This window comes from Pseudomonas sp. BTN1 (assembly GCF_001907715.1).
GTDB classification, from domain to species: Bacteria; Pseudomonadota; Gammaproteobacteria; order Pseudomonadales; family Pseudomonadaceae; genus Aquipseudomonas; species Aquipseudomonas paracarnis.
On the sequence record NZ_MPBM01000027.1, the window covers coordinates 1 to 55,441 of the forward strand.

Annotated in this window: 55 protein-coding genes and 1 tRNA gene (1 of these 56 cut by a window edge); 38 read left to right on the top strand and 18 right to left on the bottom strand. The window is 60.9% G+C overall.

The features are described from left to right. The first annotated feature begins 313 nt into the window (after positions 1 to 313). From BMH52_RS13875 to BMH52_RS13900, 6 genes are all read left to right on the top strand, one after another. Positions 314 to 994 carry a CsgG/HfaB family protein gene (locus tag BMH52_RS13875; protein WP_005783620.1) on the top strand — a complete coding sequence of 227 codons (681 nt, stop codon included), beginning with the start codon at positions 314 to 316 and terminating at the stop codon, positions 992 to 994. A gap of 29 nt (positions 995 to 1,023) precedes the next feature. Then, positions 1,024 to 1,386 carry a DUF4810 domain-containing protein gene (locus BMH52_RS13880; protein WP_073524455.1) on the top strand — a complete coding sequence of 121 codons (363 nt, stop codon included), beginning with the start codon at positions 1,024 to 1,026 and terminating at the stop codon, positions 1,384 to 1,386. Then, positions 1,383 to 2,033 carry a DUF799 domain-containing protein gene (locus BMH52_RS13885; protein WP_005783625.1) on the top strand — a complete coding sequence of 217 codons (651 nt, stop codon included), beginning with the start codon at positions 1,383 to 1,385 and terminating at the stop codon, positions 2,031 to 2,033. Before BMH52_RS13880 ends, BMH52_RS13885 begins: the two co-directional genes overlap by 4 nt. Positions 2,034 to 2,234: 201 nt before the next feature. Further along, the gene (locus BMH52_RS13890) at positions 2,235 to 3,881 is read left to right on the top strand and encodes a VWA domain-containing protein (protein WP_073843977.1); all 1,647 of its coding nucleotides are present in this window, start codon (positions 2,235 to 2,237) and stop codon (positions 3,879 to 3,881) included. Positions 3,882 to 4,029: 148 nt separating this feature from the next. Next, positions 4,030 to 4,602, top strand: a complete 573-nt coding sequence (locus BMH52_RS13895; RefSeq protein WP_073843979.1) for an RNA polymerase sigma factor — start codon at positions 4,030 to 4,032, stop codon at positions 4,600 to 4,602. After that, entirely contained in the window at positions 4,599 to 5,186 is a 588-nt protein-coding gene (locus BMH52_RS13900; RefSeq protein ID WP_073843982.1) for a hypothetical protein, read from the top strand. Before BMH52_RS13895 ends, BMH52_RS13900 begins: the two co-directional genes overlap by 4 nt. A 48-nt stretch (positions 5,187 to 5,234) precedes the next feature. On the opposite strand, the gene BMH52_RS13905 is transcribed toward BMH52_RS13900, so the two are convergent. After that, positions 5,235 to 6,266 (bottom strand): SDR family oxidoreductase, encoded by a 1,032-nt coding sequence (locus BMH52_RS13905; protein ID WP_073843984.1) that lies wholly within the window; start codon positions 6,264 to 6,266, stop codon positions 5,235 to 5,237. 116 nt (positions 6,267 to 6,382) lie between these two features. Between BMH52_RS13905 and BMH52_RS13910 the strand changes: the two genes are divergently transcribed. Next, on the top strand, positions 6,383 to 7,282 hold the full coding sequence (locus BMH52_RS13910; protein WP_073843986.1) for a LysR family transcriptional regulator: 900 nt from the start codon (positions 6,383 to 6,385) through the stop codon (positions 7,280 to 7,282). Positions 7,283 to 7,534: 252 nt separating this feature from the next. On the opposite strand, the gene BMH52_RS13915 is transcribed toward BMH52_RS13910, so the two are convergent. Then, complete coding sequence (locus tag BMH52_RS13915; RefSeq protein WP_073843988.1) at positions 7,535 to 8,755, bottom strand: alginate lyase family protein; 1,221 nt, start codon at positions 8,753 to 8,755, stop codon at positions 7,535 to 7,537. Between the two features lie 113 nt (positions 8,756 to 8,868). Then, on the bottom strand, positions 8,869 to 9,681 hold the full coding sequence (locus BMH52_RS13920) for a MipA/OmpV family protein (protein WP_072434684.1): 813 nt from the start codon (positions 9,679 to 9,681) through the stop codon (positions 8,869 to 8,871). Between the two features lie 218 nt (positions 9,682 to 9,899). Here BMH52_RS13920 and BMH52_RS13925 point away from each other — a divergent pair, with 218 nt between their 5' ends. Both BMH52_RS13925 and BMH52_RS13930 read left to right on the top strand, forming a co-directional pair. After that, the gene (locus BMH52_RS13925) at positions 9,900 to 10,589 is read left to right on the top strand and encodes a response regulator (protein ID WP_073843992.1); all 690 of its coding nucleotides are present in this window, start codon (positions 9,900 to 9,902) and stop codon (positions 10,587 to 10,589) included. 5 nt (positions 10,590 to 10,594) lie between these two features. Further along, positions 10,595 to 11,770, top strand: coding sequence for a cell wall metabolism sensor histidine kinase WalK (locus tag BMH52_RS13930; RefSeq protein ID WP_073843994.1), 1,176 nt, complete (start codon positions 10,595 to 10,597; stop codon positions 11,768 to 11,770). Positions 11,771 to 11,979: 209 nt separating this feature from the next. Here BMH52_RS13930 and BMH52_RS13935 read toward each other — a convergent pair. Then, positions 11,980 to 12,056 (bottom strand) — tRNA-Arg (locus BMH52_RS13935). A gap of 216 nt (positions 12,057 to 12,272) precedes the next feature. Here BMH52_RS13935 and BMH52_RS13940 point away from each other — a divergent pair. The 11 genes from BMH52_RS13940 to BMH52_RS13990 all read left to right on the top strand — a co-directional run bounded on the left by BMH52_RS13940 (position 12,273) and on the right by BMH52_RS13990 (position 20,853). Next, positions 12,273 to 12,968: a Crp/Fnr family transcriptional regulator gene (locus BMH52_RS13940; protein WP_072445736.1), complete on the top strand. Its 696-nt coding sequence runs from the start codon at positions 12,273 to 12,275 to the stop codon at positions 12,966 to 12,968. 87 nt (positions 12,969 to 13,055) lie between these two features. Beyond that, the gene (locus BMH52_RS13945) at positions 13,056 to 13,598 is read left to right on the top strand and encodes an RNA polymerase sigma factor (protein WP_175563004.1); all 543 of its coding nucleotides are present in this window, start codon (positions 13,056 to 13,058) and stop codon (positions 13,596 to 13,598) included. 103 nt (positions 13,599 to 13,701) lie between these two features. Then, positions 13,702 to 13,929, top strand: a complete 228-nt coding sequence (locus tag BMH52_RS13950; RefSeq protein WP_003187543.1) for a RebB family R body protein — start codon at positions 13,702 to 13,704, stop codon at positions 13,927 to 13,929. 18 nt (positions 13,930 to 13,947) lie between these two features. Continuing rightward, the gene (locus BMH52_RS13955) at positions 13,948 to 14,520 is read left to right on the top strand and encodes a hypothetical protein (protein ID WP_019819925.1); all 573 of its coding nucleotides are present in this window, start codon (positions 13,948 to 13,950) and stop codon (positions 14,518 to 14,520) included. An 82-nt stretch (positions 14,521 to 14,602) separates the two neighbouring features. Beyond that, on the top strand, positions 14,603 to 15,229 hold the full coding sequence (locus BMH52_RS13960) for a hypothetical protein (protein WP_014716414.1): 627 nt from the start codon (positions 14,603 to 14,605) through the stop codon (positions 15,227 to 15,229). A 40-nt stretch (positions 15,230 to 15,269) separates the two neighbouring features. Then, positions 15,270 to 15,581, top strand: coding sequence for a hypothetical protein (locus tag BMH52_RS13965; protein WP_014716415.1), 312 nt, complete (start codon positions 15,270 to 15,272; stop codon positions 15,579 to 15,581). A gap of 79 nt (positions 15,582 to 15,660) precedes the next feature. Beyond that, positions 15,661 to 15,975: a RebB family R body protein gene (locus BMH52_RS13970; RefSeq protein WP_003187550.1), complete on the top strand. Its 315-nt coding sequence runs from the start codon at positions 15,661 to 15,663 to the stop codon at positions 15,973 to 15,975. 50 nt (positions 15,976 to 16,025) lie between these two features. After that, a complete protein-coding gene (locus BMH52_RS13975; RefSeq protein ID WP_003187551.1) occupies positions 16,026 to 16,340 on the top strand; it encodes a RebB family R body protein in 315 nt (104 codons plus the stop codon). 295 nt (positions 16,341 to 16,635) lie between these two features. Then, a complete protein-coding gene (gene gabD / locus BMH52_RS13980) occupies positions 16,636 to 18,078 on the top strand; it encodes an NADP-dependent succinate-semialdehyde dehydrogenase (RefSeq protein ID WP_003187552.1) in 1,443 nt (480 codons plus the stop codon). A 177-nt stretch (positions 18,079 to 18,255) separates the two neighbouring features. Beyond that, the gene (gabT, locus tag BMH52_RS13985) at positions 18,256 to 19,533 is read left to right on the top strand and encodes a 4-aminobutyrate--2-oxoglutarate transaminase (protein WP_073453930.1); all 1,278 of its coding nucleotides are present in this window, start codon (positions 18,256 to 18,258) and stop codon (positions 19,531 to 19,533) included. A gap of 117 nt (positions 19,534 to 19,650) precedes the next feature. Beyond that, entirely contained in the window at positions 19,651 to 20,853 is a 1,203-nt protein-coding gene (locus tag BMH52_RS13990) for an HDOD domain-containing protein (RefSeq protein WP_073843996.1), read from the top strand. Positions 20,854 to 20,952: 99 nt separating this feature from the next. Here the strand turns inward: BMH52_RS13990 and BMH52_RS13995 are convergent, their stop codons facing one another. Both BMH52_RS13995 and desA read right to left on the bottom strand, forming a co-directional pair. After that, a complete protein-coding gene (locus BMH52_RS13995; RefSeq protein ID WP_032894198.1) occupies positions 20,953 to 21,954 on the bottom strand; it encodes a sensor domain-containing diguanylate cyclase in 1,002 nt (333 codons plus the stop codon). 187 nt (positions 21,955 to 22,141) lie between these two features. After that, positions 22,142 to 23,326 (bottom strand): delta-9 fatty acid desaturase DesA, encoded by a 1,185-nt coding sequence (gene desA, locus BMH52_RS14000; RefSeq protein WP_003187559.1) that lies wholly within the window; start codon positions 23,324 to 23,326, stop codon positions 22,142 to 22,144. A 166-nt stretch (positions 23,327 to 23,492) separates the two neighbouring features. On the opposite strand from desA, the gene dibA reads away from it, so the two are divergent. From dibA to BMH52_RS14030, 6 genes are all read left to right on the top strand, one after another. Beyond that, entirely contained in the window at positions 23,493 to 25,409 is a 1,917-nt protein-coding gene (gene dibA, locus BMH52_RS14005) for a phosphodiesterase DibA (protein WP_073843998.1), read from the top strand. Between the two features lie 296 nt (positions 25,410 to 25,705). Continuing rightward, positions 25,706 to 25,888, top strand: coding sequence for a sulfur starvation response protein OscA (gene oscA / locus BMH52_RS14010; protein ID WP_003170956.1), 183 nt, complete (start codon positions 25,706 to 25,708; stop codon positions 25,886 to 25,888). 64 nt (positions 25,889 to 25,952) lie between these two features. Then, positions 25,953 to 26,963: a sulfate ABC transporter substrate-binding protein gene (locus BMH52_RS14015; RefSeq protein WP_014716420.1), complete on the top strand. Its 1,011-nt coding sequence runs from the start codon at positions 25,953 to 25,955 to the stop codon at positions 26,961 to 26,963. A gap of 199 nt (positions 26,964 to 27,162) precedes the next feature. Further along, positions 27,163 to 27,981, top strand: a complete 819-nt coding sequence (gene cysT / locus BMH52_RS14020) for a sulfate ABC transporter permease subunit CysT (protein ID WP_003187564.1) — start codon at positions 27,163 to 27,165, stop codon at positions 27,979 to 27,981. A gap of 13 nt (positions 27,982 to 27,994) precedes the next feature. Next, a complete protein-coding gene (cysW, locus tag BMH52_RS14025; protein ID WP_073844000.1) occupies positions 27,995 to 28,867 on the top strand; it encodes a sulfate ABC transporter permease subunit CysW in 873 nt (290 codons plus the stop codon). Positions 28,868 to 28,870: 3 nt separating this feature from the next. Further along, positions 28,871 to 29,851, top strand: coding sequence for a sulfate/molybdate ABC transporter ATP-binding protein (locus BMH52_RS14030; RefSeq protein WP_014716422.1), 981 nt, complete (start codon positions 28,871 to 28,873; stop codon positions 29,849 to 29,851). 127 nt (positions 29,852 to 29,978) lie between these two features. On the opposite strand, the gene BMH52_RS14035 is transcribed toward BMH52_RS14030, so the two are convergent. Continuing rightward, positions 29,979 to 30,503, bottom strand: a complete 525-nt coding sequence (locus BMH52_RS14035; protein WP_020302209.1) for a DUF962 domain-containing protein — start codon at positions 30,501 to 30,503, stop codon at positions 29,979 to 29,981. 83 nt (positions 30,504 to 30,586) lie between these two features. On the opposite strand from BMH52_RS14035, the gene BMH52_RS14040 reads away from it, so the two are divergent. Further along, positions 30,587 to 31,273, top strand: a complete 687-nt coding sequence (locus BMH52_RS14040) for a Crp/Fnr family transcriptional regulator (protein ID WP_014716424.1) — start codon at positions 30,587 to 30,589, stop codon at positions 31,271 to 31,273. On the opposite strand, the gene uraH is transcribed toward BMH52_RS14040, so the two are convergent. The 3 genes from uraH to BMH52_RS14055 form a co-directional block, all read right to left on the bottom strand. Then, positions 31,268 to 31,678, bottom strand: coding sequence for a hydroxyisourate hydrolase (gene uraH / locus BMH52_RS14045; protein WP_014716425.1), 411 nt, complete (start codon positions 31,676 to 31,678; stop codon positions 31,268 to 31,270). The genes BMH52_RS14040 and uraH overlap by 6 nt on opposite strands. A 27-nt stretch (positions 31,679 to 31,705) precedes the next feature. Next, on the bottom strand, positions 31,706 to 32,179 hold the full coding sequence (locus BMH52_RS14050) for a heme-binding protein (RefSeq protein WP_073844002.1): 474 nt from the start codon (positions 32,177 to 32,179) through the stop codon (positions 31,706 to 31,708). 209 nt (positions 32,180 to 32,388) lie between these two features. Beyond that, entirely contained in the window at positions 32,389 to 33,393 is a 1,005-nt protein-coding gene (locus BMH52_RS14055) for an AraC family transcriptional regulator (RefSeq protein WP_019819904.1), read from the bottom strand. Between the two features lie 101 nt (positions 33,394 to 33,494). Between BMH52_RS14055 and BMH52_RS14060 the strand changes: the two genes are divergently transcribed. Continuing rightward, positions 33,495 to 34,568, top strand: coding sequence for a fatty acid desaturase (locus BMH52_RS14060; protein ID WP_073844004.1), 1,074 nt, complete (start codon positions 33,495 to 33,497; stop codon positions 34,566 to 34,568). On the opposite strand, the gene BMH52_RS14065 is transcribed toward BMH52_RS14060, so the two are convergent. Both BMH52_RS14065 and BMH52_RS14070 read right to left on the bottom strand, forming a co-directional pair. Then, positions 34,555 to 35,370, bottom strand: a complete 816-nt coding sequence (locus BMH52_RS14065) for an ABC transporter ATP-binding protein (protein WP_020302213.1) — start codon at positions 35,368 to 35,370, stop codon at positions 34,555 to 34,557. The two genes, BMH52_RS14060 and BMH52_RS14065, sit on opposite strands and share 14 nt — an antisense overlap. Then, the gene (locus BMH52_RS14070; RefSeq protein ID WP_073844007.1) at positions 35,367 to 36,965 is read right to left on the bottom strand and encodes an ABC transporter permease; all 1,599 of its coding nucleotides are present in this window, start codon (positions 36,963 to 36,965) and stop codon (positions 35,367 to 35,369) included. The genes BMH52_RS14065 and BMH52_RS14070 overlap by 4 nt, the downstream gene beginning before the upstream one ends. A gap of 279 nt (positions 36,966 to 37,244) precedes the next feature. On the opposite strand from BMH52_RS14070, the gene BMH52_RS14075 reads away from it, so the two are divergent. Then, positions 37,245 to 38,246 carry an ABC transporter substrate-binding protein gene (locus BMH52_RS14075; RefSeq protein ID WP_073844009.1) on the top strand — a complete coding sequence of 334 codons (1,002 nt, stop codon included), beginning with the start codon at positions 37,245 to 37,247 and terminating at the stop codon, positions 38,244 to 38,246. Positions 38,247 to 38,346: 100 nt separating this feature from the next. Here the strand turns inward: BMH52_RS14075 and BMH52_RS14080 are convergent, their stop codons facing one another. Continuing rightward, the gene (locus tag BMH52_RS14080; RefSeq protein WP_054896683.1) at positions 38,347 to 39,267 is read right to left on the bottom strand and encodes a LysR family transcriptional regulator; all 921 of its coding nucleotides are present in this window, start codon (positions 39,265 to 39,267) and stop codon (positions 38,347 to 38,349) included. A gap of 184 nt (positions 39,268 to 39,451) precedes the next feature. Here BMH52_RS14080 and BMH52_RS14085 point away from each other — a divergent pair, with 184 nt between their 5' ends. Further along, positions 39,452 to 40,357 carry a TauD/TfdA family dioxygenase gene (locus BMH52_RS14085; RefSeq protein WP_073844011.1) on the top strand — a complete coding sequence of 302 codons (906 nt, stop codon included), beginning with the start codon at positions 39,452 to 39,454 and terminating at the stop codon, positions 40,355 to 40,357. A gap of 59 nt (positions 40,358 to 40,416) precedes the next feature. On the opposite strand, the gene BMH52_RS14090 is transcribed toward BMH52_RS14085, so the two are convergent. The 3 genes from BMH52_RS14090 to BMH52_RS14100 form a co-directional block, all read right to left on the bottom strand. Next, entirely contained in the window at positions 40,417 to 42,024 is a 1,608-nt protein-coding gene (locus BMH52_RS14090; RefSeq protein ID WP_073844013.1) for an alkaline phosphatase family protein, read from the bottom strand. 175 nt (positions 42,025 to 42,199) lie between these two features. Further along, positions 42,200 to 42,661, bottom strand: coding sequence for an HIT family protein (locus BMH52_RS14095; protein ID WP_073844015.1), 462 nt, complete (start codon positions 42,659 to 42,661; stop codon positions 42,200 to 42,202). Between the two features lie 101 nt (positions 42,662 to 42,762). Further along, positions 42,763 to 43,707, bottom strand: coding sequence for a LysR family transcriptional regulator (locus BMH52_RS14100; RefSeq protein ID WP_073844017.1), 945 nt, complete (start codon positions 43,705 to 43,707; stop codon positions 42,763 to 42,765). A 155-nt stretch (positions 43,708 to 43,862) separates the two neighbouring features. On the opposite strand from BMH52_RS14100, the gene BMH52_RS14105 reads away from it, so the two are divergent. Beyond that, positions 43,863 to 46,178, top strand: a complete 2,316-nt coding sequence (locus BMH52_RS14105) for a TonB-dependent receptor (protein ID WP_020302219.1) — start codon at positions 43,863 to 43,865, stop codon at positions 46,176 to 46,178. Here BMH52_RS14105 and BMH52_RS14110 read toward each other — a convergent pair. Then, positions 46,149 to 47,336 (bottom strand): CynX/NimT family MFS transporter, encoded by a 1,188-nt coding sequence (locus BMH52_RS14110; RefSeq protein ID WP_014716436.1) that lies wholly within the window; start codon positions 47,334 to 47,336, stop codon positions 46,149 to 46,151. The genes BMH52_RS14105 and BMH52_RS14110 overlap by 30 nt on opposite strands. Further along, positions 47,323 to 47,784, bottom strand: a complete 462-nt coding sequence (locus tag BMH52_RS14115) for a nucleoside deaminase (protein WP_020302220.1) — start codon at positions 47,782 to 47,784, stop codon at positions 47,323 to 47,325. Before BMH52_RS14115 ends, BMH52_RS14110 begins: the two co-directional genes overlap by 14 nt. 107 nt (positions 47,785 to 47,891) lie before the next feature. Here BMH52_RS14115 and BMH52_RS14120 point away from each other — a divergent pair, with 107 nt between their 5' ends. The 7 genes from BMH52_RS14120 to BMH52_RS14150 form a co-directional block, all read left to right on the top strand. Continuing rightward, positions 47,892 to 48,743: a LysR family transcriptional regulator gene (locus BMH52_RS14120; protein ID WP_073844086.1), complete on the top strand. Its 852-nt coding sequence runs from the start codon at positions 47,892 to 47,894 to the stop codon at positions 48,741 to 48,743. A 235-nt stretch (positions 48,744 to 48,978) separates the two neighbouring features. Further along, on the top strand, positions 48,979 to 49,791 hold the full coding sequence (locus BMH52_RS14125; RefSeq protein ID WP_073844019.1) for an energy transducer TonB: 813 nt from the start codon (positions 48,979 to 48,981) through the stop codon (positions 49,789 to 49,791). 25 nt (positions 49,792 to 49,816) lie between these two features. Then, complete coding sequence (locus BMH52_RS14130) at positions 49,817 to 50,539, top strand: MotA/TolQ/ExbB proton channel family protein (RefSeq protein ID WP_130175329.1); 723 nt, start codon at positions 49,817 to 49,819, stop codon at positions 50,537 to 50,539. After that, positions 50,540 to 50,941: a biopolymer transporter ExbD gene (locus BMH52_RS14135; RefSeq protein ID WP_014716440.1), complete on the top strand. Its 402-nt coding sequence runs from the start codon at positions 50,540 to 50,542 to the stop codon at positions 50,939 to 50,941. A 194-nt stretch (positions 50,942 to 51,135) separates the two neighbouring features. Then, positions 51,136 to 54,072: a glycosyltransferase family 32 protein gene (locus BMH52_RS14140; RefSeq protein ID WP_143192524.1), complete on the top strand. Its 2,937-nt coding sequence runs from the start codon at positions 51,136 to 51,138 to the stop codon at positions 54,070 to 54,072. Between the two features lie 284 nt (positions 54,073 to 54,356). Beyond that, positions 54,357 to 54,938 carry an alpha/beta hydrolase gene (locus BMH52_RS14145; RefSeq protein WP_073844021.1) on the top strand — a complete coding sequence of 194 codons (582 nt, stop codon included), beginning with the start codon at positions 54,357 to 54,359 and terminating at the stop codon, positions 54,936 to 54,938. A gap of 48 nt (positions 54,939 to 54,986) precedes the next feature. Beyond that, on the top strand, positions 54,987 to 55,441 hold the 5' portion of the coding sequence (locus BMH52_RS14150; RefSeq protein ID WP_014716443.1) for a sigma 54-interacting transcriptional regulator. It continues 472 nt past the right edge of the window; only the first 455 of its 927 coding nucleotides appear in the window; its start codon is at positions 54,987 to 54,989; the stop codon falls past the right edge of the window.

Genomic DNA, 55,441 nt, shown 5'->3' on the forward strand with positions numbered 1-55,441 from the left:
AAACGGTTAATCGATCGGCATCTGGGTCGCCTGCGTGAGGGGGTTGCTAGGGGCTGCATCTTTGCTGCACTATCGCTTTCGCAGGCAAGCCAGCTCCCACATTGGATCTTCGTTGCTTTGAGTATTGCGGTCGGCAGTAGGGTAAGCCACCCACCTATGGCCGAAACAACTTGAGAACCGCTCTCAACCCCGTAAAATGCCGCAGCCGTTGCATCACCGTCTTTCAGGGAAGAATTCAGGCCAGCGCGTTTTCAGGCTGCCTATCTCCTTGGAAAACCCAGCAACGCTGATTTCCTCACCCAAGGAGCACCCTGTGAAGACACTGTCCAAAATCCTGCTGTCGGGCCTCACCGCCGCGGCGCTGTTGACCGTGGCCGGTTGTGCCACCGAGAGCAACCGCGCGATGCCGGTGGAGCAAGTCGCCAGCGCCCACGTTGCCTATTCCGGCGTGCGTGTGCCGATTGCCGTGGGCAAGTTCGATAACCGCTCCAGCTACATGCGCGGCATCTTCTCCGATGGCGTTGACCGTCTCGGCGGCCAGGCCAAGACCATCCTCATCACCCATTTGCAGCAGACCAACCGCTTCAGCGTGCTGGACCGCGACAACATGGGCGAGATCTCCCAGGAAGCCAAAATCAAAGGCACCGTGCAGAAGCTCAAGGGCGCTGACTACGTGGTGACTGGCGATGTGACCGAGTTCGGCCGCAAGGAAACCGGCGACCGCCAGCTGTTCGGCATCCTCGGCCGTGGCAAGACCCAAGTGGCCTACGCCAAAGTCGCGTTGAATATCGTCAACATCAACACCTCCGAAGTGGTGTATTCCACCCAGGGCGCCGGTGAGTACGCGCTGTCCAACCGTGAAGTGATCGGCTTCGGCGGCACCGCCAGCTACGACTCCACCCTCAATGGCAAGGTGCTGGACCTGGCCATGCGCGAAGCGATCAACCGCCTGGTCGACGGCATCAACGCCGGCGCCTGGAACCCGCGTAACTGATCAGCCACACCACAAGGAGCAGTACACGGATGAGCAAGGCAGTGAAGTTGGCGCTGACGCTGGCAGCAATCGCGGCGGTCACCGGGTGCCAGACGGCGCCCCAGCCCCTGTATCAATGGGAGAGCTACCAGCCGCAGGTTTACGAGTACTTCAAGGGCGAGCCCAAGGAAGCGCAGGTGGAAGCACTGGAGCGCGATCTGCAGAAGATCAACGCCAGTGGCCGCAAGGCACCGCCGGGTTACCACGCGCACCTGGGTATGCTGTACATGAACATGGGCAAGGATGACCAGATGGTGCAGGAGTTTCGCACCGAGAAGGCGCTGTTCCCTGAGTCTGCTGCGTACATGGACTTTCTGTTGAAAAACGCCAAAGCCGGAGTCGCCACCAAATGAGCCTGTTAAAACTCACCGGCGCCTTGCTGGCCCTGGCGTTGCTCGGCGGTTGCGCCGCGCCCAAGACAGTTGATTATTCGGCGTACAAACAGGCGCGGCCCAAGTCGATCCTGGTACTGCCGCCAATCAATGAATCGCCGGAAGTGCAGGCGTCCTACAGCCTGGTGTCGCAAGTCACCTACCCACTGGCCGAAGCCGGCTACTACGTGTTGCCGATTGCCCTGGTGGACGAAACCTTCCGCCAGAACGGCCTCACCACCGCCAACGATATCCAGGCCGTACAACCGGCCAAGCTGCATGACATCTTTGGTGCGGACGCGGCGCTGTACATCACCATCAGCGAGTACGGCACTCAGTACATGCTGATCTCCAGCGACACCTCGGTGACGGCCTCGGCCAAACTGGTGGACCTGCGCACCGGCACCACCCTGTGGACCGGTTCTGCGCGGGCGTCGAGCGAGGAGGGCAACAACAACGGTGGCGGCCTGGTGGGCATGTTGATCACGGCGGCGGTCAAGCAGGTGATCAACAGCTCTACCGATGCGGCTCATCCGATTGCCGGTATCACCAGTGCGCGGTTGCTGTCGGCAGGGCAACGCACCGGCATCTTGTACGGCCCGCGTAACCCCAAGTACGGCACGGACTAAGAGAACACCGCCATACAAATGTGGGAGCTGGCTTGCCTGCGATAGCGGTGGGCCAGTGCTGGAAAGGCTGGCTGACACACCGCTATCGCAGGCAAGCCAGCTCCCACATTGATCGGGGTGAATTTCCAAGGTTTAACCCGAACCCAACCTTCCTCGCGTCTGACCTTGTGAACGGCTCATTCATTCACGAGGTTCAGCCCCATGTCCCGCCCTCTGCTTTACCTGCGTCCCGCTGCCCAAGGCTTCACCGTTACCCTGCTGGTGGCGCTGGCTGGATGTGGGCTGTCATCGTCCCCCGAAGTCTCCAAACCGGTTGAACCGGCGCCTCTCGCCGAGCTGCACAGCGCGCCGATCCAGAATGCAGTGGTCAAGCGGATGGCCATGCCGGCACCAATGAGGGTGCGGGAAATGGCGACGATGGACTACCGCAGCGAACCCCGCGAGCAATACGCCAACCTGCCGGATAACCCGGTGCATAGCGTCGCCGAAACCCCGGTCTCCACCTTCAGCGTGGATGTCGACACGGGCAGCTACGCCAACGTACGGCGCTTCCTCAACCAAGGCCGCCTGCCGCCCGAAGGCTCGGTGCGATTGGAGGAAATGGTCAACTACTTCCCCTACCACTATGCACTGCCCACCGACGGCTCACCCTTTGGCGTCACCACCGAAGTGGCCGCCACACCGTGGAACCCGCGCACAAAACTGCTGCGCATCGGCATCAAGGCCTCCGATAAACCCGTGGCCGAACTGGCGCCCGCCAACCTGGTGTTCCTGGTGGACGTGTCCGGCTCCATGGACCGTCGCGAAGGCTTGCCGCTGGTCAAAAGCACGCTGAAATTACTGGTGGATCAACTGCGTGATCAGGACCGCGTGTCACTGGTGGTCTACGCCGGTGAATCCCGCGTGGTGCTCAAGCCCACCTCGGGCAGTGAAAAAGCCAAGATCCGCAACGCCATCGACCAACTCACCGCTGGCGGCTCCACCGCAGGCGCGTCCGGCATCGAACTGGCCTACCAGATGGCCCGCGAAGGCTTTGTTGATCAAGGCATCAACCGCATCCTGCTGGCCACCGACGGCGACTTCAACGTGGGTATCAGCGATTTTGACAGCCTCAAGCAAATGGCCGTGGCTCAGCGTAAAAGCGGCGTATCGCTGACCACCCTCGGCTTTGGTGTGGACAACTACAACGAACACCTGATGGAACAACTGGCCGACGCGGGCGACGGTAACTACGCCTACATCGACAACCTGCGCGAAGCGCGCAAAGTGCTGGTGGAGCAACTCAGTTCCACCCTGGCCGTGGTGGCGCGGGATGTGAAACTGCAGGTGGAATTCAACCCGGCCCAGGTCAGCGAATACCGCCTGCTGGGTTATGAAAACCGCGCCCTGAAACGTGAGGATTTCAACAACGACAAGGTCGATGCCGGCGAGATTGGCGCAGGGCACACGGTGACGGCGCTGTATGAAATCGTGCCCAAGGGCGAGAAGGGCTGGTTGGAACCTCTGCGTTACGCCGCGGCGCCTGCGACCGAAGGCAAATCCGATGAGCTGGCGATGCTGCGGGTGCGCTACAAACCCGCTGCGGGCGGTAACAGCCAGTTGATCGAACGCCCCATCGCCAACCAGGCTGCCCCGGCCAGCGACGACCTGCGCTTCGCGTCTGCCGTGGCCGCCTTCGCCCAACAGCTCAAGGGCGATGGCCGCTACACTGGCACCATGAGTTTGCAAGACACCGCGAAATTGGCACGCTCGGCCCGCGGCGATGACCCGTTCGGGCTGCGCAACGAATTCGTGCAACTGGTGGAGCTGGCCCAAAGCCTCAAACCCGAATCTCGAACACAACAATGAACCAATGTGGGAGCTGGCTTGCCTGCGATGCAGACAACTCGGTCCATCAGGCACACCGAGTGGATGCCATCGCAGCGGTGCGACGATTCGACAAGCCAGCTCCCACACTAACCCTGCTTCGGCTGACCAAAAGGAGTTCGCTCACTACATGGCCGTTCCAGATGACTCACCCAGCGACGAATCGCTGCTGACCCGCTACCGAACCGGTGACGCTGCCGCCTTCGAAACCTTGTACAGCCGCCACCGCCAGGGCCTGTACCGCTTCCTCGTGTCCCTGTGCAACAAAGCCGAACTGGCCGAAGAAATCTACCAGGACACCTGGCTCAGCCTCATCCGCAGCACCACCCAGCCACAAGGCCGGGCGAGTTTTCGCACCTGGTTGTTCCAGATCGCCCGCAACCGCCTGATCGACCACTGGCGCAAGCACGGCATCCACAACCCCCTGCATGACAGCTACGATGAACAGCTGCACGCCCAGGTCGACGACAGTGACGGCCCCGAGCAGCAACTGACCCTCAGCCGCGACCAGGCGCGCCTCGACGCGGCCCTGCAAGCGTTGCCCGAAGACCAGCGCGAAGTGTTTCTGCTGCGCCTGCACGGCGACCTCGAAGTACCGCAAATCGCTACCCTCACCGGCGCCCCGCTGGAAACCGTAAAAAGCCGCCTGCGCTACGCCCTGCAAAAATTGCGGCGCCTGCTGGCCGAGGAGGTACCCGTATGACTGACTCCCGACACACCCCAGACGACGCGCTGCTCCAGCACTACCGTCAACACAGCGCGGGCGAACCGCCCGCGTCCCTCGACGCCTTCATCCTCAACGCCGCCCGCCGCGAAGCCCCGCAGCCGCAACCCAGCCTGTGGCAACGCTGGCTACAAGCCTGCCAACGCCCGCGCTGGCAAATGGCATTCGCCACCGTCGCCGGGTTGGCACTGATGATCGGCGTGGTCATGCGCTCCCCCGTGCCGCAATCTGAAATCTCCACCGCGACATTCTCCGCGCCGCGCCACGAAGAAGCGGCTCACCCGGCGCCGCAAGCGTTTTCCGCACCCGCGCCAATGGCCCGCATGGCCGTAGCGCCTAGGGTTGAAAGCGCTCCTGCTCAAGCCGAAAGCGCAGTTGCAGATCAGCCAGCGGCAAAACTCAGCAAGCGGGCGCTGCCTACGTTGGAAGAAGGTCTGCAGGAAATTGTGAACCTGCGTCGAGCGGGTGAAACCAGGGCCGCGGATGAAAAACTGCTGGCGCTGTACCAACGCTTTCCCGAGGAGGACTTGCCGGCACGGCTAGAGGCGTTGCAACAGCATTGAACCTGCCGCCAAGAACCAGCCCCAGTCCTGTCGACCTGGGGCTTTTTATTACAACCCGCCGTAGGCCCGGGCCCAGGCCACCGCGTCTGTGAGGGTCTGCTCCAGCACACGAAAGCTCAGCCCCAGTTCTTCTTCACTTTTACGGTGGTCAAAGCGGGTACGGTGCTCCTCGCGTATCAACAGCCGTAACGTTGCCATGCTCAGCAAGATAGGCTTGCCTGTCAGGTACGCGTAGGCCTCTTGCACCGCTGCCAACAAGTACAGCGCGGGCAGCGGCAGCTGGCGGGAGGGCACCTTGACCTCGGCAATACGCCCCAGCACAGGCATCAGCTGGCGCATGGTCAAGTTGCGACCGGCCGCGAGATAACGCTCGCCCCGACGCCCGCTCTGGGCGGCAGCAATGTGCGCCCAGGCCACATCGCGGGCATCGACCAGCGAAAAGGTGCCAGGAATCAGCCCCGGCAACTTGCCGTTGATCACGTCCCTCACCAACTGCCCCGAAGACGTCGGCCCACGGTCACCCGGCCCCCACATCCAACCGGGCAAAACCATGCAGGCATACATCTGCGGATGGCTTTCAAGAAACCTCAACACCTCACGCTCAGCCAGGATCTTGCTGCGGTAGTAGTCGTCCGCATCGGCTTCGGCCCGCAGGCACGTCTCGTCGATCGGCGTACCGGGGGCACCGTCGAGCACGGCAATCGACGAAGTATGCACAAACCGTCGCACACCGGCGTCATACGCCTGTTGCAGCAGGGCTCGCGTACCGACGACATTGATCTTCTTCAGTTCCTCCCAATGGCTGCCGCCCTTGTAGTTATCCCGAAAAAACGCCGCGCAGTGAAACACCGTATCGCAGCCTTGCAACGCCGCCGCAAAGGCATCCACATCAGCCATGTCCCCCACCACCTGCTCCACGCCCGGCACATCGCCGAACTGCTGCGCACCCTTGGCCGCCGAGCGCACCAGCGCCTTCACCGCATAACCCCGTGCGACCAGCTCCCGTACCAGGTTATTGCCCAGCAAGCCGGTGGCACCGGTCACAAAGGTGCTGCGCAAGCGATTGGGGTTCGTGTTCATACAGGCCATTCCATTTGTTGAGAAGGCCAGTAGATATACCCGCGAGCCCGCGCCGTAAAAACAGCGCCTACGGCATAATGGCTTTGCACATCTGCACACCAGGGAAGCGCGGAGATATGGCATTGCAGGCAAATTGGGACGATCTTCGACTGCTGCTGGCAGTCTCACGGCGCGGCAGCTTTTTACAGGCGGGCCAATTACTGGGTATCGCGGCCTCAACCGTCTCCCGCCGCCTCACCCAACTGGAAACCGCCCTGGGCGAACCACTGGTGGAACGCGGCGTGGAAGGCTGCCGGCTCACCTCCCGAGGCCAAGCCCTGGTAGACGTCGCCCTGGCAGCCGAATCCGGCCTGCGACGCCAGGCCCCCGTGGACGGTACGCCTGCAACCCTCAGCGGCACCGTACTGGTGAGCGCAGGCGAAGGCTTTTCTGCCAGCGTACTCGAAGCCGCCAGCCGCTTCACAGCGCAGCACCCAGGCTGCTCCGTAGAATTACAGGTCACCACCGACTTCCACAAAATCGTACGAGGCGTGGCCGACATCGCCATACGCACCGCACACCTGGGTGAGCCCTCCCTGATCTACCGAGGGCTCGGCAAACTTGCCTACGGGGTATTCGCCACCGCCGAATATCTGCAACGATTCCCTGCGCTAACCCCAGCCACTGCCGCCAGTATTGCCTTGCTGCCACCGCTGGACCTGCTCCCGCAAATGCGTGCGGCGAAAGCTGCCGGACTGGACCATGCGCCGATCAGGGTGAGTTCGTTTGCGGTGCAGCTTGAATCGGTGAGGCGAGGGATGGGGGTGGCGGTGTTGCCGCGTATTTTGGCGACGGGGTTGAGTGAGGTTTTTCAGGAGATAGAACTGCCGGCGATGGAGGTTTATTTGGTGACGCGGCCGCAGGCGTTGAAGCAGGGGCATATTCAGGGTTTTTTTGGGGTGTTGGAGGGGGTGTTGCGGGACGAAATCTTCGGCCTGGATAAGCAGCATTTCAGGAATTCATCGAGTTCTGCGTAACGCTCAACCCATCGGGATGTAGGCGCTCAGCCACTCGTAGCAACATCGAGTTGCGTGTGCAAGTGCCTCACAAAAAAGCCCCGGGTCTTAAGACCCCGGGTGTTTCATTCATATCTGGCTCCATACTTCTGCGGCGATGGTGCTGGCGTCCTTTGACATTTCCAACACACCAATGCGTTCTTGCCATTCCCCGAATTTGACAGGTAGAAAGGACGCATTTGTAATGCGCAGCGCAGCTTCGGTGATATACCTCTAAGGCATCAGCTGCATCTGCGACAAACCGTATTCCCCCAACGAATACAGCAACGTCCCATACCCCAGCTGGACGTAGCCAACCCTGTCAGCACCATAATCCCCGCCACCACCTTCCACTTGGACGTTATTTGCCATGGCCTGCACATTCGGTGCGCTAAGGCCCTTTCGCACGGCGTAGTGGTTGTAGAGCAGTTCCCATATCGGACGGGTTTCGCCGCGATGATCGGCCGAGATGACGGTCTGTTTGAAGCTGCTGTTGGGGATGGGGGTAAACGGCACCTCCTGGCCAAGGTTGTACTTGGCCACATACTCGGCGCCCTGCAGCACGCGGTTGTTCTGGTAGCCGAACAGGTCGTTGCCCTGGCTCCAGGCCATTTGGCAGAAACTGCCGAGCAGGGCTATGTCGAGCATGGCGTGTGACTGATCACGTCCGCTTTCCTGGACTTGACCAAGGCCATCGCCGTAGAGCTTCCACACCGCGTGGGCGATGGCGCCGTTACCGGTGCCGTGCTTGAAGTAGTCGACGGCCTCGTTGTAGAGATCGCGGCGGTCGGTCAGTACGCCGATGGCCAGCATCGAGTTCATGTTGGCTAGGTCCCAGCTGGCCCCATGATGATCAGGCCGGGCGCCGTCGTGGTTCACCAGGAAGTCATGGTTGATGGGGTAGAACACAGTGAGCATCATGCCTTGAAAACGCTGGAAATCTTCCGCCCGCCACTTTGGGTAGCTGCGCAGCAGTTCGGCCGCGTTGGCCAGTTGGTAGCCGTACAAGCCTGCCACCAAAGCTCTGCCGGGCTTGTCTTTGATCGCGGTGAGGGTCAAGGCCCACTGGTTCAAAATACTCACGGCCTTGTCGGCATACGCCGGGTTGTTGGAGATCTGCCAGCGCAGGGCCAGTGCATACGCGGCGGCTGCGTCGTTGAACAGAACACTGTCGTTATTCGGGCCGCCTGAAGTGCGGTACACCACCGGCACCGGGTTGGGCTGCCAGTCTAATGAGGCATGGGGGTTGGCGATCAGCTTCTGCCAGCCGGCCAGCCACGGCTGGTTATAGTTGGCCAGCTTCTCGCGTATCCGCGTGAAGTCCTCCCGGGTCTGGAGCAGGCCAGGATGCACGAACGCTTCGGTATGCAGGATGGGGGAGGCTTGACTGCCGATACTCATCAATAGCGCATAGAGCAGCACGGCTCTTTTGGACAGGTACTTCAAACGGATCATCGTGTGTACGCCCTGATGGGGAGAACCTTGCGCGGTCTGAAAAGCCATTCGCACAGGACCGGAATCTGCCCCAGGGATAGTCCAGATGAAGGCTGCATACCCGGGGCTTGTTGTCAGAACGTGTAGTTGATTGCAAACAGGCCCAAGCCTGCGGTTTCGCGCCTTACCAGCGGGCTGTCGCTGGCCTGGTCGGCGTATTGAGTCAGCGTCAGGCTGGCCAGCGTTGACCAGTGCGCGTCGAAGGTGTGCTGCCAGTTCAAGGCAGCGGAGTAGGCATAGATCCCGGCGTCGGCGGTGTACTTGCTGTAGATCGAGCGTTGGCTCTGAGCCTGGGTGACGCCGAAGAACGTCTGGTTGTAGCGGCTATCGCCGGCATGGGCGTCGATGGCCAGGCTCAGGGTGTCGCGGTCTGTGTGCAACAAGATGCCTTCCAGGCCAAAGCGGTAACGGTTGCCTCGGTGCTCGCCGGCCATGCGCAGTTCGGCTTCGCCGTTGACCGACAGCCAGTCAAGCAGTTGTTGGCTGAGGGTAAAGTCGGCGACGGTTGCGCCGTTGATATCGCCCATACCTCTGAGCTCGTCGCCGCCCGGGCTGGTGGTGCTGTCCTTCTCTTTGCGGCCCAGGTCGTAATTGATCGCTGCGCTGGCGCTAAAACCACTGTCGGATTGAAATTGCAGGCCCACGCCGCGAGTGGTGTCGGCGAACAACGCTCCGTGCTGGATGCTGAGCATCGGCAGTACGAGCGGACGGTAGCGGTCAGCACCCATGTAGCGAGGCGTGACACCCATGCCAAGGCCCAGGGTAACGGTGGTTTCTTCGGCTGTCGGGCTGGCGTCGGTCGCCTGAGCCTGGGGCGCGAGCGCGCAGCACAGCAGCGTGACGGCGCCCAACAGAACGTTGTGGGTAGGGGAGGTGGTGAAGTTCATGGTCAAGCCCTATGTGCAAAAGAAGACAGCAGTGCGCCCGCCGACGCGCGACACAACGCCTCCCTCTGATCGAGCTGTTCAGGCCCGTTGATAGGCTTGGACAGCGATGCAGTGGTCGGCATAGGATCGGCTCGCGAAAGCGGGCGTAGGGCAATACTGGCAGCGCACTTTCAATAAACCGTTCGTAAATTATCAAGGTTTCATCAAGAGGCTTCTTTGTGTCAGGAAAACGTATCCTCATCGTCGAAGACGACGCCGACAGCGCCAACATTCTCGAAGCCTACTTGCTCCGGGATGGCTATGAGGTGGCCCTGGCCGAAGACGGCCAGCGCGGTCTGGACCTGTACAAAAGCTGGCAGCCCGACCTGATCCTGCTCGACGTGATGCTGCCGCGCTTGAGCGGCACCGAAGTGTTATCCGCCGTTCGCCGTAGCAGTGACACGCCGGTCATCATGGTCACGGCCATGGGCGACGAACCGGAAAAGCTCGGTGCCTTGCGTTATGGCGCGGACGACTATGTGGTCAAGCCTTACAGCCCGCGCGAAGTGGTGGCGCGGGTGCACGCGGTGTTGCGGCGCACCACCGGCAACCAACCGGTGGAACACCTGCTGCGCCATGAAAACCTGCGGGTGGATCTTGTTGCGTTTACCGCAGCCATTGAGCAGGGCGAAGCACCACCGCTATGGCTGGACCTGACCCCAACGGAATTCAAGCTGCTGGTGACTTTACTCAAGACGCCGTCCAAGGCCTTCAGTCGTGATGAGTTGCTGGAAATCTGCCTGCCGGAAAGCGAAGCCCTGGCCCGCGTCGTCGACACCCACGTGCACAACCTGCGCCGCAAGCTGGAAAACCACGGCATCACCGGCGTTCTGGTCACGGTGCGCTCCATTGGCTATCGATTCAGGTAACGCACATGCTTGAGCAACCGCGGGTCAACGACAAACCCATGTGGCGCTGGATCGGCCTGCGCATGAGCCTGCTGGCGATCTGCGCGGTGGTGGTGATCTCGGTGTGCATGTGGATCAACGTCACACTGTCGGACTGGTATTTTGTGCAGCATCTGCCGCCGGGGCCGCGTGAGGAGCTGCTGGCGTTGCGCGCCGAGCCAGAGCTCAATGAGGCACGCTTGCGTCAAGTGGTTGCCCAGTACTATCCGCTGGACTATTTCCAGCCGGCTATCGCCAATCGCGACTGGCTGATACTGATCGGCCTGGTGCTGGCCGCGATCCCTATCATCATTGGCTTCGGCCTGTGGTTTTCGCGGCCCTTGTCCAGCCAGTTCTCGGCAATTGCCCAGGGCGCCCGGCGAGTCGCCGGCGGTGATTTCCTGACGCGCCTGCCGGTGCACCGCGACGCGCCCGACGAGCTGCAACGGCTGGTCAGCGACTTCAACAGCATGACCACGCAACTGGAGCGCTATGAGCGCGATGTGCGTGAATCCAGCGCGGTCATAGCCCACGAACTGCGCACACCCTTGAACGCCGCCATGGGGCGCGTGCAGGGTATGCTCGATGAGGTATTCCCCAGCGATGCCATGCAGTTGGGCATGGTCAAGCGTCAGCTCGATCAACTCAGAAAGCTGGTGGATGATTTGCACCTGTTGTCGATGGCTCGTGCTGGCCGGCTGGTGCTGGAGCGCAGCGAGTTTTCTCTGGCAGCTCTGGTGGCGGAGCGGTTGGCGTGGTTCCAGCCGCAGTTGGATGAGGCTTGCGTGCTGACGCAGGTCAGTATTGCTGATGGGCTTCGTATGCATGCCGATCGTGATCGCCTGGGCCAAGTGATCAACATTCTGGTCGATAACTTGCTGCGTTATGCGGCCGGGGGAGGCGAGTTGAATGTAACGGCGCGCCGGGTTCACGGTTCGGTGGTGATTGAAGTCGGTGACCGAGGGCCAGGTATCGAAGCCCAGCATCTGGACAGCGTATTCGACCGCTTCTGGCGTGCAGAGCGCTCCAGGGCACGTTACTCGGGGGGGAGCGGGCTAGGCTTGTCCATCGCCCGTGCGATCTGCCAGGCCCATGGCGGTACCATTACTGCCCGCAATCTGGTCGAAGGCGGTACGCTGATCAGGGCGGAGGTTCCTGTGTAGGCGTTTCTTCTTTGCTTGAGACCGGCGCTCAAGGCGGTGAAATCGTAATGATCGTAGAGCTGGAAAACTGCTTGGGAAAAAGGGGGGAGAAAAGGGGATTTATTTTCACCTCTACTATCCCGACGCGACTCAACACTCTCTCACCACCCACCAAACCAAAAACAAAAAAGCCCCAGATCTCCCGACCTGAGGCTTTTTCATTTCATATCTGGTGCACCCGGCGGGATTCGAACCCACGACCCCTGCCTTCGGAGGGCAGTACTCTATCCAGCTGAGCTACGGATGCTTGTGCGGGCGACATCATACCCATGTCGACCTGATGCGTCCATTCCAGCGTTTTCCCCGCCCCCTGTCGTCCATTTCCGACAAAAAATGGCTAATCGCCACCCTCATTCACAACTCCCCGCGCCGCACGTCCCTTTGTTTGCTTTGCTCTTGTGGCTTTACACCGCTTCCACGCCGCAATTCCTCAGGTGAACGCATGCATTCCAAAGGAACCGTGATGCTCGATCTCCCGCTCAGACAAACCCTGCTGGCTCGCTCCGATTTGTTTCGAGGTATGCCGGAGCATCTCTTGCGCTACGTCGCCACCCATATGGTGGAGCGCACGCTGGATGATCGTGAGCTTTTGTATTTCAAGGATGACACCCTCGAATTCATTGCGTTGGTGGTGGAGGGGCGGATTTATTCGGTGGTGCATGGGCCGGATGGGCGCGAGCAGATTATCGGCAGTACCGGGGCCGGGCAGGTGGTGGGGGAGACGGCGTTGATCAAGGATCATGGGCGCGAGTCTTCTACCTTTGCCAGCGGGCCCACGCGGTTGTTGCAGTTGGGTAGTCGGCATTTTGCTGTGTTGTTTGAGGAGCCGGTGTTTCTGCGGCGTTTGTTGATGCTGATGATGCTGCGGTTGCTGCACGCCATCGAGTTGCTGGAGTTGGTGTGCCTGCATCGGCTGGAGTCGCGGTTGGCGCGGTTTTTGTTGGCGAACCTGGGTGAGATCGACCTGGCGTTGGCCTTGCCCAGTGTGTCGTTGCCCGCAAGCCAAGGGGTGTTGGCGTCGATGCTGAACACCAGCCGGCCCAAGCTGAATGTGCAGTTGCAAGTGTGGCGCCGCAGTGGGGTGATCAGCGGCGATCTGGAGCGCATGGTGATCAACGATGTCGAGCAGTTGCGGCGCAAGGCTTTTGCGCTGAATTAGTTGTGGCGGTGTTCCCCAGGTAACAGCGTACCCCCGTCGAGCCCTCGCAGACTGGCCCTTCATCAAGGATGCACAGGAGTGCTGGCGATGGGGATGACTGTTCAGTTCAAGGATCAATGGGCCGCCGATGACCGTTTGTTCGAAGCGAGTTGGCGCGCTGTGCACGGCGAGCTCAGGCGCCGGGCGTTGCGGCGGGCCAAGGGCAATCTGGATCAGGGCCAGGAGTGGTTGGCGGCGACGGCGATCAAGGCCCTGTTGTTTTTTCGGCGCTCGCCGGAGCGCATTCGCGACCCTGAGGGGTTTCTGTTTCTGGTGCTCGATCATGTGTTTCTTGACAGCGTGCGGCGCAGCAAGCGCGAGGGGCGGTTGTTCGATGATTCGGTGGACCTTGAACACGATCACCTGGCCGCGCTCGCCGCGCCCTGCGCTTCGGTGCTGGAGCGGGTGGAATGTTATGAGCGCCTGGAGCAGATCGAGGCGCACGTCGCACGGTTACCGCTGTTGCAGCAGCGCTTGTTCGAGATGCGTTTTGTCGATGACCTGCCTTACCCGCAAATTGCCGCCGAGCTGCACGTGAAGCTGCCGCTGGTTCGCAAGCGTGTGCAACTGCTGCGCAGTGCTTTGCGCTGAAGGTGATTCACACATGTTGGCGTGGGGCGTTCTAGTGGTATGAGCGCAGCACGCCGCCGCTATCCACACCCAAACCTGGGTGAATGCCATCAAGGAGAGATGTATGACAGAGGTCAACAGCCAGATCACCGACGCGGTCACTCAAACCAACGTCAAGGTGGTGGCCGAGGCGCCAGCCCAGGCCATCGCGTCGCTGTACCAGGTGGCCAGCAGCGCGGCGGGCCTGTCGTTGCAGAACGCGGTCAACAGCCAGCAGGCGATGAACCAGATTTCCAACGCGGTGATCTCCAAGGCCGTGGCGCTGATCATGCAGATTGGCGAGAAGGGCTGAGCCCTCGGGAGATCGATTATGTCGTGGTTCAGCAGAAAGAAACCCGCCGCCTCCCCAGCAACGCCCGCCGCCGATTCACCTGCGACGGCGCCCGCCGCACCGGCCTCGCGCTCGATCATGGCGCGCATGAACGAGCATTTGCTCAATCAGGTGAGCGCGCCGTCATCCGACAGCACGGCGGCGCTCAATAGCCAGATTGTGCAGGCGGTGCAGTTCACCAATTCGCAGAACTTTGCCTATGCGCCGGCGCAGATCGCGGTGCCGGCCGACATGATGATCAGCCAGGCAGCCGGGCTGGTGGCGCAAGCGGCGGCGGGGTATTTCGACGGGGTCAGCAAGATCGCCCTGGCGGCCCAGGCCGTGCTGCTTCAGCAAATGACCGAGAACATCGTCAAGGACAACCTGCCGGCCGCAGCCGAAGACGCCTTGGGCGCCCTGGCCACCGACCTGCTGGTGGGCGCCGCTGCCGCCGTGGCTGCCGCTGCCGGTGCGATGGAGGCCGAAGCCGCCAGCGTGGCCATCGACAAGATCGACCAGAGCATCGCCAAGTACGCCGACACCCTGGCCAACCGGGCCGCGCCAGCGGCCTGAACCGAGCACAGCGCTCCAGCGTTCTGCTGGGGCGGTGCAACAGCAACTTGAAAGCAACTTTTCTTGAGTGAGGAGCGACATCATGCAGCCTGGAGATATTATTTTTTCTGTCAAACAAGATGACGACAGCGCAACGCGGGCGTTTATCAAAGCCGGTCAATTGGTCAAGGCCAAGGTGTTCTCGCAGGACACGACGTACCTGAATGTGGTTCACCCGGCGATTGCGGTGAGCGACACCCTGGTGATCGAAAGTGTCGGCAGTGGCCTGGCCCTGACCGACCTGAGCCTGGAAAAACCGCCACGCTCGGCGATGGTGTTTTCCTGCGTGGATACCGAACTGGGCGAGGCAGCGACGGTGGCTGCCAAGCAGTTCTACTTCGACAAGATCGGCGGTGATATCCGGGGCCGCTACAGCGTGTGGAACGCGATGATTTCAGCCTTTCGGCGCTGGACTTCCGATACCAGCCTGGTGACGCGGATCAACGAGTCCATCGACATCGGCAGCGGGTCCTTTTGTTCGCAGTTCGCGGCCAACTGCTATGAGGTCGGCAACCTCTACAACGAGGCGAATCTGCTGCCGCCTCCGCCGGCCATTTTTCCCAACCAGCCCAGCGCCATAACGCCTGCGGAGTTGGCGACCTTCTGTGATTCGTCGCCGCATTTTTACTTTGCCGGTTTCTGGCAGGACAACGTTGAGGTGCGGCTTTAGCGGGCGTGTCGCCGCCAAGGCAGCCCCTAAGGAGCTCGATATGCAACCCTCGGTCCTGTCCACCGACGACCGCCAGCGGCTCGAAGCGATGCTGCGCAACCCGCAGGTATTCGCCGGCACGCCCCAGGCCATCGTCGACGAAACCCTCAAGCGTGCCACCCAGGTGCTTGAGCAATCGAAGGCCAACGAACAAGCGCTCAAGACGGCTGCCCAGCAGCGTGAAGCGGCGCTACGCCAAATGCTGAACGGCGCGGCCTCGGACCAGGACGCGCAACGCAAGGAAGTGCAGGCACTGATCCAAGGGTTGATCGCCCAGATTGAAGCGGCGCTGGGCCCCGCAGCGAAACCCTAAACCAGGTTTCACAGCGCCTGTTTCGCAACGTTCATTGATGAACACGGAATGCACCGTGTACTAAATAAGGAAATTGATCATGCCATTAGTCAACGAGCAAATTACCGACGCGGTCACCCAGACCAACGTCAAAGTGGTGGCCGAATCGCCTGCGATGGCGATGAGCACTATTTATCAATCCATGGCGCAGGCCACGGCGATTCTGTTCCAGAACGCGGTGTCGGCCCAGCAGCAGCAAAACACCCTGGCCCAGGCGGCCACCAACCAGGGCGTGATGCAGATCTACAGCGTCGATACCACCGCAGGTGCGGCGGCCACCGAGAAAGTCGCCCAGGGCGGCGTGTCGGATAACCTCACCAGCCTGTTGACCGTGCTCAAGTCGTTCCAGCCTTAAGCACTGAGCAATAACGGATGTTGTTCTTTCTCAACCCAGGAGTTTCAACCATGAGTACAGTCAGCCCGCAAATCACCGATGCCGTCACCCAGACCAACGTCAAGGTGGTTGCCGAATCACCCGCGATGGCCATGAGCACTATTTACCAATCCATGGGCCAGGCCACGGCGATTCTGTTCCAGAACTCGGTCTCGGCCCAACAGCAACAAAACACCCTGGCTCAGGCGGCTACCAACCAGGGCGTGATGCAGATCTACAGTGTCGACACCACCGCTGGCGCCGCCGCCACCGAAAAAGTCGCCCAGGGCGGCGTGGCCGACAACTTGACCAGCCTGCTGGCCGTGCTCAAGTCGTTCCAACCTTAAGCTGCAAGGCCCCAACAGCCCCGGCGCCCACAAGGCTCCGGGGCTGTTGTCGTGTGGGCACTTGATCCGAAAGATGAGCCGGATGCGCCATATTCGTTCTTTTTTTCGAACATCCTATTGCCCTGTACCCCCATTGATCCTAGGATTCGTTTGAGATTTCAAACGCTCTGTCTCCCGTGCGCTCTTTCATTTTTTCTGCGCGCTGGGGCTGATTTCCCTGACGGCAGCCCACAAGGCGCCTTTCAACAACTCTAATTCGCTCCGCGTGCGCGCGGTGCTGTTAAGGAAAGCCGACATGCAGCTTAAAGACACCCAGTTGTTCCGCCAGCAAGCCTTTATCGATGGCGCTTGGGTCGATGCGGACAATGGCCAAACCATCAAGGTCAACAACCCGGCCACGGGCGAGATTCTCGGCACCGTGCCGAAGATGGGCGCCGCGGAAACCCGCCGCGCCATCGAAGCCGCCGACAAGGCCCTGCCAGCCTGGCGTGCACTCACCGCCAAGGAGCGCGCCAACAAGCTGCGCCGCTGGTTCGAACTGCTGATCGAAAACCAGGACGACCTCGGCCGCCTGATGACCCTCGAACAAGGCAAGCCGCTGGCCGAAGCCAAGGGCGAAATCGTCTACGCCGCCTCGTTTATCGAGTGGTTCGCTGAAGAAGCCAAGCGCATCTATGGCGACGTGATCCCCGGCCACCAGCCCGACAAGCGCCTGATCGTGATCAAGCAGCCCATCGGCGTGACCGCAGCCATCACCCCGTGGAACTTCCCTGCGGCGATGATCACCCGCAAAGCCGGCCCGGCCCTGGCCGCCGGTTGCACCATGGTGATCAAGCCCGCCTCGCAAACCCCGTTCTCGGCCCTGGCCCTGGTTGAGCTGGCGCACCGCGCCGGTATCCCCAAAGGCGTGCTCAGTGTGGTCACCGGCAGTGCTGGCGACATCGGCGGCGAGCTGACCAGCAACCCCATCGTGCGTAAATTGTCCTTCACCGGCTCGACCGAAATCGGTCGCCAGCTGATGGCCGAATGCGCCAAGGACATCAAGAAAGTCTCCCTGGAGCTGGGCGGTAACGCACCGTTCATCGTGTTCGACGACGCCGACCTGGATAAGGCCGTCGAAGGCGCGATCATCTCCAAGTACCGCAACAACGGCCAGACCTGCGTCTGCGCCAACCGCCTGTACATCCAGGATTCGGTGTACGACGCCTTCGCTGAGAAGCTCAAGGTGGCGGTGACCAAATTGAAGATCGGTAACGGCCTGGAAGACGGCACCACCACCGGCCCGCTGATCGACGAAAAAGCCGTGGCCAAGGTGCAGGAACATATCGCTGATGCCCTGAGCAAAGGCGCCAAGCTGTTGGCCGGTGGCAAGGTGATGGAAGGCAACTTCTTCGAACCGACCATCCTGGTTGACGTGCCGAAAAACGCCGCCGTGGCCAAGGAAGAAACCTTCGGCCCGCTGGCGCCACTGTTCCGCTTCAAAGACGAAGCCGAAGTGATCGCCATGTCCAACGACACCGAGTTCGGCCTGGCCTCCTACTTCTACGCCCGCGACCTGGGCCGGGTGTTCCGTGTGGCCGAGGCCCTGGAATACGGTATGGTCGGCGTCAACACCGGGCTGATCTCCAACGAAGTGGCGCCGTTCGGCGGCATCAAGGCCTCGGGCCTGGGCCGTGAAGGCTCCAAGTACGGGATCGAGGACTACCTGGAAATCAAATACCTCTGCCTGGGCATCTAAGGCACGGGATTGCAGCAAACGCAGAGGGCACGAGAGCGCTGCCCCTTTGCGTGTTTCACATGGTTATTCGCAGTGGCCGGGAAAGCTGTGGCAGTCGATCATCGCATGCTGCCGTAGTTGCCTCCCCGCCACCTATCCTTGAGCCACGCCGCCCGATGAGCGGCGAATGAGGACTTCATGAGCAAGACCAACGCTTCCCTGATGAAACGCCGCGAGGCCGCTGTACCGCGCGGTGTTGGCCAGATTCACCCGATCTTCGCCGACTCCGCGAAGAACGCCACCGTGACCGACGTTGAAGGTCGCGAGTTCATCGACTTCGCCGGCGGTATCGCCGTGCTGAACACCGGCCACGTGCACCCGAAAATCATCGCGGCCGTGACCGAGCAACTCAACAAGCTGACCCACACCTGCTTCCAGGTATTGGCCTACGAGCCCTACGTAGAAGTGTGCGAAAAAGTCGCCGCCAAGGTGCCAGGTGATTTCGCCAAGAAAACCCTGCTGGTTACCACTGGTTCCGAAGCGGTAGAAAACGCCGTGAAAATCGCCCGCGCCGCCACGGGCCGTGCCGGCGTGATCGCCTTCACCGGTGCTTACCACGGCCGCACTATGATGACCCTGGGCCTCACCGGTAAGGTGGTGCCTTACTCGGCCGGCATGGGCCTGATGCCGGGCGGCGTGTTCCGTGCGCTGTACCCCAACGAACTGCACGGTGTGAGCATCGACGACTCCATCGCCAGCATCGAGCGTATCTTCAAGAACGATGCCGAGCCGCGTGATATCGCCGCCATCATCATCGAGCCGGTACAGGGCGAAGGCGGTTTCTACGTCGCGCCGAAAGCCTTCATGAAGCGCCTGCGCGAACTGTGCGACAAGCACGGCATCCTGCTGATCGCCGACGAAGTGCAAACCGGTGCCGGGCGTACCGGTACCTTCTTCGCCATGGAACAGATGGGCGTTGCCGCCGACCTGACCACCTTCGCCAAATCCATCGCGGGCGGCTTCCCGCTGGCCGGTGTGTGCGGCAAGGCCGAGTACATGGACGCCATCGCTCCAGGCGGCCTGGGCGGCACCTATGCCGGTAGCCCGATTGCCTGCGCCGCGGCCCTGGCCGTGATGGAAGTGTTCGAAGAAGAGCACCTGCTGGACCGCTGCAAGGCCGTGGGCGAGCGCCTAGTGACTGGCCTCAAGGCCATTCAGGCCAAGTACCCGGTGATCGGCGAAGTGCGTGCCTTGGGCGCGATGATCGCGGTCGAGCTGTTCGAAGACGGCGACACCCACAAGCCAAACGCTGCCGCCGTTGCCTCCGTGGTGGCCAAGGCACGTGACAAGGGCCTGATCCTGCTGTCCTGCGGTACCTACGGCAACGTATTGCGCGTACTGGTGCCCCTGACCTCGCCGGACGAGCAGTTGGACAAGGGCTTGGCGATCATCGAAGAGTGCTTCTCCGAACTCTGACACGCCCGTTCCTACGAAAAACAAAAAAACCGCTTCGGCGGTTTTTTTGTGCCTGCTTCATTGTACGCACGCGCCTGCATTGTCTAAGGTGCAAGCATTGCCGATGGAGCGTGCTGGATGACTGCTGTTGATTTACCCGCTGTACCCCGAGTGTTAATCGCCGAAGCAGACCCTTGGTCGCGGGACCTGCTCAAGCAAGTGCTGTTGAATGTGCGCTGTGACGCACGGCTGGATGTGTGCGCCGATGGGCAACACGCCGCCACGCTGTTGGGCGAAAAAACCTATGACCTGATCTTGGCCGATTGGGAGCTGCCGGGCGTGGATGGCCTGAGCCTGCTGCGCAGCGTGCGCCAGAAACGCCGTTCGCTGCCGTTTATCTTGCTGAGCAGTCGCAACGACAGTGCCAGCGTGCGCGAAGCCTTGCCTCTGGCGCCCACCGCCTACCTCACCCGCCCGCTGAACATGGAAAGCCTGACCCAGCGCCTGCAAGACCTGCTGCTCAACGAAGGCGAAAGCGTGTACTGCGAAATCCCACCGCTGGCGCCGGGCATGACCTTGCCAGCCTTCCTTGAGCGGCGCCGCGAGGTCTGCGATGGCGCGCCGCTGCGCGTGGATGTGAAAGCTGCCGTGCAACGCAGCCTCGGCCCCGAAGGCCTGGACCTCAAGCAGTTGGAAGGCCAGGTGCACAGCGACCCGCAAATCACCGCCGTACTCATCGCCGCCGCCAACAGCGCCGGCTACCACGGCACGCCGGTGCAGACCCTGTCAGAGGCCCTGCATAAGTTGGTGCCCGGCCAGAGCATGAATCTCATCCTGGGCCTGGCGCTCAAGCACAACGTGGTGTTGGGTGACCCCGGGCTGGTGGCCTACGCCGAGCGGCACTGGCAACTGTCCCAGGACAGCGCCGACTACGCCCGGCGCCTGGCGCGCATGCTAGAGCTCGATCACGAGCGTTGCTACAGCGCCTGCATCCTGCACCGCTTGGGCGACCTGGCCTTGTTGCGCTGCCTGGAAGACTGGCGCCAGGGCGGCGGCGCCCTGGATGACGAAGCCATAGGGGAATCCCTCGACGCCTTTGGCGCCGCCTACGGTTCGGCATTGCGCACACGTTGGCGCTTGCCGCTGGAGTTGCGACAGTTGATCGCAGGGATCTATTCACTTGAAGGCGGGGTGTATTCGCGCGAAGCCCTGGTGGTGAACCTGGCGGTGCAAATGGCGCGGCTGACCGAGCATGAAGGGCTGGAAGAACTGGCGGGCAGCAAGACCGCGCGGCTGCTCAAGGTCGGCTTGCCGGAACTGACCCGAGTGCGCAAAACCTGAAACACACACCGGTCAATTGTGGGAGCTGGCTTGCCTGCGATAGCGGTGGGTCAGTCAAGACGCCATCGCAGGCAAGCCAGCTCCCACAGTGGGTCGGTGTTAACCGGCGATAACGCGGTTCTTGCCCTGGCGTTTTGCTTCGTACATCGCCGCATCCGCTCGCGCAAACAGGCTGTCGAGGGTGGAGTCATCTTCGCGCAGGCCGGCCAGGCCTTGGCTGACGGTCACATTGAATTCATGCCCTTCGTAGCTGAACACCAATGCCTGGATTTCCTTGCCCAACCGCTCGGCAACCTGCAGGGCCATCTCCGGTGGGCAACCCGGCAGCACAGCAGCAAATTCTTCGCCGCCAACGCGTCCGAACAGGTCGCCACGGCGCAATACCCCGCGACCGCTCTCGGCGATGCGCCGCAGCACCTGGTCGCCCTCCAGGTGGCCATAGGTGTCGTTGATGTCTTTGAAATCATCGATGTCCAGCAACAGGAACGCCAGCGGCGTGCCCTGCGCGCAGGCATTGTCGAACGCCTGGTTGGCGAGTTCGAAGAAGTGTCGCCGGTTGCTGCTTTGGGTCAGTACGTCGGTGGTGGCGAGGCGATGCAGTTCCAGCTCAAGTTGCTTCTTTTCGGTGATGTCTTCGGCGATGCCCACCACGATCAGCGCTTCACCGGGCACCACCTGCTGGTTGATGTAGCACTTGTCGCTCAACCAGCGGATCTGCCCGTCAGCGGTGATGATGCGGTACTCGCGGTCCTCCACGGCGCCCTGTTCCAGCACACGGGCCAGGCTGTGTTCGGCGTAGTCGAGGTCTTCGGGGTGGACGCTGTTGCGCCATTCGCGGTGGTCGGCCAGCAGCAGGCCGGCAGAGCGGCCAAACAGGCGCTCGTACGCCGGGCTCACATACAGCACGCGGCGTGTTTCCCAGTCGATGGCCCAGAGCACGGCGTTCACGCTGACCAGCAGGGAACTGAGCAGTTGCTCACGCTCACTCAGCCGCTCGACTTCACCTTGAGCATGCATGAGCGCCAACAGGGTCGCCGCCGCGGCCGGGCGCGGCGGCTCTGCGGTGGGCACATCGGGCAGGCTGGGCTTTTCGTGAACCATCGGTACAACTCTCTCTGGGCGCGCCGCAGGTGCAAAAGCGGTCACTACAAGGGGTCACCATGATGGCGAAGTGTTCTTTGAGAGAGGGGAATTGCGGTGAAGTTCCGTGAACGGCGTGGATTGACGGTGCCCGGAAAATGACGCCAAAAAGCCAGTGCGTGGGAGGGCGAACCCTCCCACGGCGCCCTCACGCTGCTGTAGGACGCAACGAGTAAGTCTTCAACTGGTGGGCAAAATCGCGCAGGGATTGGATGCCACTGGCCTCGGCTTCATGCACCCATTCCTTGATCGCCGCCAGCATGTCGTGGCCGTTGGAACTGGTCTTGAGCCAGATCTGCTGCAGCGCCAGGCGCTTTTCGTAGATCACGGTCAGGGCATGGCTGTGTTCCAGCATGCTCTGGATGCGCAGGTGATGGCGGTCTTCCAGCAAGCTGGTTTCCCGCGACAGCAGGCGCTTGGCGCGGTGGAACTGGTGGCGTACCGAATGATCGACCTTCTCCAGCTCCTGCTTGACCAGCGGGCCAATCACCAACTTGCGGTATTGGGCCATGATCTGGAAGCGGTTGTTGAGGATCGCCATGGCGGTGTCCATGTCCAGGCTGCCCTTGCCTTCGACGCGGTGGGCGATGGGCGCTACACGCTGCACCTTGGCCAGGCGCAGGAAGCTGAACACCTTGATCCAGGCCCAGCCCAGGTCGAACTCCCACTTCTTCACCGACAGCTTGGCCGAATTGGGGTAGGTGTGGTGATTGTTGTGCAGCTCTTCGCCGCCGACGATGATGCCCCACGGCACCAGGTTGGTGGCGGCGTCACGGCATTCGAAGTTGCGATAGCCCACGGCATGCCCCAGGCCGTTGATGACGCCGGCGGCCCAGAACGGGATCCACATCATCTGGATCGCCCAGATAGTGATACCGATGGTGCCGAACAGCAGCAGGTCGATCACGCCCATGAGCGCCACGCCCAACAGCGGGTAGCGCGTGTAGAGATTGCGTTCGATCCAGTCGTCCGGGCAGTTTTTGCCGTAGATACGCAGGGTCTCGGGGTTTTCCGCCTCGGCGCGGTACAGCTCGGCACCTTTGCGCAGCACGGTGGACAAGCCCTTGATCACCGGGCTGTGCGGGTCATCGACGGTTTCGCATTTGGCGTGGTGCTTGCGGTGGATGGCGGTCCACTCGCGAGTGTTCTGCGCCGTGGTCAGCCACAGCCAGAAGCGGAAGAAGTGTTTAAGGCCGGCATTGAGCTCGAGCGAGCGATGGGCCGAATAACGGTGCAGATAGACAGTGACCCCAATAATGGTCACGTGGGTCATCAACAGCGTGACTGCCACCAGTTGCCAGGCGGACAGATCAAGAAAACCGTTGTACCACATAGGCTGTATGGCCCTCAGATAAAGAAAAAAACAGCACCCGCATTATCACTTCCTTTGCAGATAAAACCAGTCACCGTTTCAGATAAGACTTACAAAGTGTTTCCTCCTCTATAATCCTGATCCTTTGTAGGGCGATTCTGGTTATTTAGTAAGGATTACTAAGCATATGCTGTTTTCATACCGAGGTGCCCTACGTGCGGGGTTGGTGTACCTGCTGGTTTCCATCCTTTGGCTCCAGCTCAGCCATTACCTATTAATCAACTTTATCGATGAACCCTTGGAGCTGGGACGCTGGCTGCAAGCGCGCGGTTATGTGTGGGTCAGCCTCAGCGCCTTGCTCATTTACTGGATAGGCTGGCGTTTTGCCCGTGCCCATGCGTTGCAACAACCCCTGAAAGAGAACCGCGAGCGCCTGCGTCAGGCCGCTGCGGTGTTCGATTGCACCCGCGAAGGGGTGCTGGTCACCGATACCCAGGGGCTGATCGTGCACGTCAACCGCGCGTTCATGGAGATCACCGGCTATCAGTGCGAAGAGGTCATGGGCCAACGGCCAAGCCTGTTCAAGTCCGGGCGCCACTCGGCGCATTTCTACCAGCAGATGTTCCAGGCCCTGGAAAGCACCGGCGAATGGAGCGGCGAAATCTGGAACCGACGTAAAAGCGGCGAGGTTTACCCCCAGTGGCAAACCATCCGCGTGATTCACGATGACCAGGGCCAGGTCAGCCACTACGTGGCGGTGTTTTCGGACATCAGCGCCATGAAGAACTCCGAGCACGAATTGGCGCATCTGGCACACCACGACCCGCTCACCGATCTGCCCAACCGCCTGCTGTTTACCGATCGCGCCGAGCAGGCCCTGGCCTCTGCGCAGGTGCATAAGCGTGGCTGCGCCCTGCTGTTGATGGACCTGGACCACTTCAAGATCATCAACGACAGCCTCGGCCATAACGTTGGCGATCAGTTGCTCAAGTTGGTGGCCGAACGCCTCAGCGGCCTGTTTGGGCCGGGGGTTACCCTGGCGCGCCTGGGAGGCGACGAGTTTGCCGTGCTGGCCGAAAGCTGCCCGCAGGTGGTGCAAGCGGCGGCCTTGGCGCAGCGCATGCTCAACGCCATGAAGGATCCGTTCATTTTTGACGGCAACCAGCTGTTTATCAGCGCCAGTATCGGCATCAGCCTGTTCCCCAGTGACGCCCTGAGCGCCGAGCAATTGCTGCGCAACGCCGATTCCGCGTTGTTCAAGGCCAAGAGCGCCGGGCGCGAAGGCTACGCGTTGTATACCGAAGAGCTGACCGCCCACGCCCAACACCGGGTGGAAATCGCCGGCGAGCTGCGTCGCGCCCTCGACCAACATGAGCTGCGCGTGTATTACCAGCCGGTGCACGACCTGCACGACAGCCGTTTGGTCGGCGTTGAAGCATTGGTGCGCTGGCAGCACCCGGAACGCGGCCTGGTACCGCCGGGCGAGTTCATTCCTATCGCCGAGCGCACCGGGCTGATTGCCGACATCGATGCGTGGGTGATGGACCAGGCGTGCCGCCAGATGTGCCAATGGCTGGCCGACGGCGCGCCGCTGAGCTTTATCGCAATCAATGTCTCCAGCCGCCTGTTTGCCCGGCGCGAGCTGTATGAGCAAGTGGCCCAAGTGCTGCACACCACTGGGCTGGACCCGGCCTTCCTGGAGCTGGAAGTCACCGAGAGCGCCGTGATGGACGACCCGGAAGTCGCGTTGGAGCAACTGCACCGCCTGCGCGAACTGGGCCTGCGCCTGGCGATCGACGACTTTGGCACCGGCTATTCCTCGTTGCTGCGCCTCAAGCGTCTGCCGGTGCAGAAGCTCAAGATCGACCAGGGCTTTGTGGCGGGCTTGCCGTGGGACGAAGACGACGCGGCGATTGTGCGCGTGGTGATCGCCCTGGCCAAAAGCATGGGCATGCAGGTGCACGCCGAAGGAATTGAGCAGGTGGAACAGGCGCGGTTCCTACTGGATCAGGAATGCGACATGGGCCAGGGGTACTGGTTTGGACGGCCGATGCCGGCTGATGAAATCGACTGGACCCGAGCACCTCTGATCCGCCAGGACTGACGCGGTCAATGTGGGAGCCGGGCTTGCCCGCGAAGGCGGTGTGTCAGTCGCTGCATGTGTTACTGCACCACCGCTTTCGCAGGCAAGCCAGCTCCCACAGGGTTCTGCGGCGACTGTGCATGAGCGTTTTTTCTGTGGAAACCCTTGCAACCCCATGCCCTATCAGAAAATTCTTTCTGGTTATATAAACATTCTTAAATAGTATTTTTAAGAATATCCGCGCTTATCTACTATCGCCCTCACGCCGCAAGCAGTGCCGCCACTGCCAGGCACTACTCATTTTCAGGAGCGAGACCATGAGCGCATCTCTACGTAGCGTTGACGGCCAGGACGAAGCAGCCATTTTGCGTGAAATCCAGAGCGCCCTGCGCGACCTGCGGTTTGGCGCGGTGGAAATCACCGTACACAACGCCCAAGTGGTACAGATCGAACGCAAGGAAAAATTCCGTCTGCAGAACCCCGGTAACAAACCGAGCTGAGCAAGAACGGCGATAGACCCGCAATTACAAGAAAAGCCAACACTCAAGAATTTCAGGAGCTTCTATGTCGTCGATTCGCCGTTATGCCTTGGCCGCATTGGCCAGTGCCGTGTTTGCCGGTTCCGCCGTTGCCAAGGACTACGAGTTGCTCAACGTCTCGTACGACCCCACCCGTGAGCTGTACCAGGATTACAACGCTGAGTTCACCAGCTTCTGGAAACAGTCCCACCCCGGCGACAACGTCAAGATCCAGCAGTCCCACGGTGGCTCGGGCAAGCAAGCACGCGCAGTGATTGACGGCCTGCGCGCCGACGTAGTGACCCTGGCCCTGGCCGGTGACATTGATGAAGTCGCCAAGCTGGGCAAGACCCTGCCGGAGAACTGGCAGACCCGCCTGCCGGACGCCAGCACCCCATACACCTCCACCATCGTGTTCCTGGTACGCAAGGGCAACCCCAAAGGCATCAAGGACTGGGGCGACCTGATCAAGAAAGACGTGTCGGTGATCACGCCCAACCCGAAAACCTCCGGCGGTGCACGCTGGAACTTCCTCGCCGCCTGGGCCTACGGCCTCAAGGCTGGCGGCAGCGAAGCCAAGGCCCAGGAATACGTCAAAGAGCTGTTCAAGCACGTGCCGATACTGGACACCGGCGCGCGCGGTTCTACCATTACCTTCGTCAACAACGGCCAGGGTGACGTGCTGCTGGCGTGGGAAAACGAGGCGTTCCTGGCCTTGAAGGAAGACGGCGGCGCCGACAAGTTCGACATCGTCGTGCCTTCCCTGTCGATCCTGGCGGAACCGCCTGTGGCCGTTGTGGACAAGAACGCCGAGAAAAAGGGCAACACCGAGATCGCCACCGCGTACCTCAACCACCTGTACAGCCCGGCGGGCCAGGAGATTGCGGCGAAGAACTTCTACCGTCCACGGGATGAAAAAGTCGCCGCCAAATACGCCCAGCAGTTCCCGAAACTGGACCTGGTGACTATCGACAAAGACTTCGGCGGCTGGAAAACTGCCCAACCGAAATTCTTCAATGACGGTGGCGTGTTCGACCAGATCTACACGGCGCAATAAGCCAAAGTACCTGTAGGGGCCTGACTTTCTGTAGGGACTGGGCTGGTGTGGGAGCTGGCTTGCCTGCGATAGCATCACCATGGTGTGGCTGATACACCGAGGTGCCTGCATCGCGGGCAAGCCCGGCTCCCACAGAAAAGCCAGCTGCCACAGAACGCACGCTCCTACAGTGGTTTCTACCCTTTAACCAAGGACTCTTATGTCGCGTCGTATCTCCCCCGTCATACCCGGCTTCGGGCTGACGCTGGGCTACACCGTGGTGTACCTCAGCCTGATCGTACTCATCCCCCTGGCGGCGATGTTTGTACACGCCGCTCAACTCACCTGGGATCAGTTCTGGAACATCATCTCCGCGCCTCGCGTGCTGGCGGCCTTGAAGCTGAGCTTCAGTACCGCGCTGTACGCCGCACTCATCAACGGTGTGATTGGCACTTTGTTGGCCTGGGTGCTGGTGCGCTACACCTTCCCCGGGCGCAAGGTCATCGACGCGATGATCGACCTGCCGTTCGCCCTGCCCACCGCCGTCGCCGGTATCGCGCTGACGGCGCTGTACGCGCCCAACGGCCTGGTCGGCCAGTTTGCCGCCGACCTGGGTTTCAAGATCGCCTACACCCCCCTGGGTATCACCCTGGCGCTGACCTTCGTCACGTTGCCCTTCGTGGTGCGCACGGTGCAGCCGGTGCTGGCCGATATCCCCCGGGAAATCGAAGAGGCCGCCGCCTGCCTCGGCGCCAAGCCGTTGCAGGTGTTCCGCTACATCCTCGTGCCGGCATTGTTGCCCGCCTGGCTGACCGGCTTCGCCCTGGCGTTTGCCCGAGGCGTGGGTGAGTACGGGTCGGTGATCTTCATCGCTGGCAACATGCCGATGAAAACCGAAATCCTGCCATTGCTGATCATGGTCAAGCTCGACCAATACGACTACCGCGGCGCCACCTCCATTGGTGTGCTGATGCTGGTGGTGTCCTTTGTCTTGCTGCTGCTGATCAACCTGTTGCAGCGGCGCATCGAACGTCCATAAGGAGGCGCGGAACATGTCCCAATCGTCTATTTCCGCCGCGTCCTCGGCCAACGCCGCCCGGCGTGGCAGTGCGACCTCGCGACGTTTCCTGATCGGCCTTGGCTGGCTGGTATTCGTCCTGTTTCTGCTGCTGCCATTGCTGGTGGTGGTGTCCCAGGGCTTGAAGAACGGCCTCGGCACGTTCTTCACCGCAATCCTTGAGCCAGACGCGCTGTCGGCGCTGAAACTCACGGTGATCGCCGTGCTGATTTCGGTGCCGCTCAACCTGGTGTTCGGCGTCAGCGCCGCCTGGTGCGTGAGCAAGTACTCGTTCCGTGGCAAGAGCATCCTGGTCACGCTGATCGACCTGCCGTTCTCGGTCTCGCCGGTGATCGCCGGCCTGGTGTACGTGTTGATGTTCGGCGCCCAGGGCTTCTTCGGGCCGTGGCTGCAAGAGCATGACATCCAGATCGTGTTCGCCCTGCCGGGCATCGTGCTGGCGACCATCTTCGTCACCGTGCCGTTCGTGGCCCGTGAGTTGATCCCGCTGATGCAGGAGCAGGGCACCCAGGAAGAAGAAGCCGCGCGCCTGCTGGGCGCCAATGGCTGGCAGATGTTCTGGCATGTCACCGTGCCGAACATCAAGTGGGGCCTGATCTACGGCGTGGTGCTGTGTACGGCGCGGGCCATGGGTGAGTTCGGCGCGGTGTCGGTGGTGTCCGGCCACATTCGCGGCGTCACCAACACGCTGCCGCTGCATGTCGAGATTCTCTACAACGAATACAACCACGTTGCCGCGTTTGCGGTGGCCAGCCTGTTGCTGATCCTGGCGCTCTTCATCCTGCTGCTCAAGCAGTGGAGCGAGAACCGAATCAACCGCCTGCGCAACAGCGCGGGTGAGGAATAAGTCATGTCGATCGAAGTCCGTAATGTCAGCAAGAACTTCAACGCCTTCAAGGCCCTGGACAGCATCAACCTGGATATCCAGAGTGGCGAGCTGGTGGCGTTGCTGGGCCCGTCCGGCTGCGGCAAGACCACGTTGCTGCGCATCATCGCCGGCCTGGAAACCCCGGACGCCGGCAGCATCGTGTTCCATGGCGAAGACGTTTCCGGCCACGATGTGCGTGATCGCAACGTGGGCTTTGTGTTCCAGCACTACGCGCTGTTCCGCCACATGACCGTGTTCGACAACGTCGCTTTCGGCCTGCGCATGAAGCCGAAAAACCAACGCCCCACCGAAAGCCAGATCGCGAGCAAGGTTCACGAGCTGCTGAACATGGTGCAGCTCGATTGGTTGTCCGACCGCTACCCGGAACAACTTTCCGGTGGCCAGCGCCAGCGTATCGCCCTGGCCCGCGCCTTGGCGGTGGAGCCCAAGGTTCTGCTGCTCGACGAGCCGTTCGGCGCCCTTGATGCCAAGGTGCGTAAAGAACTGCGCCGCTGGCTGGCGCGCCTGCACGAGGACATCAACCTGACCTCGGTCTTCGTGACCCACGACCAGGAAGAGGCCATGGAAGTCGCCGACCGTATCGTGGTGATGAACAAGGGCGTGATCGAGCAGATCGGTTCACCGGGCGACGTCTACGAAAACCCGGCCAGCGACTTTGTCTATCACTTCCTGGGGGACTCCAACCGCCTGCATTTGGGCGAAGACAAGCACCTGCTGTTCCGTCCCCACGAAGTGTCGTTGTCACGCCATGAACTGGAAGATCACCATGCGGCGCAAGTGCGGGATATTCGGCCGTTGGGCGCGACTACTCGCGTGACCTTGAAGGTCGAAGGCCAAAGCGAGTTGATTGAGGCCGAAGTGGTGAAAGACCATGACAGCCTCACCGGGTTGGCGCGGGGCGAGACCCTGTTCTTCAAACCCAAGGTCTGGCAAAAAGCCTAATAACACTGCAAAACCCTTGTGGGAGCCGGGCTTGCCCGCGATGGCGGTGTGTCAGTCGACAGTTATGCCAACTGATCCACCGCCATCGCGGGCAAGCCCGGCTCCCACATTGGATGTTCAGTACTTGTTAGACCGTGGCGTTTTTCCCGCGTACTGCCACCGGCCCAGAGCGCTCTTCAATCTGGCGCTTGAGGTCCTGCCGCAACCCCAGCAAAAACGCCAACTCCGCCACCACAAACAACGGCCCTACGATCAGCCCCGACACATCATCCACAAACGCAGGCTTCCTGCCTTCGTAGTAATGCCCGACGAACTGAATCACCCAGCCCACCACAAACATCCCCACGCCGCTGCTCAGCCACACCGCCGTGCTTTGCGCCGCCAGCACATGCCCGGCCCACACCGACAAGCCCATCAGCACCGTCATCAACACGCCCAAGGCCAGTTCTAGGCGCAGATAAAACCACGCCGAAAACAACGCCAGCAGTACCGCAGGTGATAGCCACAGCCCGCCCATCGACCATTCGGGGCGCGACAACAGCACGGCCACCGCCACCACAATCAACGGAATACCGATGAAGTGGCTGGCGATGTTGCGTGGGTCGCGGTGGTATGCGGCGTATTGACTGAGGTGGTCGACGAGGCTTTTCATTGTTGTTCCTCCTGTAGGATGTTTGATCATGCCCTGTCAGTCGGTGCCTAACTGTCAATTGGGCGACAATCTTCGGAGTTCGCATGGACACAGGGACATGGCACGCGCAATTGGCTCGCGGTCATTGGTTCAGCCATTTGCCGCCTGACTTGCAGCGTAGCCTGCTGGGGGCGGCGCGGTTGCGTGTGCTGACGGCGGGGCAGTACCTGTTCAAGCGCGGTGACCCGCCGTGCGGCGTGTATGCGGTGCTGGAAGGCACGGTGCGCATCAGTGCGGTCAGTGCCCAAGGCAAGGAAGCGGTGTTGAGCCTGGTGGAAACGCCCTACTGGTTCGGCGAGATCTGCCTGTTCGACAACCTGCCGCGCACCCACGATGCCTTGGCCACGGGTGCTTGCAGACTGCTGCAGGTGCCGCAGGCGGCGATGCTCGGCATTCTCGAACAGCATCCGCTGTTCTGGCGGGAGATGGCACTGTTGATGAGCCATAAACTGCGGCTGTCGTTGATCAATATCGAACAGATGAGCCTGATGCCCGCTTCAAAGCGCCTTGCCCATCGGCTGCTGATGATCGCCCAAGGCTATGGCGAAGTTGAGCAGGCGCGCCGCGTGCTGCAACTGCCCCAGGAGGATCTGGCGGCGATGCTGGGCCTGTCGCGCCAGACCATCAACAGTCTGCTCAAAGCGCTGGAGCAACAGGGCATTATCGGCTTGAGTTACGGCGCCATCGAGATACGCGACCTCAATGGGCTGCGGCTGGCCGCGGGCCTATGAACCGCGATAGGTGGAGAAGCCGTAAGGGCTGAGCAGCAGCGGGATGTGGTAGTGCTGGTCGGCCTGCTTGACCTGGAAAATCACCGGCACCTCGGGGAAGAACGTCTCGCGGTTCGCCTTCTTGTAGTAATCGCCGGTCTTGAACACCACGCGGTACTCGCCCGGCTGCATGCTGCGGTTGGCCGGGAACAGCTCGGCGATGCGGCCTTGCTGGTTGGTCACACCTTCAGACAGCGACTGCCATTTATCGCCCACGTGCTGTTCCAGGGTCACGTTGACACCGGCGCTTGGCAGGCCGTTTTCCAGGTTGAGTACGTGCACGCTCAGGGGGTTGCCGTCGGCCAGGGCCAGGTTGCACAGGCCACTCAAGCTCAGTGCGGCAAGGGTCATGCTCAACGTTTTCATCGCGAAGTCCTTTTGAGGGAAGTGGAATCAAGGGGTGATTTTCAAGCCCAGTTGCTCGGCGGCTTGTACGGCGCAGGCTTCATCCTGCGCGGCGCCACCGGCACCGGCGATGCCCAGCGCACCGACCAGTTCGGCATCGGCAAACAGCGGCACGCCGCCGCCGAGCAACAGCAGCTCGGGCACGCTGTTGAGGTTGGCGGCCTCGGGGTTATTACGCGCCCGTTCGGCAAACAGCCGGGTCGGGGTTTTTGTCGACAGCGCCGTGTACGCCTTGCGTTGGCTGGCGAGGCTGTTGTGCGGGCCGACACCGTCAGCGCGCAGGCCCAGCAACAGGTTGCCACCGCGGTCGAGTACGGTCAGCGCCGCGGTGCAGTGGGCCAGGCTGGCGTCGGCCAGTTGGCGAGCGGCGTGCAGATCCAGCTCGGCGTGGCGGGGCAGTTGTGGCGTCGCCTGGGCGACGGTGGCCACGACGAGGCTCAGGAACAAGGCAGTGCGGTACATAGTGAGGACTCCAGAAAGCAGGCCAACACGGTAACCAGCGGACGCGGACAAAAGCCGCACAATTGGATGACAGGTTTGTAATCAAACTCAGGAGTTTGTGGTGGTTGTACCGGCCTCATCGCAGCGATGCGGCGACCCGACAAGCCAGCTCCCACATGATGTGAACCCATTCCCCTGTGGGAGCTGGCTTGCCTGCGATGAGGCCCTTCCTACTGCAACCCCTCGCGAAACTGCCCCGGCGTCATCCCCGTCCAGCGCTTGAACGCACGATTGAAACTGCTGGTATCGGCAAACCCCAGCAAATGGCTGATCTCGGCCAGTGAGCACTGCGGGTCACGCAGGTGCAATAACGCCAGGTTTTGCCGGCACTCATTGAGCAAGGCGTCGAATCGACAGCCTTCATCGGCCAGATGCCGCTGCAAGCTGCGCAAGCTCAAGTGCAGCGCTTGGGCAATACGTTCGGCGCTTGGCTCGCCGTCTGGCAATTGCGCCTCGATGGCGGCGCGCACCTTGCGTTCCCAGGTCAACGGTTGCAGTTGGGCGAGGGTGCGCTTGAGCACGGTTTCGTTGTGTTCGGCCAGCTCCGGGTTGGCGTCGTCCAGATGGCTGTCGAAATCGCTGGCGGCGAATTCCAGGCGGTCTTCGTCGGCGGCAAACCATACCGGCGCGCGAAATACCCTGTGCCACGGCTCGGGGTCGGCGGGTTCCGGGCGCCGCAGGTAAACGGCCAACGGCGCATAGTCGCGACCCAGGCGGTTGCGACAGGTGCGTACGTAGATCGCCGCAAAGGCATCAATCGCTTCCGGCGCGGGCGCGGGGCTGCCTGGAGGTTGGAGCAGGCGAAAACGGTAGATGTCGCCGTGGCGGCTCAGCTCCAGGTCCAGGGCATCACTGACCACCTGGTGATAGCGCACGATGCGCTCGAACACCTCGCGCAAGCTGCCGCTGGCCACCAATGCGTAACCCAGCGCATGAAAGGTGGTGGGGCTGACAAACCGCGACACCCGCAGCCCAATCGCCGGGTCGCCACTGGCCTGTACCGCCAGCGTCCATAGGCGCGTGGTGGCCGACAACCGATAGCGGGCGTTGGGGTCGTCCATCTGCTGCGGGTCCAGCCCGGCTTCGGCGCACAGCGCGGCGCTGTCGAGGCCCAGGGCGTCGAGCTGCTTGCGCAGGGCACGGGTCCAGCTGGCGAGGGAAGTGGGTTCGGTCATGGCAATTGGCGCTTGTGGTCAACAGATTGGCGTGCGCGGCTAGCGTCCTGCGCTAGGGTTAGGTGCAGGATTCAGGCATCACTTCACAAGAGAATGGAAGCATGGACGGTACTTCTGCAAGCCCCCAGCCGTTGAACGCGCAACAGCGTTCGGCGCATATCCGCGAGGTCGTGATGGCCGAAGGCGTGCGCTTGCGCCAGCGGCACCCCTGGTTGTTGCATCAGGACGCACTGGGCGCAGGCATCCTGGCCTTTGCCCTGCTGGGCATGTTCGGCTCGGCAGCGCTCTATATCAGCGGTCATATGGCCTGGTGGGTGTGTCTGCTGCTCAATGCCTTCTTCGCCTCGCTCACCCATGAGTTGGAACACGACCTGATCCACAGCATGTACTTTCGCAAGCAACGCGTGCCCCACAACCTGATGATGGGCCTGGTATGGCTGGCGCGGCCAAGCACCATCAACCCATGGATACGCCGGCACCTGCACCTCAACCATCACAAGGTCTCGGGCACCGAGGCCGACATGGAAGAGCGCGCGATCACCAATGGCGAACCCTGGGGCATCGCGCGGTTGCTGATGGTGGGGGACAACATGATGTCGGCCTTGATCCGTCTGTTGCGCGCCAAGACCTGGCCGCACAGGTTCAGTATCCTCAAGCGCGTGCTGCGGGTGTACGCACCGCTGGCCTTGCTGCATTGGGGCGCGTGGTACGTCTTCCTGGGCTTTCATGCCGCCAATGGGATTGCCAGTTTGATGGGCGCGCCCATTCAGTGGTCAGCCGGTACCTTGCAGGTGATGCAGGTGATCGATATCGCTGCGGTGGTGATCATCGGCCCGAACGTGTTGCGCACCTTCTGCCTGCACTTTGTCAGCTCCAACATGCATTACTACGGCGATGTGGAACTGGGCAATGTGATTCAGCAAACCCAAGTGCTGAACCCTTGGTGGCTGTGGCCGTTGCAGGCGTTCTGCTTCAATTTCGGCAGCACCCACGGCATCCATCACTTTGTGGTGAAAGAACCGTTCTACATCCGCCAGATGACCGCCAAGGTGGCGCACAAGGTCATGGCCGAGATGGGGGTGCGCTTCAATGATTTGGGCACCTTTGCCCGCGCCAACCGCTTCGAACGACGTGAGCAGGCACACAGCGATTTAGCTCACCTCAGCAGGCAATAAACGCCAGGGGCAAATCGCGAATCTGTTCGCGCACGGGTGGTTGGTAGTGGTCATCGCTGATCAGTTCGTGCAGCAGTTCTTCGCGCAGTTGGTGGAATTCAAAGCTGCTGCGCTGGCGTGGATGGGGCAGGGCGATCTCGACTATTTGCTTGATGCGCCCGGGCCTGGGCTCCATCACCACCACGCGGTCGGCGAGGAAAATCGCCTCTTCCACGTCATGGGTGACCAGCACCGTGGTGATTCTGGCGCGGGCGCGAATTGCCAGCAGTTCATCCTGCATCTGCTGGCGGGTCAGCGCGTCGAGGGCGCCGAAGGGTTCGTCCAGCAACAGGATGCGCGGGCTGGCCACCAGGCCGCGGGCAATCGCCACCCGTTGCGCCATGCCGCCGGAGAGTTGGTGGGGATAGGCGCGGGTGAAGTCAGTCAGGCCCACCAACTCGATAAAATCACCGATGCGCCGCGTGCGTTCGGCTTCGCTCAGCGGCTCGTTGACCAGGCCCAGGCCGATGTTTTGCGCCACGGTCAGCCACGGGAACAGGCGGTGCTCCTGGAACACAATACCGCGTTCGCCGCCGATCCCGCTGACGGCGTTACCATCCACCTGGATCTCGCCGCGATACTGCGTATCGAGCCCCACCAGCAGGCGCAGCAGGGTGGACTTGCCGCAACCGCTGGCGCCGACAATCGCGACGAATTCCCCTTCGGCCACCTCCAGGTTGAATTCGCGAATGGCTTCCAGTTCGAAGCCATCGACGTCGAAGGACTTGCCCACGTGGTTGAAGCTGACAATTGGTGCGTTCATGCGTGTCTCCAGCGAGTGGCGCGGGTTTCGAGGCGTTGGCCGAACAGGTTGAGGGTGGCGCCGGTGAGGCCGACCAGCAGCATGCCGCTCATGATCAGGTCCATGCGCAGCAGCTGTTGGGCACCGATCATCAGGCTGCCGATGCCGCCATTGGAGGGCATGAAATATTCGGCGCCGAGGGTGCCCATCCACGCGTAGATCAGGCTCAGGCGCAGGCCGGCGAAAATCCCCGACGCGGCACCCGGCAGCACCAGGCGGCGCAGGCGTTGCCAGAGGTTCAGCCGCAGCACCTGCGCGGCTTCGCGCAGCTGGGGTGACAGGTTGAGCACGCTGCGCTGGGTGGCAATAAACAACGGGAAGAAGGCGGCGAGGGCGATAAACACCCACTTGGCCAACTCACCCAGGCCGAACCAGGCGGTCAACAGTGGCACCCAGGCGAAAATGGCAATCTGGCGCAACGCGGACAAGGTTGGGCCGAGCAGTCGTTCACTGCGCCGCGACAACCCCAGCCACAAGCCCACGGCAAAGCCCAGGCTGCCGCCGAGCAACAAGCCGCCCAGGGCCCGGCCCAGGCTTTTGCCCAGGGCGGTGGTCAGGCTGCCATCCAGCCCGCCGGCCAGGGTGGTTTGCAGCACGGCCCAGGGGCTGACCAGAATGTTCGGGTCTACCCAGCCCTGTTGCGACGCTGCCTGCCACAGCGCCAACAACAGCAAGGGTAACAACCAGGGCTGCAGACGTTGCCAGCCTTCATAGCGTGGCCCGCGGCGGATCTGCGCGGTGGCGGGGTGGGGCCAGTGCACCCACTTGCGATCCAGCCAGCCGATGCCGCGGTCCATCACCACACCCAGCACGCCAATGACCACGATGCACACGAAGACGATATCGAGCATGAACAACTGGCGCGCCCACACCATCAGGTAGCCGATGCCTTCGCTGGAGGCCAGCAGCTCCACGGCCAGCAGGGAGGTCCAGCCGGCGGCCAGGGCCAGGCGTACGCCGGCCATGAACGCAGGCAGTGCGGCGGGCAGGACCAGGCGGCGGATCAGCAAGTGGCCAGGCAGGCGCAGTACACGGGCGGCTTCGCGCAGGTTGGGCTGGGCGTCGCGCACGCCCACCAGGGTATGCAGGGTCACGGGCACCACGATGGCCTTGACCAGCACCACCAGCTTGAGGGTTTCGCCAATGCCGAAAAACACCATGAACAGCGGGATCCAGGCCAGGGTCGGCACTTGCGCCAGCGCGCTGAACGTCGGGAACACCAAGCGCTCGGCGCGCGCACTGAAACCCAGGGACGCGCCGAGTATCGCGCCGGCACTGACACCGGCCAGCAGGCCCCAGAACAAGCGCTGCAAGCTGATCGCCAGATGGCTCCATAACTCGCCAGCGGCCAACTCCACCGCGCTGTTCCACACCAGGGCGGGGGTGGGCAGAATCTGCTCGCTCATCCAATGATTGCGGCTGGCCAGCCACCATAAGGCAAACAGCGTGAGCGGCAGCAGCCACGGCAATAAACGCTGGCCCAGCTGCGCCCAGCGCGGCGCGATGCCTTTAGACGGGGCCGCCAGCGGCAGGCTCAGAAGTGAAATCCGGGCCATGGAAGACCTCCGAATGCGTTATGTGATTTCGATCTTACAAAATCGTGATCAAGATGATTGTGAGATAAGAAAAGTCATTTAAAGCCTCACGCCGCCACGCATCCAATGCATTCGAAGAATATTTTCGATGCTGTTTATGCATATGCCTCTGGAGGCTGCGGGTTAGCTTGCATATTTCTAAATGCTATTAAATTGTGAATTTATAGTATTTAAAGTTTTGTTCAGTCTATGCCTACTTTTTGCTCCCCAGGCGACCGTCGCCCACCAGGAGCTGCGCTTATGAAACTGCCCTTTAAACGTCTGATCAGCCTGTTCGCCGGCACCGCCCTGGCCGGGTTGGTGCATGCCGCCGACCTCAAGGAAATCCGCATCGCAGTGCCCGACCTCAGTGCCGGCAGCCAGCACAGCGGCGGTGGCATCACCGACGTGTTGCGTGAACAGCAGATCTTTGAAAAAACCTTTGCCGACCAAGGCATCAAAATCCAATGGAATTACTTCAAGGGCGCCGGTCCGGTGATCAATGAAGCGTTCGCCAACGGCCAGGTGGACCTGGCCTATCTGGGCGACCTGGCAGCGATCATCGGCCGCTCCAATGGCCTGGATACGCGGCTGCTCAGCGCCTCTGCACGGGGAGTGAAACACTACCTCGGCGTGGTGCCGGGCTCCGGCATCAAGACCTTGCAAGACCTCAAGGGCAAGCGCGTGGCGGTGTTCCGAGGCACGGCCAGCCAGTTGTCGTTCGACAGCGCATTGGCCAGCCAGGGCTTGAGCGAGAAGGACCTTAAGGTGATCAACCTGGACTTCAACGCGGCCGCTGCCGCCCTGGCCGCCAAGCAGATTGACGCCACCTGGGGCGGGTCCACCCTGACGGCGTTGCAGGCCAAAGGTTTGGCAGAAATACCGCTGACCACCAAGGACCTGGGCGATGCCGGCAGCATCCAGGCCGTGCTGGTGGGCAGCTCCAAATTCGTCGATGAACACCCAGACGCCGTGGCCACGTTGCTCAAGGCCCAGCAGCAAGCGGTGCAGTGGTTGACCGATGACAACAACAAACAGGCGTACATCGCACTGGTGTCAGGGCTGGCCAGTTACCCGCCGGTGATCCTCACCAATGATTTGAAAGACCAGAAACTCAGCGAAGTTTTCCCCTCCACGCTGGACCCGGTGTTCCTTGGCAAATTGCAGGATGCGGTGGACTTGGCGTCCAGGGAGAAGTTGATTCGCAAGTCGTTTCAGGTGAGTGATTGGGTGGCGCCGGGGTTGGTGGCGGCTGGGCTCTGATTTTGTTGTTGCCTGTACTGCCGTCTTCGCGAGCAAGCCCGCTCCCACATTTGGAATGCATTCCAACCTGTGGGAGCGGGCTTGCTCGCGAAGGGGCCCGTCAAACCGCCACACTCACCTGCTGACTATCCACCTCCACCAACATCTCGATCATCGCCTTCGCCGCCGGCGACAACCGCGACCCCGTGCGGCTGACGATCCCGCAGCGTGCGCTCAGGGTATCCATGTGCTGCGGCAAGTTGCGCCAGTGCAGCAGCACCAGCGCCCCCCTGGCAATGTCCTCGGCAAAGGCTTCTTCAGTGCCGACGCCGATGGCATTGGTTTGCAGCACGATGCTCACCAGTGCCGGGAAGTGCTCGGTCTGGATACTCGGGGAAAAATCCATGCGCCCACTCAGGTTCGCCAGCAGTTTGCGAATGCCTTGGGAGATCAGCGGCGCCGCCAGCGGGTAATCGAACATATCGTTGGTGGACAGGCTGTCCTTGGCCAGCAAGGGGTGGCCGGGGCGGCAGAAAAACACCCCGCGTTTGGGGGTGAGTGCGCGGGTCTGGAAATTCGGGTCGGCTTCGAACTGGCGGATGTCGGCGATAAAGAATTCTATCTCTTCACGGCTCAGGCGGCGGCTGAGGGTTTCCCAGTTATCCACCTGAAACGTGGTGCGGATTTTCGGGTGGGCGTTGATAAACCGCGCCACCGCATCCGGCACCAGTTTCACGGCTGGCGCCGGGCCGCAGCCGAAGCGCAGGTCGCCGGCGTCGAGCTTGGTCATGCGCGTCACTTCACTGCTCAGCAGCGCTGCGCCATGCACCAGGCTCAGGGCGTGCTGCAACACCACCTGGCCTTCCGGCGTGGGACGCAAGTCCTTGTGGCCACGGTCTACCAGCACGCAACCAAACTCCTGTTCCAGCCCCTGGATACTGCGGCTGAACGCTGGTTGGGTGATGCCCATGGCGTCCGCGGCGCGCACGAAACTGCGGTGTTCGTTGAGGGCGATGAAGTAGCGCAGTTGGCGAAGATCCATATGCTTTCCCGGCATATTAAAAATAGGTCGAAGGCATTTGCGACCGAGCAAGCTGAGGTTTTAAATGCAAGCTCTTATTCCGTCAACGAAGCATTCATTCATTTGCTAGACCTAAATTGCATATGGATAGAGCGTTGCTGGAAGCGTCCCCCCACCGTTTCGCAGGCACATGAGGGTCATCACAATGAGCAACGCCGCATTAGCCGTTCAACCCATCGCCCAACCACTTGATATTCACCCGGTAGCCGGGCGGATCGGCGCCGAAATCCGTGGCATCAAACTGTCCGGTGAGCTGGATGCCGCCACCGTCGAGGCCATCCAGCAGGCGCTGGTGCAGTACAAGGTGATTTTCTTTCGCGAGCAGACCCACCTCGATGACCAGAGCCAGGAAGCCTTTGCTCACCTGCTCGGCGAGCCGATCGCCCACCCGACGGTGCCGGTGCGGGACGGCACGCGGTTCCTGATGGAGTTGGATGGCACCCGTGGCCAGCGCGCCAATTCCTGGCACACCGACGTGACTTTCGTCGATGCCTACCCTAAGGCTTCGATCCTGCGTTCGGTGCTGGCGCCTGCTTCCGGCGGGGACACCGTATGGGCCAACACAGCCGCGGCCTACAACGACCTCAGCGTGGAGCTGCGCGCACTGGCTGACCACCTCTGGGCGGTGCACAGCAACGAATACGACTACGCCGCACGCAAGCCGGATGTGGCGGTGGAGAAGCTGGAGGAATACCGCAAGGTCTTCACCTCCACAGTGTATGAAACCGAACACCCGGTGGTGCGCGTGCACCCGGTCAGCGGTGAGAAAACGCTGCTGTTGGGGCACTTCGTCAAACGCCTGAAAGGCTACTCCCAGGCAGAGTCGGCGCAGTTGTTCAACCTGCTGCAAGGCCACATCACCCGCCTGGAAAACACCGTGCGCTGGCGCTGGAACACCGGTGACGTGGCGATCTGGGATAACCGCGCCACCCAGCATTACGCGGTGGACGACTACGGCACCCAGGAGCGCATCGTGCGCCGGGTTACGCTCAAGGGGGATGTGCCGGTGGGGGTGCAGGGGCAATCAAGCAAAACCACTAAAGGTCTTTAAGCCGGGTGAGGATTAAAAAGGTGGGAGCGGGCTTGCTCCCACATTTGGATTTGTGGTGTTTACCAGACTCCGATCTTCACCACTTTCTCTGCCTCTGGCTCACCATAACGAAACCATTGCCCACGCAGTTCAACCTCCGTGTGGCTGATGGTGGTGCGCCGCTTCAACCCGCGCAGCCAGTCGAACAGATAACCCAGGTGCGTCTCGCGTACCTCGGCATAGGCGGGGTCGCTGCCCAGGTCGTGCAGTTCTTGCGGGTCGTTTTCCAGGTCGAACAGTTGCGGGCGAAAGCCGTCGTAGGCCAGGTACTTCCAGCGCTCGCTGCGCACCATGGTCATGCGGCAACGGTCGATCGGTTGCTCCAGGCGCTCGCGAGCCGGGGCCTGGAAGGCGTAGTCGTATTCGGCAATGGCATAGCGGCGCCAGGTGGGTTGTGCGCCCTGCAGCAATGGAATCAATGAGCGGCCTTCCAGGCGATGGTCGGCGGCGGGCAAGCCCAAGGCGTCGAGGAAGGTGGGCAGGGCGTCGATGGTTTCCACCAGGCGCTCGTCTACGGTGCCGCGGCTGACATCGGCGCTGGCACGCGGGTCGCGCACGATCAACGGAATGCCCACCGCAGGCTCCAGCAAAAACTCTTTTTCGCCAAGGAAGTGATCGCCGAGGAAGTCGCCGTGGTCGCTGGTGAACACGATCAGCGTGTCGTCCCAGCGGCCAGTGCTTTGCAGAAAATCGAACAGCCGCCCGAGTTGATCGTCGATCTGTTTGATCAGGCCCATGTAGGTCGGAATCACCGTGAGGCGCACCTCGTCACGGGAAAAATTCTGGCTCTCCTGGTGTTGGCGGAATGCCTGGTACACCGGGTGATCGCTGGTGTGCTCAGGTTGAATCGGTGCCTGTACATGCTCGGTACCGTACAGCGCGTGATAAGGCGCCGGCGCGATGTAGGGCCAGTGCGGCTTGATATACGACAGGTGCAGGCACCAAGGTTGTTCGGCCTGCTCGCGGATAAAGTCGATGGCGCGGTCGGTGGTGTAGACGGTTTCCGAATGCTCCTCGGCCACCCTTGCAGGCTTGCCGGCGTTGCGCATATGCCAGCCGCTGAGCACTTCGCCGTTCTCACCTTCGGCGGCGTTGGCCCATTCGTGCCAAGGGTTGCTGCCGTGGTAGCCGTGATCACGCAAGTATTGGGTGTAGGGCGCGGACTCGCGCTTATCGTCGAACAGCGGGCTGTCGGGGTAGATGCCGTCGTGACGCAGATACGCGTCGAAACCAACCTCATTGAGCGGCTCGGCCTGGGCACTGTCGGGGTTGATCTGCAGGCGCTGCAAGGCCTCAAGGTTCGGCGTGGCGTGGGTCTTGCCCACCAGTGCGGTGCGGATGCCGTGGGGGCGCAGGTAGTCGCCGATCGTCAGTTCTTCCAGGGGCAGCGGCACTGCGTTCCAGGCCACTTGATGGCTGCTGACATAACGCCCGGTGTAGGCCGACATGCGCGACGGGCCGCAGATGGTGCCTTGTGTATAGGCCCGACTGAAACGCACGCCGGCGGCGGCCAGGCGGTCGATATTCGGCGTGTGCAGATGGGCATGGCCGTAGCAGGACAGGTAGTCGCGGCGCAGTTGGTCGCACATGATGTAGAGCACGTTGCGCACGGGTTTTGGTTCAGACATAGGAATTTACCGAACGGAGGACAGGTGGGTTTTTTCGCCGTTCGAGGGGCGCTCTGGCAAGTGCATTTGGGGACTGGGTTCTATGCATTGAGTGCATGGGTGTGGCTGCTGACGTCATCGCAGGCAGCAGACACATATCTACCTGGTACCCCGCGATCAGATTGTGGGAGCAGGCTTACCCGGCGAAGGACCTGATGTGAGCGGCCAGTTCTGCCAGCGCTTTATCATCTGCCCTCGCCGCGTCATGGGAGGAGACATAGCCTTCATAACGCTCAAAATATTTGTCCTGGGTCGAGCTGATTTTTTTGAAGGCGCTATCTTCCCCGGTCCCGTGCATCGGGAATAATTTGGCGTGCAGATGATCGACGCCATAACCCTCCAGAATCATGCCCGTTCTAGCCACACCTTTTAGCGCTTTGTCCAAAAGCTTTGCCGTCTTCTTGGCTGCGATGACCAAGTCACACAGCACGGTGTCCGGTTCGGCAAACGCATAGCTGCCGTGATGGGCTTTGGGGATAACCACACTGAACCCCGGCGTATTGGGAAATATGGAGAGAAAGGCCATGTGGGTCTGGTCTTCCCACAGGAGGTGGGAGGGTGCAGTACCGCGGGCAATGCTGCAAAAGATACAGTCCATCAAACGCGCTTCCTCGTGCGGGTCAAAAGGTTATAGACCCTCTTGTAGGTGATCTTTGTTATCTAATGATGACTTCACGCAGGTGACGGGCAGCCGCTTAGTCAGACCGCAATATTTTCCAACGCATAAGCATCCTCGTCTCTCTCATCAATCTCCTTGATCTGCTCAATCATCGCCTGCGCCAGCGGCGACAACCGATACCCTGCACGGCTGACGATCCCGTAGCGGGTGTAGCGCTCCTCCAGGTTTTCGTCCAATCCCTCAATCTGCAAACACACCAACTCGCCCCGCGCCATGTGCAGCACATCGCTGTTGGCGCTGACGATGCCGATGGCGTCCGAGCGCAGCACCACGCCCATGAGGCTGTAGCCGTTTTCGCATTCCACATTGGGCTGGTAATCCGGCCGGCCGCTGAGGTCGACGATGACTTTGCGCAGGTTCGGCGGGCGGATGGTCACTGCCAGCGGGTAGCTCATCAGCTCGGCGGCGCTGACGCTGTTGCGTGCGGCCAGGGGATGCCCGGCGCGGCAGCAGAAGTGCCAACGGCGCGGGCGCAGGCGGTGGGTGTGGTAGTCGGGGTTGGCTTCGAAGTGGCGGGTGTCGGCGACGAAGAATTCGAACTCTTCGCTGAGCAGCCGCTTGCCCAGGCTTTGCCAGTCATCCACTTGGAACTGCACGCGGGCCTTGGGGTAGCGCCCGATAAAACTGCCGATGGCACGTGGGACTAACCCAGCTGCCGGCGCGGGGCCGCAACCGAAACGCAGTTCACCGGCTTCCAGGCCGTTGAACTGGCTGATTTCATTGGCCAGTTGTTGTGCGCCGCTGACCAGGCGCCGTGCATGCTCGAGCAGCACCTGGCCTTGCTTGGTGGGCGCCAGGTCTTTGCGGCCACGGTCGACCAGTTGGCAGCCGGCACTGTGTTCCAGGGCCTGGATGCTGCGGCTGAACGCCGACTGCGACAGGTTCACCGCCGTTGCTGCCGCGACGAAACTGCGCTGTTCGGCGAGCGCGATGAAGTGGCGAAGCTGGCGCAGGTCGATATGCATTTTTCACATCAAAAATATCCGGGAAATGCATTGGCTATGCATTAGGTCGACTCCTTATAAAGGCTATCTCTTATGCAGTAAATGTTCGTAAAAACATAAATAAATAACCTTTAGGAATATGAGGCGACGAGTATTCCGGGGTTTTGGAGCCGCTTATGAGTCTGTTCAAGTCCTTGCCCCTGGCTGTTCTAGTGGCCGGTAGCAGCAGTTGGTCGCCGGCCCAGGCCGCTGAAACACCCGCGCCTGCCGGCAAGGGCGAAAGCGCCAGTGGCCAACTGGAAACTGTCACGGTCACTGCCCGGCGGCGTACCGAAAGTGCCCAGGCCGTGCCGACGCCCATGAGCGTGCTCGGCGGCCAGGCCCTGGAAACCCAGCGGGTGTACCGCATCCAGGATTTGCAGCAACTGGTGCCCAGCGTCAACGTCGCCTATATGCATGCGCGCCAGTCCAGCGTGTCGATCCGCGGCCTGGGCAACAACCCGGCCAGCGATGGCCTGGAAGGCAGCGTGGGGCTGTATATCGACAACGTCTACCTCGGGCGCCCGGGCATGGCGGTGTTCGACCTGATGGACATTGAGCAGCTTGAGGTTTTGCGCGGCCCCCAGGGCACGTTGTTCGGCAAGAACACCACCGCTGGCGTGATCAATATCAGTACGCGCGCGCCGAGTTTTACTCCCGAGCGCAGCATCGAAACTTCCCTGGGCGAGGACGGTTATTTCCAGACCAAGGGCACGATTTCCGGCCCGCTCACCGAGGACTTGGCAGGGCGTTTCTCGGCCTATCGCACGCGCAGCGACGGCGATATCAAGAACGAGTACGACGGCCATGATCTTAACGGCGGTTCGCGCCAAGGCTTTCGCGGGCAACTGCTGTACAAGCCCAACGAAGCGTTCAACCTGCGCTGGATCGGTGACTACAACGAAGAGGATTCCAGCGCCGGCACCCGCGTGCTGTACAGCACCGGCCCGACCATCAATGGCACCAACCTGTATCAATCCCGGGCCAACGCGGCGGGCGCAACTTTGGTGGACGGCACCCATCGCAAGGTCAACCTCGACAACGACCAGCACGTCACGGTGTTCCAGGGCGGTACGTCGCTGGAAGCCAATTGGACGCTGCCCAGCGACTTCACCCTGACCTCGGTGAGTGCTTATCGCTGGTGGAATTTCACCCCGCGCAACGATGATGGCCTCAACGTACCGGCGTCATATAACGCCGGGGTTTCGGTGGAAGATAAGCAGTGGTCTCAGGAATTTCGCCTGGCGTCGCCCAGCGGTGGTTTCTTCGATTACGTGCTCGGCGCTTACTACTTCGGCTCCGACCTGGATAACAAATCCTTTGCCTACTACGGGCCCAAGGCCGATATCTGGAACGGCACACCTGCCGGTGCGTTGAGCAACGTGAGCAGTGTGGGCAACGGGCATATCCGCACCGACAGCTTCGCGCTGTTCGCCCAAGGCACCTGGCACCTGACCGAACGCCTGGATTTCACCGCCGGCCTGCGTGGCACCTACGAAGAGAAAAGCGCCTGGGTCACGCGCAATGCGCCCGTCGGTGGCGCGGCGGTCAGCGGGGCTGCTGCCACGGCGCGGCGTGGGCGTACCGGGGCCTATGACTCTGGCGACCTGTCGCAATACAGCGCCACGCCGTCGGGGCTGCTCAACCTCAGTTATCACTTCAATGAAAACCTGCTGGGCTACGCGACGCTGTCCCACGGCGAGAAGTCCGGCGGTGTGAACCTGGCGGTGGGGTCTGCGCCGACGGCCGGAGCCGACTCGTTGCTGATCGGCACCGAGCGCGCCAACAACGCCGAGCTAGGCTTCAAGAGCACGCTGTGGGACCGCCGCCTGCAGCTCAATGCCAACCTGTTCTGGACCCAGGTCAACGGCTACCAGACCAACGCCTACGACCAGGACAACCGCGTGCAGTACCTGACCAACGCCGGCTCGGTACGCTCGCGGGGCGTGGAGGTGGAAAGCACCTTGGTGCCGATCAAGGGCCTGACCCTGAACATCAACGGCTCCTTCAATGACGTGACGTACCTGTCTTACAAGGATGCGCCGTGCCCGCCGGAAACCAGCCTGCGTCCCGGTGCGCCGGCGTCCTGCGACCTGAGCGGCCATCAGGTAGTGGGCGCCTCCAAGTGGATCGCCAACGCCAACGGCGAGTACAAGTGGAACCTGGCGAACGGCTTCGAACCCTATGTCACCGCCAGTTACGCGTTCCGTTCCAAGGCGGTGGGCACGGTGGAAGATTCCGACTACGGGCAGATCCCGGCGTATGCGGTGGTCAACCTGTCTACCGGTTTGCGCGGCGACTATGACCAAGGGCAGTGGGATGTGTCGCTGTGGCTGAAAAACGCCTTCGACAAAACCTACTACACCACCCTGTGGACCGGTGGTAACGGCGGTTACGAGGGCCTGTTGGGCACGCCGCGCACCCTAGGCGTGACTGGGCGCTACGACTTCTAGGTCGGTGCGATAGGTGGCCGGGCTGAACACCCGCGTCACCAGCAGCATCGCCACCACCGTCACCGTCAGCACCACCCAGGCACTGACAAAGTTGCCGGTAAGCTCGCGCAGCCAGCCGGTCAGCCACGGCGAAATCGCATTGATCAAAAAGCCCACGCCTTGCACGAACGCCGCCAGTTGCCCGGCTTGGCGTGGGTCGCGATGGTGGTCGAGGGTCAGCAGCAAGCTCAGGGCAAAGCACGCCCCTAACCCGAAGCCGCACAAGGCCACCCACAGGTGGGGATATTCCTGCGGCGCAATGATCAGGCCCAGGTAGCCGATGGTTTGCGCCAGCAGGCTGATGCTGAGCAATGGGCGGCGGTCGATACCGCGTTGCGCCAGCACTGGCATCAACAGAGCGGCCGTCACCTGAAAAATCGTCATGAACGCCAGCAATGACCCGCTGGGCAGCACGCCCCAACCCAGTTGCTGATAGTAGGCGGGCAGCCACGCGACCATGCTCATGTAACCGCAGTTGACCAGGCCGAAATACAGCGCCAGCAGCCAGGCGCGGCGGTTACGCAACCCTTTGAACGCAGGCGCCTGCTGTGGGTTTCGCGCCGCGCCCAGCGGCAGCCAGGCCCACAGCAACAACGCCCCCAGCGCCGGCAAGAGCCACACACCCAGGCCTGCTTGCCATTGCTGGAAATGCGTGGCCACCACCGGACTGAGCAGCGCCGCCAGGCCGCCACCGGCCATCAGCGAGGCCGAATACACGCCCATCGCCACCGGCACGCGGTGACGGAATTCGCGCTTGATCATCGCCGGCACCAGCGCCTGGATCAGCGCCACGCCCGCACCGCCGAGCAGCGCGGTAACCAGCAGTGCCGAAGCCTGGCCCATCAGCCAGCGCGCCAGGCACGCCAGCAAAATCATCAACAAGCCCAGGGCGATGCCGCGACGCTCGCCCAAGCGCGCCTCCACGCGCACGCCCACCAGTGCCACCAACCCCATGCAGATCACCGGCAGGCTGGTGAGCAGGGCGCTGCTCTGAAAGCTCAGGCCGGTGGCCTGGCGAATCTCGCCGAGCAGCGGGCTGATGGAACTGAGGATGGGGCGCAGGTTCAGGCCGAGCACCACCAGCAGGCCCCAGCCGGCGAGGGATTTATTCAGGGTCATGCAGGGTTTTCCACTGGTGATACAGCGCAGTCATTGCGGCATCGGGCAGGTGCTGAATGGGCAGGCGTTGCGCGTCGATGGGCAAGCCAACCTGCTGGCTGATGGCTGCCGTCGACAGGCCGAATGGCTCGGCTGTTTCGTTGCTGGCGGCAAACACTACGCGTTCTACACCGCACAGGTACAGGGCGCTCAAGCACATTGGGCAAGGCTGTCCGCTGGCATAGATCACGCACCCCACCAGGCGCGCACCCAGTTGTCGGCTCGCTGCGCGGATCGCCAGCAGCTCAGCGTGGGCGGTGGGGTCCTGGGTCAGGTGTATCTCATTCGCGGCTTCCACCAGCACTTCACCGTTGCGCGTCAGCACAGCACCGAAGGGGCGGCCACCTTGGGCGACGTTGGCGCGGGCCAAGGCGATAGCGCGTTGCAGGTGTGCTTGATCGTTGGTCATACAAGGCCCCCGGATGCGATGAAAGGTGTGAAGTATGGGCAGCCAGCAAGGTATTCTGAAATTAAATATAAACATGCCAATCAGTGGCAAACACAATGGTGATGACGTTGTTCGATCCCGTGTTGTTGCGCAGCTTTGTCGCCGTGGTGGACTGCGGCAATTTCACCCGCGCCGCCGAGCGACTGCACTTGACGCAGTCCACCGTCAGCCAACAAATCCGCCGCCTGGAAGACGCAGTGGCGTGTCAGTTACTCGACCGCGACCAGCGCCGGGTAGTGGCCACCGCCGAGGGTGAGCGCCTGCTCGCGTATGCGCGCCGCATCCTCGCGCTGCACGAAGAAGCCGCCGATGTGCTGATCAACCAGCAAAGCGACGGCGTGTTGCGCCTCGGCGTGCCGGAGGACTTTGCCGCCGAGCGCCTGATGCCGCTGCTTTCGGCATTTGTCGTGGCTTATCCACGGGTGCGACTGGAAGTCACCAGCGGGCTGGGCCCTGAATTGCAGCGCCAGTACCGGGGCGGTGAGTTCGATGTGTTGCTGGTCAAGCAGATGGGCGACAGCGACGACTGTGTGGCGTCGTGGCCGGAGCCCTTGTACTGGGTCGACAGCCTGAGCACTCCGGCCCTGGGCCGCGACCCGCTGCCGCTGGTGGCTTTCCCCGTAGGCGGCCTGTATCGCAACGACATGCTGCAGCATCTGGAACGGGCCGGCTGGCGTTGGCGCATCGGCTATTCCAGCGCCAGCCTGGCCAGCGTTTGTTCGGCGGTGGCGGCAGGCTTGGGCATCAGTTTATTGCCCGAACGGGTATTGCAACCGGGCCATCGCATACTCGGCCCAGAGAGTGGCTTGCCGCCTGTTCATGGCGTGCGATTGGCCCTGTATGGCCGCAGTGGTCTGGGCGCAGCGGGCCAGAGTTTGCTGGGTGAATTGCTGGCCTTGTGCAGTGGAAACCCGCACTGAGCCCATACCTTTGCCGAATATTTTGTATGCCTTTAAGGCATTGAAAGACAACGGCTTGAAGCCAGGCCACGGGCCACGTGGCTTTGGCGTGATCGGCTGTTTTGTTTATGTGTTTTTGTTCTATGTATAACTTTAAAGATTACTTTAAGAGATAAGTGTCTGGCCCCGATGATTCAGCCCTCGACGGGCCTTCACGCTGGCCCGTCGGTTTTTCAAAACCGTAGGGAGTGAATCAATGGGCAATGTCCAGACCGCCGCCAGTGCACCCGAGGCGCAGTGGCGCCCGGCACCGAGTGGTGAGTTGGTCGACCTTGGCCGGCCGCATCGCGCGCCGTTGGGGCAATTGCGCCTGCAGAAGACCCCGAAGCGTTTTTCCAGCCGCCGCGAGGGGGTTTTGCTCGGGTTGCTGGTGTTGGCGCTGCACGGTGCAGTGATCTATTGGGTGAGCCAGAAACCCACGCCGGTGCTGCCGATTGTGCCGCCGGAAATTCCACCGATGACCATCGAATTTTCCCAGCCGGCGCCGCCGGTGGTTGAACCGCCACCGCCTGTACCGCCACCACCGCCTCCGCCTGTGGTCGAACCACCGCCGCCGGTGGTGGATGAGTTGGCGGCCAAGCCGGCGCCGCCCAAACCCATTGCGAAACCCAAACCCAAGCCCGTGCCTAAACCTGAGCCTAAGCCGGCCCCCAAGGCCGTCGAGCAGCCACCTGCACCACCGACGCCAGCGCCACCTGCACCGCCCGCACCCGCGGCGCCAGCGCCGGTGACGCCTGCTTCGGCCAACGCCGCGTACCTGAAGAACCCGGCGCCGGAATACCCGTCACTGGCTCAGCGTCGCGGTTGGGAAGGTACGGTGTTGCTGCGGGTGCAGGTGCTGGCCAGTGGTAAACCGGGTGAGATCCAGGTGCAAAAAAGCAGTGGTCGCCAGCAGTTGGATGACGCGGCATTGGCGGCGGTGAAGCGCTGGAGTTTCGTGCCTGCCAAGCAGGGCGATGTGGCCCAGAACGGCTGGGTGAGCGTGCCCATCGATTTCAAGATTCATTAATTATTCAGCGGCGCAGAGGGAAAACATCATGGCATTGGCATCTCCACTTGAATCCATCGAAAGCGCGGTGATCTGGCTGCTGGTGGCCTTTTCGGTCGCCACTTGGGGCCTGGCCTTGCTCAAGGGCGTGCAGTTCGGTCGCCTCAAGGCCCAGGATCGCAAGTTTCACAAACAGTTCTGGGCGGCATCGAGCCTCGACTCGGCCGCCGAACTCGCCGAAACCCAGCCTGGCGCCGCCGCCCGTGTAGCCCAGGCCGGCTATGCCGCGATCCAGGTGGGCGATACCCCCCACGCTGCGGATTTGAGCCAGGCGATCAATCACCAGGACCGCCTCGAACGCGCCCTGCGCCAGCAAATCGTGCGTGAGCGTCGCTCCCTGGAAACCGGTCTGGCTGTGGTCGCCAGTATCGGCAGCACCTCGCCGTTTATCGGCCTGTTTGGCACCGTGTGGGGGATCATGGAAGCGCTGAAGGGGATCAGTGCTGCCGGGTCCGCCAGCCTGGAAACCGTGGCGGGGCCCATCGGCGCGGCACTGGTGGCGACCGGCGTGGGGATCGCCGTCGCGGTGCCTGCGGTGCTGGTTTACAACTACTTCCTGCGTCGCCTGAAGCTGACGGCGGCAGACCTGGATGACTTTGCCCACGACTTCTACAGCCTGGCGCAGAAAAACGCGTTCCGCGTGCTGCTGCACCCGACGTTGGCCAAGGCCAACGCCGGCAGCCCGCAGAAAGTGAAGGAGGCATCCTGAATGGCCTTCTCCACGCAAGACAGCGATGAGGTGCTGAGCGAGATCAATGTCACGCCGCTGGTGGATGTGATGCTGGTGCTGCTGGTGGTGTTTATCGTCACCGCGCCGCTATTGACCAACTCCATCCCCATCAACCTGCCCAAAACCCAGGCCGTAGCGCCGGTTGAGCAGAAAGACCCGTTGGTGGTGAGCATCGACGGCGCGGGCAAACTGTTTATCAACAAGGACGCAATCCAGCCGGACCTGTTGGAATTCAACCTGCAGGCGGCCAAGGCCAAGGACCCCGACGTGCGGGTGCAATTGCAGGCCGATGACGGTGTGAATTATGGCGAAGTGGCGCGCGCCATGGCGTCGATCGAGCGCGCGGGGATTACCAAGTTGTCGGTGATCACCGCACGGTAGTTTCAAAAAATCTCGACAGTTTTTGGGCCGCTTTCCTTGGCAGGGTGCGGCCTTTTTTATTTAAGGGTCAGGCATTTATGGATGTTGCACAGGAAAAGAATTTACATGTTTTTGAGTGTTTCCTAGCGTGCAATTCTGGACGACATGATTATGCTGGGCAGTGCATGGAGCAATTTAATTAATGGAGAAATTACATGCCTATTCGGTTTCCTGTTCAGCTGGTAAACACGTTTGTAAATCCGCAGGTGTCAACTGATAAGCCTGTAGAAAATTCCCCGGTGGTGGTCTCTCCACCCTCCGGTTCACCACGTCTCAAACATCCTTCAGCCTGTAAGCCGCCAAGTTTGGTTGACTACCAGAGAAAATACGGTGCATCAAAAGGGGGGGAGTCTGCCGGCGTCTCCAGGGGGACGAACAACGGAAGTTCGACATTGAAGAAAAACGCTAATATAGAGTCTTATATTGGTAAGCATTCTGGCGATTTTATAACCCCCGAAAAAGAAATTTCAACAATCTTGTCCGCAGCGATAAAGCAGCGCTGGGGATTGGATCTTGATCCCGATAAAACGTTTCTGGTTACATTTAAAGATAATGGGGAAGACGAAAAAGACGTCGTCGAAAAAATAACACTGACACAGGCGGCGCTGAAGAACAGGCAAGATGTAACGATTGAGGATAATGAGGGTTGGTTTCGAAAAATTGCCAAATATTTTTCTCCGGTAGTGTATGTTTACAATAAAATTGACGGCTGGGTCGAAGAGGCAAACAGTCGGCAAGGTATTTACCGGGAATCGAGTGCTCAGGGGGCTGCGCCTTATACTTCGGATACTCAGGTATCCATACCCGTTGATGATTTTAAAACATTAGTCTGGGATACAGACCGGACTAAACTGTATAAAAATACCCTTGATAGCTTTTGGGACAAGCACAGCGGCTCATATACATCATTGAGTAAAATCTCTTTTGTTAAAGCGATCAATCTACAACGCTTGGAAGGCTCGCTTAAGCCTGCCGAGGCAGCACTCGCCCAGCGTGCGTTGGGGCCTGTTGCGCAAAAGGAATGGTCCGAGCTGACCGCCCAGGATTTTACAATGCCTGCGGTCAAGGACCCGGATCTGGATGTCGGTCTGCTGAGCATCAATGGCTTTCAGTCCACCGACTTGATGTGTGTGACCGACCGCAAAACCCAGCTCACATTGCTCTACATCCCTGGCAACTCCTCGCCGATCCATCGCTTCGATAATCCGGACCAAATGAAAACATGGTTGGCTGAGCAAGCCACCGATCCCGTGAAGCGCGAATCATTGTTGTCGCATTTTTCTCTCAAGGACCAGGCCAGAAGGTCGTTTTCAGACGGTGTGCGGCAAACCTTGGAAGGGATGGCCAATTGGTCCGAAGCGCAGGCGTCAGGGAACGCGTTTCTTTCGGGGCTCAATGGCTGGGTGCCGGATCGTTTTATCACCGTTGAGCCATTAAGTGGCGATCCTTTTGAAGCGGTCAAGGTTCGGCAAAAAGAGCGTTCTTACTCGGATGCCGACAATGCCATTGTCAGCGATGGCGACTACACCAAGAACAAGATACTGCAGGGTGTGGAAGAGGCCACAAAGGTCGCAATGTTCATGACACCACTGGCGCTGGTCATGCCGGAAGTAGCCATAGGGCTGGATATTTTCTTCCTGGCTGCCGGGGTCACCCAGGCAGGCATCGGTATTGATGATGTCGTCAAAGGCAAAGCGACGGGGGCTGACCGTATCGTTTTTGGCGTATTGAACGCCGTACCGCCATTAGCCACTCATGCGGGGGCGCCGCTTGCGAAGGTGCTGACAGAGCGGGTCTCCGGGGAGGGCATTGTTGCAGGGGGTGATATTGCAGCCCAGGCGCCCACTCAAGTCACCGAACAAGGGCGGCCAAACTTCAACCCGCCACGACGTGTCAATGGCCAGATAGGATACCCGATGAGCCCTGTTGCGCCTCCGAAGATCCTCGAGGAATTCACGATTCCGATGGACGATATCCATCAAATGTTCTCGCAAGACTACATGGTTTTTGTAGATCAGTACGGTACAAAAGTTACGTATGACGTAGAGGCACGCCTCTGGCGTGGGCTCAACGAGAACGGGCAAGTGAATGACATTTTTTATTGGCGTAAGGGGCAAGGAAAGTGGCTGAGTGGTACTAAAGCCGAGGCGACTGCCGGGAGTAAAAGTGCACCGGTTTCGACTATTAATAAAACACTGAAAGTACCGCCACTGCCGTCGCTGCCTTCCGCCGCTACAGAAGTGCCAAAAGTCATCCACTATTTTTGGGCAGGCAATGAGATGCCAGAGCATTTGCTCGAAAATATTATTGAGAACTCCAGGAAAAGCCCGGGGTATAAGTCTATCGTTCACGTGGATGCCAATAACGCTGGGGCCTTTCAGAAGATAAAATCCGCTCTGGATCACCGAGTGGGGGGGCTTGAAGTTCACGATTTGAAAGAAGAGGAGGCTTTTCGAGAACTCAATGCCGGCAAGTATGGGGAGATGTATCAGTATTTTCGCTCAGGACAAGGGCAGAATTTATCGGCCTCGTCTGACGTCATGCGCGTTGCGCTGATAAAAAAATACGGTGGTATTTATCTCGATACTGACGATGTTCTGACTAAGGGGGTAGGCGATGTCATGCTGAAAGCCACTCCAAATGATATTCTGATGAATTCGCCCGTTACTTACGCTGCCACGGACTTCAATGGGTTCAATACAAGTAATTTTGCGAGCCATCCCGACAATCCTTTGCTCGATACCCTTATGGAAGAATCTTATCAGCGATACAAGGCTAATGAATCCTGGTTGCAGGCAAATCGTCCGTTCCTGCCTGAGGAAGCGACAACCGCAGAGCAACAGGCTTATAAAGAGTATGAAACAAAGATTTTTGAAATAACCGGTCCGAGAATGTTTGGGGATGTGCTCGAACGAGAGAATTACGGTTTCTTTCCGATTGTCGATGAAATAAACGAGCTCTTGAATGCTCGTGTTCTTCTTCCCGAAAATTATGCAAAAAAATACACTGAGTTGAGAGATTATTATATGCCGATGAATCATAAGTTTGGGGTTTCTATCGGGGCGGAGCACTCCATGCAGCATTCTCGTTAATGCGGGTATAGGCTTGGCGGCATGAGCAATAAGTGAGCGCTGGACGCTTGAACGTGGCCACTGATTGCTCATCTGGAAAGTAATCCAGCTTCGCCAAAGAGAAGGGCATCGTCTCGCTCTGACACCTGGGTGTCGGGGCGAGCGATGGCGTTTCCTGAGGTGTGGGCGGGGAGATATGGCTAAATTCTATTTTGTTATTAATAAATTCTTTTTTATTCCTTATTCTGTTTGAAGGTCGTCCCTATACTGAGCTGCAACGCTAAACGTTGCAGGAGGGCACACCCATGCACAGCGAGTCGATTCGTTATCTGATCGTGCCGGGCTGGCAAGGATCGCCAGAAGATCATTGGCAAACCCATTGGCAGAACAGCCTGCCCAATAGCGCACGGGTGGAACAGGCCGATTGGCTGACGCCGCGTCGCGAGGATTGGGTGGCGGCACTGGCCGAGGCCATCGCTGCTGACAGTACGCCGGTTATCCTGATCGCCCATAGCCTGGGCTGCATCACCGTGGCCCACTGGGCCGCCACCGCACCCGTGCAGTTCTTGCGACAGGTACGCGGTGCGTTGCTGGTGGCTCCGGCGGATGTCGAGCGCCCTGCGTGTGCCCCTGCACTGCGCAATTTCGCACCTATTCCAACTGACCTGCTGCCATTTCCCAGCCAGGTGGTCAGCTCCGACAACGACAGTGCCGTGAGCGCCCCCAGGGCTCTGGAACTGGCGCGTCAGTGGGGCGCCGAAGCCGGCATCTTGGCGGGCGCCGGGCATATCAATGTGAAGTCCGGCCACCGCCGCTGGGAGCAAGGGTTTGCTTACCTCTATCGCCTGCAACATCGCCTCGAGCACCATGCTCGGCGCAGCGCCTAATATTTTTTCAACGCCCCGTCCCTGTGTGGATTGGGGCGGGAGCCTGCCATGAGTCTGCATGAAACCTTCGGCCAGCCGCTGCTGACCTTTCCAGATGCTGAAAAAAGCCCGTTGAGCATCCGCGCCAAGGCGCTGGTGTTCGTCGACCCACGCTCACGCCAACTGCGTGAAGAGTTGGAAAGCCTTGCGCCGCGCGCCTTACCCGTATTGATTCGAGGAGAAACCGGCAGCGGTAAAGAGTTGCTGGCGCGGCACATCCACCGTGGCAGTGACCGTACAGGCCTGTTTGTCTCGGTCAACTGTGGCGCCATCAGCCCCACCTATGCGGATGCCGAGTTGTTTGGCTATGCCGCCGGCAGTCACAGTGGCGCGGCGAGCAGCCGCGCGGGCTGGTTTGGCTCGGCCAATGGCGGCACCTTGTACCTGGATGAAATTGGTGACTTGCCGCTGCCGATCCAGGTGAAATTGCTCGCGGCCCTGGAAAACCACGAAGTCACCCGCGT

Bases quoted from the DNA above. Each gene is read 5' to 3' on its own strand.
- BMH52_RS13880 (WP_073524455.1), top strand. From the start codon at position 1,024: ATGAGCAAGGCAGTGAAGTTGGCGCTGACGCTGGCAGCAATCGCGGCG.
- BMH52_RS13885 (WP_005783625.1), top strand. From the start codon at position 1,383: ATGAGCCTGTTAAAACTCACCGGCGCCTTGCTGGCCCTGGCGTTGCTC.
- BMH52_RS13890 (WP_073843977.1), top strand. From the start codon at position 2,235: ATGTCCCGCCCTCTGCTTTACCTGCGTCCCGCTGCCCAAGGCTTCACC.
- BMH52_RS13895 (WP_073843979.1), top strand. From the start codon at position 4,030: ATGGCCGTTCCAGATGACTCACCCAGCGACGAATCGCTGCTGACCCGC.
- BMH52_RS13900 (WP_073843982.1), top strand. From the start codon at position 4,599: ATGACTGACTCCCGACACACCCCAGACGACGCGCTGCTCCAGCACTAC.
- BMH52_RS13905 (WP_073843984.1), bottom strand. From the start codon at position 6,266: ATGAACACGAACCCCAATCGCTTGCGCAGCACCTTTGTGACCGGTGCC.
- BMH52_RS13910 (WP_073843986.1), top strand. From the start codon at position 6,383: ATGGCATTGCAGGCAAATTGGGACGATCTTCGACTGCTGCTGGCAGTC.
- BMH52_RS13915 (WP_073843988.1), bottom strand. From the start codon at position 8,755: ATGATCCGTTTGAAGTACCTGTCCAAAAGAGCCGTGCTGCTCTATGCG.
- BMH52_RS13920 (WP_072434684.1), bottom strand. From the start codon at position 9,681: ATGAACTTCACCACCTCCCCTACCCACAACGTTCTGTTGGGCGCCGTC.
- BMH52_RS13930 (WP_073843994.1), top strand. From the start codon at position 10,595: ATGCTTGAGCAACCGCGGGTCAACGACAAACCCATGTGGCGCTGGATC.
- BMH52_RS13940 (WP_072445736.1), top strand. From the start codon at position 12,273: ATGCTCGATCTCCCGCTCAGACAAACCCTGCTGGCTCGCTCCGATTTG.
- BMH52_RS13945 (WP_175563004.1), top strand. From the start codon at position 13,056: ATGGGGATGACTGTTCAGTTCAAGGATCAATGGGCCGCCGATGACCGT.
- BMH52_RS13950 (WP_003187543.1), top strand. From the start codon at position 13,702: ATGACAGAGGTCAACAGCCAGATCACCGACGCGGTCACTCAAACCAAC.
- BMH52_RS13955 (WP_019819925.1), top strand. From the start codon at position 13,948: ATGTCGTGGTTCAGCAGAAAGAAACCCGCCGCCTCCCCAGCAACGCCC.
- BMH52_RS13960 (WP_014716414.1), top strand. From the start codon at position 14,603: ATGCAGCCTGGAGATATTATTTTTTCTGTCAAACAAGATGACGACAGC.
- BMH52_RS13965 (WP_014716415.1), top strand. From the start codon at position 15,270: ATGCAACCCTCGGTCCTGTCCACCGACGACCGCCAGCGGCTCGAAGCG.
- BMH52_RS13970 (WP_003187550.1), top strand. From the start codon at position 15,661: ATGCCATTAGTCAACGAGCAAATTACCGACGCGGTCACCCAGACCAAC.
- BMH52_RS13975 (WP_003187551.1), top strand. From the start codon at position 16,026: ATGAGTACAGTCAGCCCGCAAATCACCGATGCCGTCACCCAGACCAAC.
- gabD (WP_003187552.1), top strand. From the start codon at position 16,636: ATGCAGCTTAAAGACACCCAGTTGTTCCGCCAGCAAGCCTTTATCGAT.
- gabT (WP_073453930.1), top strand. From the start codon at position 18,256: ATGAGCAAGACCAACGCTTCCCTGATGAAACGCCGCGAGGCCGCTGTA.
- BMH52_RS13990 (WP_073843996.1), top strand. From the start codon at position 19,651: ATGACTGCTGTTGATTTACCCGCTGTACCCCGAGTGTTAATCGCCGAA.
- BMH52_RS13995 (WP_032894198.1), bottom strand. From the start codon at position 21,954: ATGGTTCACGAAAAGCCCAGCCTGCCCGATGTGCCCACCGCAGAGCCG.
- desA (WP_003187559.1), bottom strand. From the start codon at position 23,326: ATGTGGTACAACGGTTTTCTTGATCTGTCCGCCTGGCAACTGGTGGCA.
- dibA (WP_073843998.1), top strand. From the start codon at position 23,493: ATGCTGTTTTCATACCGAGGTGCCCTACGTGCGGGGTTGGTGTACCTG.
- oscA (WP_003170956.1), top strand. From the start codon at position 25,706: ATGAGCGCATCTCTACGTAGCGTTGACGGCCAGGACGAAGCAGCCATT.
- BMH52_RS14015 (WP_014716420.1), top strand. From the start codon at position 25,953: ATGTCGTCGATTCGCCGTTATGCCTTGGCCGCATTGGCCAGTGCCGTG.
- cysT (WP_003187564.1), top strand. From the start codon at position 27,163: ATGTCGCGTCGTATCTCCCCCGTCATACCCGGCTTCGGGCTGACGCTG.
- cysW (WP_073844000.1), top strand. From the start codon at position 27,995: ATGTCCCAATCGTCTATTTCCGCCGCGTCCTCGGCCAACGCCGCCCGG.
- BMH52_RS14030 (WP_014716422.1), top strand. From the start codon at position 28,871: ATGTCGATCGAAGTCCGTAATGTCAGCAAGAACTTCAACGCCTTCAAG.
- BMH52_RS14035 (WP_020302209.1), bottom strand. From the start codon at position 30,503: ATGAAAAGCCTCGTCGACCACCTCAGTCAATACGCCGCATACCACCGC.
- BMH52_RS14040 (WP_014716424.1), top strand. From the start codon at position 30,587: ATGGACACAGGGACATGGCACGCGCAATTGGCTCGCGGTCATTGGTTC.
- uraH (WP_014716425.1), bottom strand. From the start codon at position 31,678: ATGAAAACGTTGAGCATGACCCTTGCCGCACTGAGCTTGAGTGGCCTG.
- BMH52_RS14050 (WP_073844002.1), bottom strand. From the start codon at position 32,179: ATGTACCGCACTGCCTTGTTCCTGAGCCTCGTCGTGGCCACCGTCGCC.
- BMH52_RS14055 (WP_019819904.1), bottom strand. From the start codon at position 33,393: ATGACCGAACCCACTTCCCTCGCCAGCTGGACCCGTGCCCTGCGCAAG.
- BMH52_RS14060 (WP_073844004.1), top strand. From the start codon at position 33,495: ATGGACGGTACTTCTGCAAGCCCCCAGCCGTTGAACGCGCAACAGCGT.
- BMH52_RS14065 (WP_020302213.1), bottom strand. From the start codon at position 35,370: ATGAACGCACCAATTGTCAGCTTCAACCACGTGGGCAAGTCCTTCGAC.
- BMH52_RS14070 (WP_073844007.1), bottom strand. From the start codon at position 36,965: ATGGCCCGGATTTCACTTCTGAGCCTGCCGCTGGCGGCCCCGTCTAAA.
- BMH52_RS14075 (WP_073844009.1), top strand. From the start codon at position 37,245: ATGAAACTGCCCTTTAAACGTCTGATCAGCCTGTTCGCCGGCACCGCC.
- BMH52_RS14080 (WP_054896683.1), bottom strand. From the start codon at position 39,267: ATGGATCTTCGCCAACTGCGCTACTTCATCGCCCTCAACGAACACCGC.
- BMH52_RS14085 (WP_073844011.1), top strand. From the start codon at position 39,452: ATGAGCAACGCCGCATTAGCCGTTCAACCCATCGCCCAACCACTTGAT.
- BMH52_RS14090 (WP_073844013.1), bottom strand. From the start codon at position 42,024: ATGTCTGAACCAAAACCCGTGCGCAACGTGCTCTACATCATGTGCGAC.
- BMH52_RS14095 (WP_073844015.1), bottom strand. From the start codon at position 42,661: ATGGACTGTATCTTTTGCAGCATTGCCCGCGGTACTGCACCCTCCCAC.
- BMH52_RS14100 (WP_073844017.1), bottom strand. From the start codon at position 43,707: ATGCATATCGACCTGCGCCAGCTTCGCCACTTCATCGCGCTCGCCGAA.
- BMH52_RS14105 (WP_020302219.1), top strand. From the start codon at position 43,863: ATGAGTCTGTTCAAGTCCTTGCCCCTGGCTGTTCTAGTGGCCGGTAGC.
- BMH52_RS14110 (WP_014716436.1), bottom strand. From the start codon at position 47,336: ATGACCCTGAATAAATCCCTCGCCGGCTGGGGCCTGCTGGTGGTGCTC.
- BMH52_RS14115 (WP_020302220.1), bottom strand. From the start codon at position 47,784: ATGACCAACGATCAAGCACACCTGCAACGCGCTATCGCCTTGGCCCGC.
- BMH52_RS14125 (WP_073844019.1), top strand. From the start codon at position 48,979: ATGGGCAATGTCCAGACCGCCGCCAGTGCACCCGAGGCGCAGTGGCGC.
- BMH52_RS14135 (WP_014716440.1), top strand. From the start codon at position 50,540: ATGGCCTTCTCCACGCAAGACAGCGATGAGGTGCTGAGCGAGATCAAT.
- BMH52_RS14140 (WP_143192524.1), top strand. From the start codon at position 51,136: ATGCCTATTCGGTTTCCTGTTCAGCTGGTAAACACGTTTGTAAATCCG.
- BMH52_RS14145 (WP_073844021.1), top strand. From the start codon at position 54,357: ATGCACAGCGAGTCGATTCGTTATCTGATCGTGCCGGGCTGGCAAGGA.